The organism is Leptothermofonsia sp. ETS-13, assembly GCF_049200465.1.
GTDB lineage: Bacteria > Cyanobacteriota > Cyanobacteriia > Leptolyngbyales > Leptolyngbyaceae > Leptothermofonsia.
The window spans coordinates 1,036,602-1,094,272 of sequence record NZ_CP120836.1 but is presented as its reverse complement, the minus strand read 5'-3'; the positions used below and the strand labels follow the sequence as shown (position 1 = coordinate 1,094,272).

The window sequence follows — 57,671 nt, the reverse complement described above, 5'->3', positions numbered from 1 at the left end:
CAGTGTATTGATTCTGTGGATTGCCGAAACTAGATGCGGCAAAAATGTTTGGATCACAGGCAGAGGACCATAGCCTAATTGGGCTTCCTCCCGATCCACCTGGTCCGGCAGTAATGTATGGGTTGTAGTTCCAGGTATTTGCAGCGGGGGAAGGTCGAAAACCGTAGGTGCGATCGCGTCGAATCTGAAAATACTCAAATATCAGTTCGGCCAGACGCAAACGAGGATCGTTGAAATTTGGAGTTCCTGTTGTTGAACTAGCAATAATATATTCTCGTAGTTTGCCCAGAAAAGCTTCTGCGGGGACGCGATCGTAGTCGCGCGGATTGTAATTTGCTTCTATATAGGTAGCGCTTCGCCCATAGTCATATGTTGCCAGCATCTGCTTTGGCAAAACTTCATAGTCATTATTTGCTTCGTCAACAATCCCGTTCATGAGCCTGGAAAGTTCTACTCCAAGCTCAAAAAGGACATTTCCTCCTGCTCCAATACGATTCCTATCATTGAAAGGATTACGCGGATCAAAACGCTGCACTCGATCAATGTTGTAAGCCAGCATCCCTAACGTACATGCAGCGGTTTGCAGATAGGTCTTATCTGCTGGACTCAGGCTCGCGTAGGGGGTGCCTGCTTCAAGCTGAGCAATTGTGCGCCTCAAATTCGAGAAATTTCCCCACATTGTTAACTCGGGGTAGGGATGAACTCGCCCACCGGCGGCTTCCTGAGTGGGTGGGAATGCCCCTCCTGTTTGAGTAACTGGATCGTAGTCTCCTGCAAACTGAGCCAGGTTCTTGAGGGCAATGCGCCAGGGGGAGGCGGGGTTATTCATATCTGACTCAAACTGGGCTTGAGTTCCTCTTGGAGGTTCAAACTCCCAGCCATTGGTCCCGCGACCGTTAAAGAAATCGGTCATCAACACAGTATCAGTTTGACTTGTCAGTCCTCCAGCAGAGTCTGGTAGTCCTGCGGGGGTGCTATTGACAAAAAAGGTTGGTACAAAATTTATTGACTGCCTTAGGGTAAACGGTGTGCCAGGGTGGGATGTGCTAGCAAGACAAGCAACTGGATAATCGCGGCTAACTGCAGCATGGTAAACTGCCGTACTTTGGACCGCTGCAATGTTATCTCTTAGTGCTCGCCGCTGTCGATCCTCATGACGAAGACTTGCGTTCCCATGGGGCGGATATAGTGGATCACCTTCATTGTCACTCTCATCCGGATCTGCTGTGGATGCATTAGTAACCGCACTATGATTTCGATCTCTTAGATCAGTCAGATCTCCATCCCCACTAACAGCGACTGCATTCGGATTCTGTTTTACCGTTGGTCTATCTTGGGGTGCAACCCAGCCATTGGTGTTCCCCAACTCCAACCGCTCGCCCACTAGAATTCGCAGCCCCTCGTTGCGGGCGCGGCGTTCCCAGTATCCATCCAGACCAACGCTGGACGAGTCTGCCCCTGCAGACGGATCGGCAGCAATCAGCTTGGGACTTGCTTCCACCACTTTCGTCGGGTCGGGGTCGCGGGAGACATTATCAGCCGCCCCAATCAGCTCACCTAATCGCTTTCCGGCAGGAATGGCAGCCTGGCCATCATAGATGAGCTTGGGGCCATAGCGGTTGTCTGCTCGATAGGTGTCATCCACATAGGGAGCCGCGGCAGGCTCTGACTTAAACCGTCCAACAAAGGTGTTGTTCTGATTCAAGTAGAGGCGATTGGTGGGGTCAGGGGCCCTGGATTGGCGGCGATCGCGGACCTGAATTTCAATGGGGTTACTGGAGATCTGGAAGGGGGTAGCACCACCGTTTGACCAATCGTTTCCAGGGTTTAAGGTTCGACGATTAGCAGCGGTATAGGGATGGAGGTAAATGAGGGAACTACCACCGTAGGCATTGTCGTTCAGCTTACCGCTGGCAATGATGCCATTAAAGGCAGGAGTTGTGACGGTTCCGCTAGCGTCTCTCTGTTCTGTAATTTGAGTGACCGAGATCTCCGACGCTGATTCGTAGTAAAGGCAGGATGCCGGAGAACTAATCAAATAGGCACTGAAATTGTTATTGCCAATGATCAGGTTGCCTTCGGTGTGCATCGCCCCGTTCCAGTTGAACTGGGGACCGGGAAAAATTTCCATGTCATTGCGGAACCAGGCTCCCCACTTGTTACCCCGGTCCAGCTTACGGTCCTGTTGAAATTCCAGAGTGGTGAAGTTGGCGCTTCCGGTTGTGCCCACATTGTCTGGAACCACGAAGGCATCCACCTGGAAGTTCTTTCGCAGAATTGAGGAGTTGCCCGTATCCGGGAACCAACCGCCTTCAACCCGGCTACCTGTATTGGCGTTGGCGCAACCACCTACCGCAGGGGTGTTACTTAGGGGACCACTGCGGACGTAGGAAATTCGACGGCCACTGCTGGCGTCAATTTCACCCTCGGCTTTCTGGGCTTCGGTTAATCCAATCAGGCGGGTGGTGCCGTCGGCTCCGGGGGGAGTGGAGAGGATGATGGAGTAGGCGACGGTGGCATCTAAGGTGCCATCTCCGTTGGTATCGGCCCGGTAGAGCCAGGCATTGTCTAGTTGACCATCTCCATTGGCATCAATACGGGTTTCACCAGGTAGGGTGTAGGGATCGGCGTTGTTCCCCATGCCATTGGGTTGTCCCCCTGTCAACTGCAGGGGAGAAGCACCAGCAGCACCTTTGATACTGATGCCAGGGTTGGCGTTCAGCATCATCGATACCATAAATTCTTCAGAAGGTACACCGCCGGGGTAGCGGTTGTCTTTGTTGGAGTCAAACAAAAACTCAATCTTGGATCTCGCCCGGTCGATCGCAGGTGTCGCAGCGTTATAAATGACTCGGCTCTGGGTATCGGCAATGGTGCGGGTGCTGGTATTAAACGCCCGGTAGCTGAGGGCACCTGCGGTCAGGGCTACCACCAGAACCAGCAAGACCGTAGTAGGCAGAACGAAACCAGCCGTGGCCTGACGGCTTCTGCGTTGAGTAATCAGGGCTGCCCGTAACAGCCAGGCGACCAGGGATTTGGTGATGCTCCTGTGCAGTCGCCAGATCTGTCTGAAAAGGGACTGGACAGCTTTAGCAAGTTTGCGATCTGACATAGCTGCTTCCTGCGAATAAGGCGAGAGTTTTTTATCTAAGAAGGATTTGGTGAAGACAACACAAAACAGAAGCTAGAGCGGAATTCCCTGATGAATAGGTGAATTATGAACGAATTCCCGAAAAATTCAAAAACTTCTGGTGTAGATTTCTGGTGTAGATTCTCATAGTGTTAGCAATTCAACCAGCCTGTCATCAACAGGGAAGATACGAGTCAGGCTCATTAGAGAGTGAAACCAACCTCAGGGGAATAATGGAGGGGCAGTAAACGAACTGTAAAGATTCAGTAAAAGTCCATAAAAGTCCATAGTTCTGCGTACCAGGGACTCCAAATCAGACATTTTCCAACCAAAATATTTTCCAACCAAAATTTTGATAATAACAGAGAGATTTGTTGATTTTGTATGAAGCAGGTCATAGCAATCTTACCCATGCAAAGAGGTAGAACGATCAGGGGTTAAAAAGATTTATCGGAGCAGACCTCAGAATTCTTAAAGAGTTCCGAGGTCTGAGAAGCATCTCCGAATGATTACTCGCCTTGTAGCTGTCGCCAGGTTGCTTAGGACATTGGCTTTAAGGGAGTGTGGGGGTTCAACCCCCAGCCAAGGGTTTCCACTCCTGCACCCCGTCCTGAGATTGATGGCTATCGCTATCGGTAATCATTTTTCCGAAAAACTTTTCTATTAGCCAGTCAGCTTGTGACAGTTTAGGGGCGGCAGAATTTTCGTTCGCGATCGCTGGCGGGCTCTTGCCAGGAGTAGGCGAAGTGGCTGATGGACTTGAGGTTGGGGGCCACGCGGCGAATGGCCTGCATCTGGATTTCCAGGGGGGGACGGTTGCTGACGGGCTCCTGCCAGATCCCTGCCAGAACGGGTTTCACTAAAGTCCGGGGTGTGGCCCAACTGAGGACGCGCTGAACCTGGGACACAATGCAACTGGTATCGCCGCAGGTGGCATAAACCATTGGGTGCCATTCCAGACTGTCGGGGAAACGGTCCCAGGGCTGCATTCGAGAATCAAAACCGGTTTTGCCTACGGTGGCATTGCCCTCCGGGAAGAAGACGGCTCCAACTGGAATGCGCTCATCCTGGGCAACAGCAGCAGCGGCCAGCAGGAAGTCGATCACCCCCTGGTAAGCATGGGCTACGGCCAGATTCCAGAGTTCCGATTGCAGAGCTGAAAGGCGTTTGGTGAGAGGAAGGTTGGATTTGACGCGATCGCCATTCAATCCCTGCCAGGACGGGTCTTTTTCTTTGGGATAGAGGGCGTTGACCTGCCTCAGATCGTCGCCGGAGATATAGCCCTTACTGAGGTAACGGTTGATCAGGTCCATGCCCTTGTAGTTAAGGGCACGCTGCAACAGGGTCTTCCAGGAAGAATCACCGTAGATCCACAGATCCTGTACCTTGCTGGCAACGGAGGCGGCCCCAAAACTGCGGGGGTAGCGAATGTAATCAAACAAAATGCCATCGGGTTTACGGCGGGCAACGGCGCGGACCATCTGCCCATAGTCTTGTCGAGCCTGAGGGCTATAGGGATCGATGAACGCTTCATCGGGGTTGCCTAATCCCAGATCGACGCTCAACCCGGCAATGGTGTTAGCGTTCAGGCTGGTTTGACCCAGGCCGTTACGGGCAATCGTCTGTTGGCGATCGGGGCGGCGCACGTAGTTGGCTCCAAAGTTCAGGCTGAACAGCCAGGCATAGACTTTGAGCCCCCGTTGACGCCCTTTTTGAATAGCCTGAGCCAGTAAATCTACTTTTCCTTTTCCAGACCCTGCCATAACTGGTGGCCAGGGGGTGGGATTATCCGTTGCTGGGAGTAACACCCGCCCGTTATAAAACGTTTCAACGTAAATCTGGTTGTAGCCCCGGTTCACAATCTGGTCGAGCACGGCATCCAGCATACCGGGTCTGGCATCGCAGGGGTAAAGCCGAATCCAGATTGCCTGGTCCTGGGTCCAGGTATTCTGGCGGCACTTCCGCAACCCCTCAGCGTGTTTGCGGAGCATTGTCATATAGTTCTTTTGAGCATTTCTGTCACCCTTGAGGGTTGCCTGTCGCAGCCGTTCTTTCTGGGCGATCGCTTCTGGAGTTTGCTGGCAGTAGGGTGATATTTGCGCCTGGGCTGGCATCGTGTTCAGTTCTAGACCAACGAACCCGGTTGCCAGTACCGCAGCGACCAGGTGACGGCAGAAGTTGAATTGCATGGGTTCCATGAAAGCATTCCGGACTAAACCTCAGTCATTATCAACGCGATCGCCCGAAATGTAACAGTCAATCTACTCGTAAAGTTTTTCCCCAGTTGGAAAGCCTTTCCCAACCAAATAGGCTTGCGATAGTGAGGAATTTATCGTAAAAATGAGTACTTTTATCAGGGGACACCGATGTTGAGGGATCAAAGATGCTGAGGGAGCAATATTGTTAGCGCTAACGGACGATGGCATAAGTTCAGTAACCATTGGATTGGGGAGTGGGCAGTAGGAGGGAGCCCTTTTGGGCTGTAAAACTTAGCCTGACAGCCAACGCTATGATTAAAGTGATTCTGGGAGTGGTCATCTAGTCAGATTTTTTCTGATTCTAGTCTGGTTAGGTTCAACGGCGATAAGTTTGGTGCTATACAGTCAGTTAAGGTAGGTGATCGCTCAAGGAGCGGGGTGTTTTGACAGAGCAACAAACTAATAATAATAATCAAGTACTCAGCAGAGTCCAACGAATAATTTACCACCTGAGCAAATTTCCCCAGCGTTAGGCAATCCTTGCTCAAACAGCTATTCGTGAACCTCCCGATCAACTTCAGGAGCACTTACCGGCTACGAATTAGAAATACAACAGTAGTCATTATGGTGAGGACGGGGTGTAGGGTTGGAACCCCTGGCTGGGGGCGAAGCCCTCACTCCCTCTCTAATTCCAATGTCCTAACGCACCCGCGTAGAGCTATAACTGAACACCGAGGAGATTAAGCCTGTAGAAACGCTCCAGGAAGGCTCTAAGACTGCAACGGCTCATTTGAATCAACTCAATCAGGATACGTCAACAGTTTCAGATAGTTGTGATGAGATTTCCGAATGGATGACTCATTAAATCACTGACCGCCTGGAAGCGTTTCCCACGGGTTGGAGCGGGTGGGGCAGCTTCAGCAGAAAACCCCAAAATGGGTTGAAGACCTGAAACAACAGGCCCAAAAACAGGCTAAAACTATGCGCAAAGTGACTGCGATCGCAGCCTGGTGGCTATTTGGCATGGTCTTTACCTCACTAGCAGCGGCAGCGATCGCTGGTGCATTAGCAGCAACTAACTAGTACCGCGCGGCGGAAATGGGCATATCCTGAAGGAGTCGGTGTTGGAGGATTGAGTCTGATGCCTGGTTCTGCCCTTCCCGCCCTGATTGTGAGTGAATTGGAGCAAATCACTCAACTCTATGCCCTCGCTTGTGCCCCGCCCGAGCACTCTGGACGCCCCATCAGTCACTGGACCCCTCCAGAGTTAGCCGATGAACTGGTCAAACAAGGCCTTGTGGCGCGGATCAGTGGTCGCCCTGTCGGGCGTTTGTTAGCCGAAGCCGAACTGAAACCGTACCAGAGTCCCTACTGGCTTCATCCCCCCCGACCCGGACTTTGCCACCAAAGTCCAAGACATCTGCCAGGTCTACGAACAAGCGGCTGCGCGGGCCGAACGTGGGGAGATGACCTACAGTCTTGATGAAATGACGGGCATCCAAGCCTTGGAGCGCGTGATGCCGGATATTGAGATGAAACCCGGACGCTGTGTGCGGGTGGAATTTGAGTACCAGCGTCATGGCCCCCAAAGCCTGATTGCCACCTTGAATGTCGCCACTGGACGCATTGACCAGGCGACTGTGGGCGACACCCGAACCGAGCAAGATTTAGCGGCTCATCTCGACACCCTACTCGCCCAAGTCACCGATGCCCCTAAAATTCATCTGGTCATGGACTGTCTCAACACCCACCAATCGGTAGCTCTGGTGCCACTGGCGGTCGCCCTGGAACCCGAACCACCGCCGTTAGGGCGCAAAGGCAAATCCGGCATCCTGAAATCGATGGCCACCCGGGCTGCTTTCTTGAGCAATCCACAGCACCGCCTGGTCATACATTTCACCCCAAAGCATTGCTCCTGGCTCAACCCAATCCAAATCTGGTTCTCCATTCTCAGGCGCAAGTTGCTGCGACGGGCCAGTTTCACTAGTCAAGCTCAGCTCAGCGCCAAGATTCTTGACTTCATCGACTACTTCAATCGCACCATGGCCAAACCTTTCGAGTGGAACTATACGGGCAAGCCTCTGACCTCATGACAGCTATGTGTTTTTATGCCGCTGGGTACTACTAGTAGGGCTAGGGATAGATAACAGTTAAAGGGGCAGGGAGGAACTGGGAGACAGAAGGGAAGCAGCGATCGCTCTTATCACTGTTGCCAAGTTCCTTAGGACATTGGCTTTAAAGGGAGTGTGGGGGCTTCGCCCCCAGCCAGAGATTCCACCTCTACACCCTGTCCTAAGCTTGGTAGCTATAGCTATACAACAGAGATAAGCGAAGTTTATTATCAAATTTCCAGGAAAGCTTAGTGCTTCATTCGGTAAGTTTCAATAAACCTAATCAGAATTGCCCATCAGCGTGGGATTATGACTCATAATAAAGGTTTGACATCAGCAAAGTTAAGTTTACAGAAAGACGAAAAATTGACAGTGACACTTTTCTTCTGAAGAGCAGCCATTCCTCAGTATTTCTTGGCAGGCAACCTTCTTCAAACGGGACTTGGCTCTTCCAGATATGTGGTTGAAACTGTATATAAGACTACAAAATGCTGTTTAACCAACGACTGAAAGCCAGTAATAGTCTGGTATAAGATTAGTTTATCAGTGCAAAGCCGGAAGAGCCCGGGACTTAATTTAGTAAAGCGGGAATCATAACGTGGAAAAGGTTGCTGTAAAGTTCTGAGTGCTGCCAACACTCGGTTGTGCTTTCCCTGATTGATGACGGCTGCTATCACCTATCGTTTCATTACCAATAACCCATGTTGGAACTGCTCAAGAATCTGCTGTCGCCAGGTCAGTATATTCCCCACGGGCATTGCTATCTATGGCAGACTCCGCTGGTATGGCTGCATGTGGTCAGTGACGCTTTGATTGCGATCGCCTACTTCTCAATTCCGGCCATGCTGGTTTACTTTGTCCGGAGACGGGAAGATATTCCTTTTTCCAACGTGTTCATGCTGTTTGGAGCATTTATTCTTCTTTGCGGCACCGGGCACCTTCTCGATATTTGGACACTTTGGCACCCAGCCTATTGGGTATCTGGGGCAGAGCGGGCACTAACCGCCCTGGTCTCCTGTTACACCGCATTGCGCCTGGTGGAACTGTTGCCCCAATTTCTAGCACTCAAAAGTCCAATGCAGCTTGAGTTGGTTAACCAGGAACTAGAGCAGCAGATTATAGAGCGCAAACGAGCTGAGGCACTGTTGGAAGTGCGAGTGCAGGAGCGGACAGCCGAACTGGTGAAAACCAACATCGCTCTGGAGACCGAGATTCAGGAACGAATTGCAGCAGAAGCAGAACTGCAACAGGTTGCAGAACGAGAGCGAGCAACGGCAACTGTAATTCAGCGGATGAGGCAAACGCTCGACCTGGACACCATTTTCAGTGCGACGACAGAAGAACTGCGGCAGGCAATTCGGTGCGATCGCACCCTCATTTATCAGTTCAATCCAGATTGGAGTGGGCAGGTCGTTGCAGAATCGGTGGGCGATCGCTGGGATGCTATCCTTCCAGTTCGGGTCAATACCCCAGAAATGACAAAGATTACCATTGATCAACCCAACTGCATCGTGAAACAGTTAAATGGCACCGAAGTTTCGATTCGGGACACCTATCTGCAAGAAAACAAGGGCGGGCTGTATCACCATCCTTCTAGCTATTGCTGCGTTCCCAATATTCACCAGGCTGGATTTGATGCCTGCTACCTGGAACTGCTACAAACCCTGCAAGCGCAAGCCTACATCATTGTACCCATCTTCTGCGGAAGCCAGCTTTGGGGGTTGCTCGCCGCCTATCAAAACGGGGGACCACGCCAGTGGCAAAGGGCTGAAATTCAGATGCTCACCCAAATTGGTAGCCAGTTAGGGGTAGCGGTTCAGCAAGCCCAGTTGTTCGCTCAAACCCAACACCAGGCTGATGAGCTGAAACAGGCCAAGGAAGAGGCGGATGCCGCCAACCGGGCCAAGAGTGAGTTTCTGGCAAATATGAGCCATGAGTTGCGGACTCCGCTCAACGTTATCTTGGGCATCACCCAACTCTTGAGTCGCGATCGCACCCTGGGTCCTGACTATCAGCAATATATGCAAACGATTGGTAACAGTGGAGAACATCTCCTGGCTCTAATTAACGACGTCCTGGAGATGTCCAGAATTGAATCCGGTCAGCTCACATTCAAAAAGAAAGCCTTTCATATTCACTACCTGTTAGAGAAATTGCAGGACATGCTGAAATATCGGGCTTCCTCTAAAGGTCTTCAGTTAAACTTTGAAATTGCTGCCGATTTACCCCAGTACGTTAAAACTGACCAGGCCAAGCTGCGTCAGGTCCTGATTAACTTACTCAGCAATGCTATTAAATTCACTCAGCAAGGAAGTGTAACGCTGCGTGTTACCCACGTAGCCAGCGATGGAGACCAGAAATCGAATTTATCGCCTGAAACCTGTACCCCTGATTCTAGTAATCATTTGTACTTTGAAGTTGAAGATACAGGACCCGGTATAGCCTCCGATGAACTCAAGCACCTATTCAAACCCTTTCAGCAAACTCAATCCGGGTTGAATATCACGGAAGGAACCGGATTAGGGCTAGCTATCAGCCAGCGATACGTGCGGGGAATGGGAGGAGAAATAGTCGTTCGTAGCCAACCAGGGGTAGGCAGCGTATTTTCTTTCTCCATTCCGGTGGAATTTGCTGTAGAAGCCCCTCCAGAAGCAAACCCAGTAGCTGCCCCCATCCAGAACCGCATTGAAGGACTTGCCCCTGGGCAACCAACCTATCGGGTATTGATTGTGGAAGACCACCCAACCAATCGCCTGCTACTGGTTAAGCTGTTAAGCAAATTGGGGTTTGACTTGAGGGAAGCAGAAAATGCTGATACGGCGATTGCTCAATGGCAAACCTGGAAACCCCATCTCATTTTCATGGATCTCCACCTGCCCCAGCGGAATGGGTACGATCTGACGCAGCAAATCCGCCAATGGGAACAAGAAAACCTTGGGAAGGAGGACTCTGCTACAAAAATTTTGGCTTTAACCGCCAGTGCATTTGAAGAAAATCGTCAGGAAGCATTGGCAGCAGGTTGTGATGATTTCATTCGGAAACCATTCAAAATTCAAGAGATTTTCGATAAGTTAGCCATTCACTTAGGAGTGAAATATCGCTTTGAAGCCGAATCTGACAACGATTCCACACCCCACTTTAGACAAGCAACCAATCCTTCAAAATTGGAGGTTTCCATGCTTCAAGAAATGCCATCTACCTGGATCAATCAGCTTCAGAAAGCAGTCATTCAAGGCAATGATCTAGAGGTTTTCAGGCTGATTCAAGAAATCCTCCCGAACATACAATACTTGCCAAAAACTTAAGCCATCTAGTTAAGGATTTCCAATTCGACCAAATTGTGGATGCCATTTACCATCTAATTAGCTAGTGGACGATGGCATCAGTCCAGTAACCATTGGGTTGGAGAGTGGGGAGTAGGAAGGAGCCAGAATGGCATTCGTATTTCCGCCGTACTGTACTAGGCGCAATTAAATTAAGAATTAAGGATAATTTCAAGGGTGGAGAGGCGAAACCCTTGCCTGGAGGCGCAGCTCCCACTCTCTCTTTTCACAACTAATTATGACTATCTACTTATAAGCTTCAATATGACTATCTACTTATAAGCTTCAATCCATTTATGACCATGGCTCAATCAGAAACGGTAAAGGCGGACATTCTGATTGTCGATGACATTCCAGACAACATTCGTTTTTTATCCCCCTTTTTGTTCGAACAGGGATATACCGCTTGCAAATCGATATGGTCAATGGCATTAAGGGCAATTCAAGCCTTAGTTCCAGACTTAATCCTTTTGGATGTTAATTTACCCGATATGAGCGGTTATGAGGTTTGCTGCCAATTGAAAAAAGACCCATTAACTAGCTCAGTACCTATTATTTTTCTAAGTGCTGGCAATGAAGCGATTGATAAAGTAAAGGCATTTCAGTTAGGAGCAGCGGGCTACATTACAAAACCATTTCATCTCGAAGAGGTACTCGCTCGAATTCAAATTCAACTCATAATTTAAGAGCTTCAGAAGGAACTGAAGGAGCAGAATCAGCAGTTGAAGCAAGCATTAGAGGAGCTAAAAATTGCACAGGCTAATCTGGTGCAACAGGATAAAATGGCAACTCTAAGAAAAATAGTGGCTGGAGTTGCCCATGAAATTCATAATCCTCTCAATTTCATCGCCTGTAATATCAAACCTGCTTAGCAACATGTCAATTGTTTGTTAGATCTGATTGAATTTTACCATCAAAAAGGTCTAAATTGTGAGCCTGATGTTCAAGTTTTTCTTGATGAAACAGACCTGGGTTTTCTCGCTTCAAATCTCAAGAATATCCTTCAATCTATGGAAAATGGTGCAGAACGAATTCGTACCGTTATTCTGGCTCTCCGAATTTTTACTCGCCTGGATGAATTGTGTATTAAGCAAATTAATATCCATGAAAATATTTATAATAAATATGCTTGTCCTGCTCCAGCACCGTCTAAATTCCAGAAATGATATAGCGGTAGTCATTATGGTTAGGACGGGGTGCAGGGGTTCCACCCCTGGCTGGAGGCGAAGCCTCCACTCTCTCTCTAGTTCCAAAGTCCTAAAGCACTCGCGTAGAGCTATAGTGGGATAATTCACGTGAAGAAGGAGTATGAGAAACTGCCGCTAATTCATGCCTATGTTGACCAGTTGGATCAGGTCTTTTTTAATCTTCTTTGTAATGCGATTAATGCGATCAACGAAAAGCTGAATAAAAATATCTACCAAAACCAAATTCCACAAATTTTTACTGCAACCCAACTGTTAAACAAGAATGTTGTAATCCGCATTAAAGACAATGGCATAGGCATCCCTGAAGCTTACAAAAATCGACATTTGAGCCTTGCTTCACCACCAAATTGGCAGGTCAGGGGGTGGGTTTAGGTCTGCCAACCAGTCAAAGAATCATCGAAGAAGTGCACAATGGTAGATCGACTTATCACTCATTGTCTAATGAATTAGCTTAATTTATAATTCAAATTCCATTTTCATCAAGTCCTTAACCGTTCTCCTGAGATTTTGGGACTCTCTGAAAGCCTGGTCCTAAGTTTTGCTGATCACCAAAACAAAACAATATTCCAGAGCTTTGGTTGGGGTGAAAGAAAAAGAGGGGTGAAAGCAAGCTAACAGTCTTTTATGCTGGAGGAGTTCAGGATAGATTGCACGCATGATTGATCCTCCGCATAATCACTCACTCCAACCTATGAATGAAGTCACAACTTCTACCCAAAGCTTTCCGCTAGAAAGCCCTGCGATCGCCTCCCCTCCCCCTTCACGACTAATCAAAATAGCTATTGTGGGCGATGTTCATAACCAGTGGGATGCAGATGATGAAATTGCCTTGAAGTATCTGGGAGTCGATTTGGTGTTGCTGGTCGGGGACTTTGGGAATGAGGCGATCGAGGTAGTGCAGCAAATTGCCGCGCTTTCCTTGCCTAAAGCAGTTGTGCTGGGTAACCACGACGCCTGGTACACCGCAACTCCCCTGGGGAGTCAAACAATGTCCCTACGATCGCCACGAAGAAGACCGGGTACAGCAACAGTTGGATCTGTTGGGAGATGCCCATGTAGGGTATGACAAACTTGACTTTTCTGACCTGGGTTTGACGGTGGTCGGGGGGCGACCCTTTAGTTGGGGTGGTTCAGACTGGAAAAATCCAGAATTCTATAGTTCACGCTTTGGCGTCAACAATTTCGAAGAATCTGCTGCTCGTATTGCAGAAGCTGCCAGTCGCGGAGTATTTGATACGGTCATCTTTCTAGGGCATTGCGGTCCTTTAGGGTTGGGCGATCAACCGGAGGACCCCTGTGGGCGAGATTGGCAACCGCTGGGTGGTGATCATGGAGACCCCGATCTGGCAGTGGCGATCGCCCAAACCCGTCGCCTGGGCAAGCGAGTTCCCCTGGTAGCCTTTGGGCATATGCACCACCAGCTTCGCCACACCAAACATCGGCTTCGCACTCCGATAGTTGCCAGCCCAAAGGAAACCGTTTACGTCAATGCGGCTAGCGTTCCCCGAATTGTGCGACAGGGGAATGAATGTCTGCGCAACTTCACTCTGGTCACCCTGAAGGATGGATGGGTTTCCCAAGTTTCTTTGGTCTGGGTCAATCAGAATTTTATCCTCCATTCTGAAGAAACCTTTTACAGCCAGCATGATGCCGTTCTTGCAAAAGGCCAGCATCGGGAAACGGTTGTTCGCTAGCCCCATCCCCTCCCTACACGACTGGAGATTCAGCAATGGGACATGATTTTCTGTAGAGGTATTTTGAGAATCTTCCTATAGGAAAACCGGGATAGTATAGCGGTAGTCATTGTGGTTAGGACGGGGTGCAGGGGTTCCACCCTATCCACCCCCGAAATTATCTTTAATTTAATTGCACCTAGCTGCTTAAGTCTCACTCCGATGGTTGATCCGCTTCAGATTTATGGACAGGCAGCAGCACGTTAAAGGTTGAGCCCTCACCCAGTTTGCTTCTGACTGAAATAGAACCGCCGCAACGAATGAGTAGTTGCTGCACAATCGTCAATCCCAGACCTGCACCACTGGCAGATTCTTCTGAAGCCTGGCGAACCCGATAAAACCGCTCAAAGATTTTGGGTACTTCAGTGGGGGCAATACCAATGCCAGTATCTCGAAACTCTAGCTGGATGTAGTCTCCTTGCTGTTTGGCACGAACCCACACCTGCCCCCCAGTGGGTGTGTATTTGATGCTGTTGTTGAGCAGGTTAATCACAATTTGCTTCAGCCAGTTGGTTATACAGGAAACAGGCGGAAGTTCTTCTGGTACAGTGTAGGCCAGCTTGACGCCTTTTTCTTCGGCGACTGGCTGGTACGTGCTGACCACCCCAGGCACAACATCTACCAGGCGGATCGGTTTCAGTGAGGACTGTTCCACAACCTGCTCTAGCTGAACCAGATCCAGCAAACTGGTGATGAGGGAACTCTGGCGATCGCACTCCTTCGCAATCAAATCTATGTAGCGCTGGCGTTGAGGCGGCTTAATGTTGGGTGAGTTTAACAGAGTCAGCGCTGTCTTGATTGTGGTCAGTGGTGTTCGCAACTCTTGCCCGACATTGTTGAGAAAGTCATCCTTAAAGCGAATTGCATTTATCAATTCGGCATTCTGAATTTGCAATGCTTCCGCCATTTCTGCCTGTTTACGGTAAGTAGTGCTGCGCTGCCAGAATTCTTCCTGTTGCTGGAGCTGCCGAGTTAGTAATTGCCCCAAAAGCTGAGGATTCAATCTAGATGCAGGCATTTCTGCCAGTAATTTCTGCCAATGGTGTACCAGATTGAAAGGTTCAGGAGCCGTTGGAGAAAGGGGCTCCATTGATGTCGGAATTTTTCCCTGACTTAGCGTAGTGATGTGTTCAACTCCCCGCAAAATCCGGCTGATTAAATCCGTATTCAGCGAAAGCATCGCCAACAAATTTTGCCGTCTATCCGTCCCTTCCTCTGCTCCTGGTCCTTTCTTCAGTGCTTCAGCACCTGGTTCTGGAAGATTCGCTGAACCCATTTTGGCAACCTGGGCAGAACGGGGACGGTGGGCAAGGATCATTCCTTGAAATTCGGCAGACCAGATAATCAAAAAGTACTCTCGTCGGAGTTGGCTTTCAGGCGCAAGCCGAATCGAAACAATTGCTCCCGGTGTGGTTTCCTTAAATGGGCTGGCGATTTCTGAATCAGTTGCTGATTCCGTTTCCAGGGAGGCTATCGTACTAACTATGCCACTATCATCTCCTTGATCTTCTCGATGGCTCTTAAATAGATAAATGGCTCTGGCAATCCCCGGCAGCAGGCTATAGCGTTCAAGCTCAGCCTGCCAGACAGGGCCTCGTGGTAGTTTTGCCCACACGATCGCTGGAATCTTTTGCTCCGTCAGCAAATCCATAAAGGAGCTAACCACTGATTTGAGTGTTGTCGGGCTAATTTGCAAAACAAGGGATGGTTGGTCGGAACTCAGGGCAATTTCATACAGGGAGGCATCAGGAACTGGAGTTGAATTCATGGATTGTCAGGAAGGGAGAGGCAGCGATTTGCAAAACTCGAAACGCATGACCAATGAAACCAGGTTACTTCCAAATTAGGCGATCGCTGAAAAAAGATAGGTTGATGGGTACCCGCCTATCTCCCAGTCAAACCAGAGTACCTGCCTATCTCCCAGCCAAACCAAATCGGTTACTCTAGCCACCGCAATTGCTTGAGAGCTGTAATAAGGCATTTTATGCCATCAACCTAGATGGGACACAACACCAGCAAATCACCCTAATGAGTCAGTTTACCAGGAGCCAGTTCCTCTGACCTGGTAGCGAAAAAGTAGTTTATAGGGCTCTTCTACCTCATACACAATCGGTTTATAAGTAGCATTACACCCCACACGGACTTCCTTACTCTAGAGATTTAGTTTGTCAAAACTGTGTCCGACCTGTTTCCCAAGGGGGACGGTAAGTGAGGGTCCTATGCCAGAGGTAGAGAAAAGCGAAAGGTGCTGCCTTTTCCAGGTTTGCTTTCAACATGGATAGTGCCGCCCTGAAGTTCCACAAGACGACGGGAGATGGATAATCCAATTCCAGTGCCACCGGAGTGGCGATCGCGCGATCGGTCAGACCGCCAGAACCGCTCAAACACATGGGGCAAGTCCTCAGGAGCAATACCATACCCGGTGTCCTGAACAGCAATCCATAACTTATCAGTCTCACTCCAGGCAGAGACGGTAATCGAGCCTTCGGGAGTGTAGCGGAAGGCATTTCCCAACAGATTAATTAACACTTGCTCAACCCGTTGCGGATCAGCCAGGGCGGATGGCAGGTCGGCAGGCAAATTAAGCTTGAGTACAGTTCCACCTTCCACTAGTTGATCGGAAAACCTTTCCACTAAGGATTTCAACAACGGACGCAAATCTAATGACTGAGTATGGATCGGCAGATATCCCGCTTCTGTCTGAGAGAGCTCCTGCAAATCATTCACCAGTTGTTGCAACCGGGCTGTTTCCCTGGCTAGCCGCTGGTAAATGTCAGTCGAGGGCGCGATCGTACCATCCGCCAACCCTTCCAAATACCCTTCAACAACGGTGAGGGGAGTGCGCAATTCGTGGGTCAGGTCGCTTACCAATTCCCGGCGACGTTGTTCCACGCCTTCTAAATTGGCTGCCATGTGATTGAAGCTTAGCGCCAGCCGATTTAGTTCTGGAATTTCACTGCTGGGCAGACGTTCTTCCAGGTGTCCCGCAGCAACCTTCTGAGTGACATTCTCAATTTGAACTAGGGGTTGCATAATCCGCTTGGATACCAGGTAGCTTAATCCACCTGCTGCCGTCCCGCCCACAGCAACAGACCAGAAAGCTCCCCGGCTCCAGGCATAGTCAAACCCTTCCACGAGCCGCTGGCGTACCAGAAGCAGGTTAAAGCCACTCCCTTCTAACTGCTCTAAATGAAGCACAAACAAACGGGGTGAGAACAGCTTATTAACAATTAGCAGAGTGCTCAGCCCCACCATCATGACGACCAGGTGAGAGAGAAAAAGGCGTGAGCGGAGTCCAAGTTTAGCCATGGTTGCTGAAAATCCTTAAGGATTTCGATTAAGTAAAACCGGAAGTTTAGTTTTCTAAAGGGGGGGACGAGCGATCGCCCGTACTGGACAATAGACCTGTTGGAAAATAACAAGAAAAATCACTGAAATGCTTGTAAAGATTGGGTTTCAGTGATTTTCTGTTGAAATCTCTAAAATGCCTGCTGGGCAAAGGTTTCAATGATTTTTGAGCTTATTACCCAACAACATTTAATACTAAAGTTATTTACAACTGTCGCCAGGTTGCTTAAGACATTGGCTTTAAGGGAGTGTCAGGGCTTCGCCCTCAGCCAGGGGTTCCACCCCTGCACTCCAACAAAGCTTTCGTTTCGCTGTACTAGGCGGTTGGGTCTTCAAACTTGTACCCAACACCGATGACAGTTTTGATGAAAGTGGGGTTAGCCGGGTCCGGTTCAATTTTTTTGCGTAGACGGGCAATATGGGTATCCACCACCCGCTCATCGCCGAAGAAGTTGCTACCCCAGAGCTTATCAATCAGTTGAGTGCGGTTCCAGACGCGACCGGGATAGCTCATAAACGTGGCCAGAAGATCAAACTCCAGGGTGGTCAGATCAAGCGGTTCTAGCTGGTCAGTGTCAGAACTCCGTTGGGCGAGGCGCTGGTCAAGGTCGATCTGAAAGTGTTGGGTTCGAAAAACCTGGCTTTGCCCACCCTGGCGTAGACTGCGCCGCAAAAGTGCCCGGACTCGCGCAACCAGTTCTTTGGGGCTGAAGGGCTTGACCATGTAGTCATCAGCTCCAGGGGACAACCCAATGATGCGATCGAGTTCCTCTCCTTTTGCAGTCAGCATCAAGATGTAAGGGTCCTTAGCCCCTCGTTTCTGCCGAATTCGAGCGCAAACTTCCAGGCCATCTAAGCCGGGGATCATCAGATCCAGAATGATGAGGTCGGATTTCTGCTCATGAAAGACTTGAAGGGCAGTCAGGCCATCTCGACAAACACGACAGGAAAAGCCCTCTTTTTCCAGGTAAAGCTGGATAAGATGAGCAATTTCAGGCTCGTCTTCAACAATCAGGATTTCCATGGGGAAGGGAGGAGGGACCAGGGGTTGGGTTGTTGCTTGCTTTGTTAGTTCTTCTAGATTTAGCCTTCATTAATTGTGCCGTCTTCTGCGATCGCGAGTAGGATATGGGCGACAGTTTAGCTTGATTGTCCAATGGAAGTAGTTACGTGCTCCAAGACTTTAAATCAGCAGGAAGGTTTGCAGCGGTTGGCGCATCAGTTGCAGGATTTTTTGCTGGCGTTGCCACAGGCCATTCCGTTTCAAGTGCAGTGTGTAGTGAAGCGGGGACATTTGATGGTTTTAAGCCAGCACCCACCGGATGAAAAGCCTGACCTCCACTCGGTGTTTGAAGCGCTGGAGCAGGCAATTCAGGTGTTGTTGCCGGGATTTGCTGAGGAGATTTTTAGCCCTACGACGAATCTACAAAACTCGCAGGGGAAATTATATCTCAGAGCCTTAGGACAAAAGCATCCCTATGCGTACCATTGCTTCAAACTGGGGACAGTAAAGCGAGATGGGACAGAAACGCTTTTTCAGGAACCTGTGGAGGAAACAGGCGAAGAGCCAAAGCAGTTGGAAAAAAGCCTAGATCGGGAAGGCAAGGATTTTGACCTGGAACAGTTACTGGTGCTGGAGCCGGAGCCTGAACCTGAGGAGGACTTGCTAGCCCAGGCAGAGCCAGCACTGGAAGAGGAAGAGCCGGAAGTAGAGGAAACTGCGGAGCGATCGCCCTGGCTTCTATGGGTGGCAACTGGCGTTGGGGTAAGCGTGGTTTCTTTTATGGCTGGAATTGTGATTGTTTCTCGCCCCTGCATTATTGGACGGTGTGAGCCGTTCCAGGCGGCAGAGGCAGTCAGCCAGGAGGCGAATAAGCTGATTCAGCAAGCAAAGTCTGAGCAGGATTTGAGGCAGGCACAGCAGAAATTAAATGAGGCCAGCCAGATTTTGAGCAAGATTCCCCTCTGGTCAACCCGTCATAGAGAAGCTCAGACATTGCTGCGCCATGACCAGTTACAACTCAGCCAGCTAGACCGGGTATTGGCAGCGGAACGGGTGGCTAATGAAGCTACTCAGAAAGGTCAGATGATGCCGAAACCCCTGGTGGATTTGCAGGGAATTCAGGTGCTCTGGAAGTCGGCGATCGCTCAGTTAGAATCGATTCCTCAAGGCACCCCACTCCACCCATTTGCTCAGCAACGACTGGCAACTTACCGGGACAATTTGTCAATCATTAACCAGTATATGGCTACCGAGCGGCAGGCTCAGAAAAAGCTGGCAGCGGCTAAATCGACGGCAAATGTCGCCCAGGCAAGGCAGGGAGTAGCCCAGTCAATTGAAAACTGGCAGCAGGTGCAGGTGACCTGGCAGGTTGCTGTCAATGCCCTCAAACAAATTCCCAACACGACGACGAGCTTTACTGAAGCGCAGGAATTGTTAGGGGACTACGGGGTGCAGTTGGCGATCGCCCGCGATCGTGCAACACGCGAACAGCGGGCTCAAAAAGCCTACCAGCAGGCCATCAACCTGGCCCAAAAAGCAGAAGGGTTCCAGCAGCGAAACCAGTGGACGCTGGCCGTTACCTACTGGCGCAGTGCCCTTAGACAAATTGAGCAAGTCCCTGAAAATACAGCTTCCTACGATCCAGCCCAGCGGCTAGTTTCCCCCTATAGCAATGCCCTATACCAGGCAGAACTCCAGCTCCAGGCTGCCGTTGCTCAACAGAAACTGCGTACCGACTTGAATCTGCTCTGTTCCGGTTCTCCCAAAACCTGCACCTATTTCATTCTGAGCAATGTCATTCGCGTCCAATTTACAGCTGGGTATGAAAAAGCCCTGAAGCAAGCATTTGCAGCAGGGCAATCAGGTCAGCACAGCATTTTAGGGGGTGCCGTCAACCATTTAGAATCACTGCAATCTGCACTTCAGGGAATTTGCAACAATGCAGGCATGCCGATCGAAGTTTATAACTCCAGTGGTACCGAAATGGTCGGTTCTTTCAATCCAAATTAGTGATTGGACAGAGGTCAGCCTAACAGAGGTTATTGACGCCCCCTTGAAGAAGATTCACTAGTTTCATTACTGAATGCCTGCTTTTGAACTCAACATTTCTTTGCCAATGATGACGCACTCCGGAGACGTCAGTGGTGTAACCGTTAATTTTTCTGACAAAATCGTTTCGCTCTGGTAGCCAGTTGCACCTGGTATAGCGGTAGTCATTGTGGTTAGGATGGGGTGCAGGGGGGGAACCCCTGGCTGGGGGCGAAGCCCCCACTCCCTCTCTAATTCCAATTCCTAACGCACCCACGTAGAGCTATTGAACTGGGTCTTGCAAACAAATCAGGACGCGATCGCCTGAGCGCCTCTCAAACTGAATTCGAGTAACAGCTCCTCAATGAGCGGTTCCCTTTGCTGCCAACTAAATTATCTGTCCGTCTAGTAATTCAATTCGCTCATCCGGTTGCAAAATGCCAGATTCTGCCATCTGGTGATAATCCCGTACCGACAGGCGACGACGAACCGCAACAGAGGTTTCCATAGACAGCGATTTGTTTGTTTCACTTAACGTTGTAACGCACCTCAAATTACTTTTTGCAAGGATTCGAGCATTTTAGCCAGTCTCTAGGTAGTCTAAATTATCAATTACTTATTTGGGTGATCAACCACCTATCCGAGTAAGTTGAGATCAACCAATGATTGATATAGATATATATCTGCTTTATGGGTGGTTTACCGTTTGTATCAGTAATAATCTGAAACCAAATTTCATAAAGTCTCTGGAAACGGCGATCGCGGAGTTGAAGCATTTGTTTATCCTGCTCGACACCGGGCTGAAACGGTCAATCCAGAACTTTCAAACGTTTGATTAGATATCACTGAGTTCCATCGTCGCTACCCATCTAGATGAGGGGGTCAAAACCTATGACCTGTGCACAACATTCAAAATACCTGACAGCCCTTTCTCTCTTGCTCCTGGTTTCGCCTTTAGGTTTCTCCCCAACCATCGCTGAAGCTGCACCTGCCACACCAACTATCTCAACGCCCCGAAAATTAAGTCTCAGCTTTAAAGCGCCCAAGCGGGGTGCGCCAGCCTCAACCGCAGGCGGAGCTACCCGTGGCACCTGTATGTCCGGCACCCAAATGCCTGCTCCCCTAATGCCTAAAGAGCGGCTGGGACTGACCTTCTCAGAGCGGCCCAGTTTCTTTGTGTATATTCCTCAATCCCAAACACAAACCGCAGAGTTTCTGTTGCTCAGCGAAGATGATACTGAAATCGTTTATCAAACCACATTTACACTGCCAGTCACCGCAGGAGTGATTCGCTTTGATTTGCCTGCCAATGCGCCACCGCTCCGGACGGGCAAAACCTATCACTGGTTTATTACCCTCAACTGCGACATCACCAAGGGACCCAGTGGCAACCCCAGTGTTGAAGGTTGGGTAGAACGGGTTGAAGTGAATCAAACACTGGCGCGGACGCTGGCCAAAACTCCCGTCAGTAGTCGACCTGCGGTTTATGCGGAAGCGGGTATCTGGCATGAAACCTTAACGAGCCTGGCAGATTTGCGGCGTAAAGCACCAAATAATTCCAGGCTGACGGCTGATTGGCGGGATCTGTTGAAATCCGTTGGTCTGGATGCGATCGCAACCGAACCCCTGATCGACTGTTGTAATTCAAACGCTCAAGTGCAATAGCCTGTGAGGGTGGGGGTATCCTTCACTCTGCACTGAATTGCTCCCTTGCACCATTGCTGTAGAGTAACAGGCTGTGAGCAAAATCTGGGAAACGCTGAAACAAAAGGCATGGCAGTGGCGGGGGGGGTGGATCACCGTTCCGGTTGTTACCGGGGCAGTAATTGGCATCCGCTATCTGGGGCTCCTGCAACCGCTGGAATTTCCCCTGCTGGATCAGTATTTTTTGTTGCGTCCACAGGAGCCAGTTGATTCCCGCATTGTGGTTGTGGAAATCACTGAGGCAGACGTGCAAAAAGTGGGGACGTGGCCCCTGTCCGATGCCAGACTAGCCGATCTGTTGCAGAAGATCAGTCAACAGCAACCGTTTGCGATCGGGCTTGATCTGTACCGCGATCTCCCGATTGAGCCGGGGCATGCCGTCCTTAACCGGGTATTCAAAACCACACCTAACCTGATTGGGGTGCAAAAGGTGATTGCCAGCGCAGATAGCTCCGCCGTTGCCCCCCCAAAGGTGTTGAAAGATCTGGATCAGGTAGGCTCAAACGATCTTCCCCTGGATGCGGACGGTAAGATCCGCCGGATGCCAATTTCCCTCCTGGATCGGAAAACCGGAGAAGATGTTTTTAGCTTTGGGTTTATCCTGGCGGCGACCTATTTGCAAAGCAAAGGGATTGAGGTTGGGGTCAACTCAGACAACCTGGTTCAGGCGGGTTCCGTCGTATTTCCAGCGTTTGGTCCTAATGATGGTGGCTACGTGCGGGCAGATGCAGGTGGGTACCAGATGATTTTGAACTACCGGGGAGAGGCTCAGCATTTTCAGAGCGTGACGATGACAGAGGTACTGGAGAACCGGATTCCTCCTGGGCTGATGAGCGATCGCATCGTCATCATCGGCGCGACAGCCGAAAGTTTGAAGGATTTGTTTTATGTTCCCTATAGCAGCAGTCTGACCACACCCACCCGGATGGCAGGGGTCTATATTCATGCCAACTTCGTTAGTCAGGTACTCAGTGCTGTCTTAAACGGACGTCCACCCACGCTGAAAATCTGGAGTGAACCACTGGAGTGGCTCTGGATCCTGGGCTGGGCCACTGCTGGAGCTGTGCTGACGTGGACCCAGCGCTACAGTCGGCGTCCAATCTTGCGCGTGTTCAGCATTGTTGTAGCGGCAGCCTGCCTGGCGGCTGGCAGCTATTTCGTCTTTATCAATGGATGGTGGATTCCTGTGGTGCCTCCGCTAATGGCACTGGCCGGATCTTCCATCGCTGTGACCAGCTATGTTGCCTTTTCGGCTGCCGACATGCGCCGCACCTTTGGCCGCTACCTCACGGATGAAGTGGTTGCCAGTCTGCTGGAAAGTCCCTCCGGCCTGAAACTGGGAGGCGAGCGGCGTAAAGTCACCATCCTGTTGTCAGACCTGCGGGGATTTTCGGCCATTTCTGAACGACTCCCACCGGAACAAGTGGTGAAAATTCTCAATGTCTACCTGGGGGCAATGTCGGACATCATTACCCAGTACCAGGGCACGATCAATGAATTTATGGGAGATGGCATTTTTGTTATGTTTGGTGCCCCCGTTTATCGCAAGGATGACTCGCAGCGGGCGATCGCCTGTGCCGTTGCAATGCAAGCGGCGATGGACAGCGTCAACGAGCAGAACCAGAAGCAGGGTTTACCCAAAATTGAGATGGGAATTGGCATCAACACAGGTGAAATGGTAGTGGGCAACATTGGTTCCCAACGACGGGCTAAGTATACCGTGGTTGGAAATCATGTTAATCTCGCTGCCCGAATTGAATCTTATACCGTGGGTCGGCAGATCCTGATCTCTGAGGAAACATATAGGGATGCCGGACCGGCGATCGTCAAAATCAGCGGCCAAATTCAGGTAGAGCCCAAGGGGATTAGGAATCCTATCACACTTTATGAAGTGTTTGGTATTGGCGGAAAACATAATATTTTTCTACCTCAGGAGGCTGAGGAATTTGTCTCCCTGCCAACACCAATTCCTGTCCGCTATACCGTTCTGGAAGGCAAGCATCTGGTTGGCACAGTGTTTGATAGCTGCCTCGTGCGACTGTCAGAAAATGGAGCGGAGCTCTGGTCAGACCATTTTCTAACCCCGCTCAGCAACCTGAAAATCACCCTACTTGTAGCCACGGATAAGCCTACAGAGCTGGATGACCTCTATGCCAAAGTACTGGATAAACCTGCCGAGAGCGAAGGCTGCTTCTTGTTAAGGTTCACGAGCAAGTCCCCAGAGATCAGCGATATGTTGGATAGCCTGCGACGGGATGCGATCGCAGGAAGAGGGGATGGGGGGAGAGGAGGGGGATAGGGGGGATGAGTGGATGGGTGGAAGGGAGTGAACAGGCGGACTCCCGTACGTCAGGTCATCCTAACCATCGATGTCCAGCACAATCGCTTCAGGCATATGCTCGTAGCGTGCAATAAAAACTCCCCCCTCACCTGATTACAGCAAATGCAGCGGGTCTACGTCCACAGTTAAACTCACCTCTCTGGGGCAAAGGGCGCGGAGTTCTGACAGGTCAGGCAGGTTGACGGTGGTTTCGGTTGGAAACTTCAGCAAAATTTGCCAGCGATAGCGGTTTGCAACCCGCAAAATAGTTGCTGGAGCTGGACCCAGCCGTTCGACTCCCGTGGCTTCTAAGGATGATAGAGCAGTGGCGACGCGCTCCGCCGCTTTTTGGACGGCCATTGGATGGGGGCTGCTGAACCGGAACAGGATGAGCCGACCGCAGGGAGGATAGTTCAGGCTGATGCGATGAGCCAGTTCTGCATTGGCAAAGGCTTCATAATCCTGGCGTTGCACCGCCTCAATTACCGGGTGCTCTGGCGAATAGGTTTGCAAGATAACCCGTCCGGGGTCATTGCCTCGCCCACTACGACCCGCTACCTGGGTCAAAGTTTGAAAGGTACGCTCACTGGCCCGGTAGTCGCTAAAGTGGAGCAACCCATCGGCAGCCACAATCCCCACCAAAGTAACCTGGGGCAGATCGATGCCCTTTGTCAACATCTGAGTGCCAATCAATAGATCCGCTTCTCCTTGGGCAAATTGGGTGAGGAGTGCCCGGTGTGACCCTTTGGTGCGAGTCGTGTCACTGTCAAACCGAATTGCCCGCAACTCAGGAAAATGCCGTGCCAGTTCTTGAACCACCCGCTGGGTACCGCTGCCGAAGTGTTTGAAGTAAATGGAATCGCAGGTGGGACAGGTTTTGGGCAGGTTCTGGATGTAGTTGCAATAGTGACAACGTAGCAGGGGTTGGGCATCGGCATGGACGTGGTGATAGGCCAGGGAGACATCACAGTTGGGGCAGGTGACTACATATCCACAACTGCGGCAGGAGACAAAGGTGCTGTGTCCGCGCCGATGGATGAATAGAATGCCTTGCTGATTCCGTTCTTGCAGGGTACGGAGAGCAGCCTGGAGCGATCGACTAAAGATGGAGGCATTCCCTTCATGGAGTTCTTGCCGCATATCAACCACCTCAATTGGTGGCATTGGGCGGGCGTGGATACGTTGGGGAAGGGGGAGGTAGAGGGAGTGGGGAGAAGGGGATGGGGGGTAAGGGGTGGATGGATGGACGGATAGATGGCTAGATGAGGTTTGAGTTCTGAATTCTGAGTGAACTCCGGCCTTCTTTCCTTTTTCTTCTTTCTTCTCTCTTCTTTCTCCCTCTTGACCTCTGATATTCACCCAACTTTCCAGAGAAGGCGTGGCTGAACCCAGGATCAGAGGGCAATTTTCGAGTTCGGCACGCCAGCGAGCAACGGTGCAGGCATGGTAGCAGGGGGCGGGCTGGTCTTGCTTGAAGCTGGAGTCGTGCTCTTCATCCAGGATGATCATGCCTAACCGGGGAAGGGGGGCAAAGATGGCAGAGCGGGTGCCAATGACAATTTGGGGGCGATCGCTCAGCATCTGTCGCCAGGTATCGTACCGTTCCCCGTCGGAGAGGGCACTGTGATAAACGCAAACTTGATTGCCAAACCGGGCCCGGAAGCGGTCGGTGAGCTGGGGGGTCAGCCCAATTTCGGGGACCAGCACCAGCGCTGATTGCCCCCGTTCCAGGATGGGCGCGATCGCCTGCAAATAGACTTCCGTTTTTCCGGAGCCCGTCACTCCATGCAACAACACCTGGGCAAACCCTTCCAACTTCTGAATCTGCGCCAGCGCTATGGCCTGATCGGGAGTCAGTGGTTTGGGCCTATCGGCGGCAATTGTCCCTGCCTGCTCTGAACGCAACACCTCCTGGGGCTGAATAATCAGGCAGCCTTTGGCGGCCAGTGCCTTTAGAGTCGTCGAACTGGCATGGCACATCTGGAGCAGGTCTGACAGCCACATTTCCCCGCCCTGCCGCCGCAAAACACCCAAAATTTCCTGCTGCCGGGGTGTCAAGTCAAATAGGGTTGGAGCGGGTACCAGGGTCACGGCCTGCCGCAGTTTTGGACGAGGCGGTTCTGGCGGTTCCAGGTAGCTCTCTACCCAGCCCTGTTTCAGCAGCTCCTGGAGCCCCTGGCTTGCTCCTCTCACCTGCCGTTGAAGATGCTGCCAGCTAAAGTCACCCGTTTTGCTGGACTGGAGGAGCTGCAGGATCTGCTGGGCAGGAGCGGAGTGAGGAAAGTTTTGAAGTTTGAGTTTTGAATTCTGAGTTCTGATATTTGCCTCCGGCCTCCGGCCTCCGGCCTCGTCCCCTTCGCTTGACTTTTCAACCAGCCGCACTCGACGGCGCGATCGCGCCAGGAGTCCAGGCGGTAACGCTACCCGCACCACCTGGATCAAGGGGGTGAAGTAATAATCAGCAACCTGTTGGAGCAAAGCCCAGTAGTTGGCCGGGAAAAAGCCAGGATGGATTACGGCCTCCACTTCCCGCAGTCGAGTCGTGTCCAGGTGGGTGGGCGGACAACGGTGACAGGCAATCGCGATCGCCCCCACTTGCTGCGCTCCAAATGGCACACTCAAAATATCACCCGGTTGCGCCGTCATGCCCGCTGGCAGGCAATAGGTAAAAAGCCCCTGCGCCCCTGGGCAATCGACCAGAACATCCACCCAACCAGCAGGGGTTGAGTAATAAGCCTCTCCTGACTCTGCCAGGATTGGAAATAGCGGACCAGCAAGCCAGGTAGACATAATCATCAAGATAGACAAAGCCCTATGCTTTCAGCGGCGGCTCTCTGCCCATCGATAGAGTGCATTCGTTAAGGGGATATGAGAGCCTTTTATAGCAAAGCCATACATAACTGTGCAACGTAACCCGTTGAGATTTTTTAATTCTGCTCTTTAGAAGAGATACTTCTCATCCCGGGGGGACTTCTCTAACCAAAGAAAAGCTATGGGGGGACTCCCAGACTTTAGAAAAGTAGTGTAGTGTAGAGTAACAAAAATTCAACCCTAAGCTTCTAGGTGTGAGGAACGATCGCCGCAGAGGTGTTGACAATTAGACGCTTGAGACCGATAGAACCTTTTGTAGTCGAATAAATTGTAGTAGTCGAATAAATTGTAATCGAACAAAGTAGTCGAGCGAACAACTTGGGAATCTCCGTCCAGTAACCTAACAAAAAGTCAAACTAAATTTCTCCCATTTGGAGAACTGTTCAAGCAGTTGCCAGCTTCCGACAGATTGGATCCGAACTAAAACAAATGATTGACCTGCGCAACGCCTCAGGCCTGCCGATAGTAGCTATTTAGCACACTCGTTTCTATATTTTCCAGCTCAAGCTCCTGTTAGATTCTCTCTATTCATATGTCTCAAAATCATATGTATCAAAAATTCCACCTTTCAGAATCCGCAACTTCATTTCAATCTGAATTGGAATCACTCACAGACGTGCATGCTTTTGAAGCGATGGATGTCCTTCAAAAGGCGATCGCCGGTGACCTGCCCGTCGAACCTGATCTGGAAGAGCCTATTGATCACGAAATTGAGGCGATCGACGCCGACTCCCTTCAGCCCGAAGAAATTTCAGATGAACCCGAAGAAATTTCCAGTCTGGATCAGATCGCTGCCGCTCGCCCCTCCGGCTATAGCAAAACCCTTTCCGACGATGCGGTAGGAGCGTTCTTTAAAGAAATGGCGCGCTACCCACTGCTCAAGCCCAGCGAAGAAGTTGAACTTGCCCGCTGCGTCCGTTACCTGGTGGAAGTAGAAGAGCTTCAAACTCGGCTTACCAAGGAACTGGGACGCCTTCCCAGTCGAGCCGAACTAGCTGCTGCTCAAGGTCTTACCGACCGCCAGCTAGAGCATAAACTCCACCGCAGCCACGTTGCTAAACGCAAAATGATCCGCTCCAACCTGCGTCTGGTAGTGTCCATTGCCAAGCGCTATCTGAACCGGGGCGTTCCGTTTCTGGATCTGATTCAAGAAGGCGCACTGGGCCTCAACCGCGCCACCGAGAAATTTGACCCCGACAAGGGTTACAAGTTTTCAACCTACGCCTACTGGTGGATTCGTCAGGGCATTACCCGCACGATCGCCAATGACGCCCGCACCATTCGTCTGCCGATCCACATCGTCGAAAAGCTAAACAAGCTGAAAAAAGCTTACCGTGATCTACGCAAAGAACTGAACCGCAACCCAACAGAAGCAGAGTTAGCCCAAGCCCTCGACATGCCCCCTGATCAGCTTCGCAGTTTGCAGCAGGTGCGGCGTAAATCCCTTTCGCTGAACCACCGGGTTGGCAAAGGGGAAGATACGGAACTGATGGATCTGCTGGAAGACGGTGATACCCAATCGCCCGAAGCGCAAATGAGTGAAACCATGCTGCGCCAGGAAATTTGGGATGTGTTGAGCGATGTCTTGACCGAACGTGAGAAAGACATTATCTCGCTCCGCTATGGGCTCACCTCCAGCAAACCCTGCACTCTGGAAGAGGTGGGGGGACTGTTCAACCTCTCCCGTGAACGGGTGCGCCAGATTCAAAGCAAGGCGATGCGCAAACTGCGTCGTCCCCAAATTGCCGAGCGATTGAAGAGCTGGTTGGGATAATCCTTCCTGGGGGAGTATGAGCTGTACCGCCAGGCAGGGATTTTCATCCCCTCCACCCCCGAAATTATCCTTAATTTAATTGCGCCTGGTTATTTATCTGAAGGTTTGCCTTTATCACTCTTGATTTCTGGCTGACAAAAGCCTGTCCAATCGCAGAGGTAGCGATTGCTTAAGGGCAAGAGGTTTCCTCTATCTTCAAAGTATATTCTTCTCATTCTGGAGTAATCGTCTTTCTAGTTACCCAAAAAGAAAAAACACCCAAATGGGTGAATAGCTATCAATATTGTCACTCTACGATAGCAACCAATGCTTCAACCAAAGTTTGATTTTGCGCGTCAGTGCCAACTGTTATGCGCAATTTGTCCTCTAAACCAGATTGTTTGAAGTAACGCACCAGAATTCCCCGTTCTTTAAGTGCCAGGTAAATTTGCTCTGCATCGCCTGTGGGGGGTTGTACCAGCAGGAAATTGGTTTGAGAATCCCAGACACGAAAATTGAGTTGTTTCAAATTTGCTGCCAGTTTTGTACGAGAGGCTTTGACCTTTGCAACACACTCGTTCTTGTAGGTCTGATCTTGCATCGCGGCGGCCCCCACTAAACAGGCGATCGCGTCCACGTTGTAACTATCTTTTACCTTAAACATCCCACTCAGCAATTCAGGATTTGCAATTCCAAATCCCAACCGCAGACCGGCCAGCGAATAACCCTTCGATAACGTGCGAATTACCATCACATTTTCAAACTCCTTGACCAGCGGCAGCGCGGTTTCTTCGGCAAAATCAATGTAAGCTTCATCAATCACCAGTACTCCCGTCAGATTTGCTGCCAGGTGCCGCAAGTCAGACAACGAAACCCCATGTCCTGATGGGCTGTTGGGGGATGCAATGAAAGTAACTGCCCCATTTGCAGCTATCAACTTTTCTAAAGGGAACTGGAAGTTTTCTTCGTAGGGAATTTCAATGAAGTGGGCTGGCTGCATCTCTGCCAGGGTGCGGTATAACACATAGGTGGGCACTGGATAAGCTACTTTGCGCCCCAAATCTGCACAGGCACGCACTACAACATTCAACAGTTCATCACTGCCATTGCCAACCATTATCCAATCCACCGGAACGCCCAGTACTTCGCTGGCGGCTCTGCGGAACTCATTGGCGTAGGGATCGGGGTAGCGCCGCAACCATTCGCTATCCAGATTACGCAAAACAGCGATCGCTTGAGGTGATGGCGGGTAAGGGTTCTCGTTGGTATTGAGTTTAATGATGGGAGTTCCTGGTTTTGGCTGTTCACCAGGAATGTAGCCCGTCATCTGATCAACATTGGAACGAAAATAGCTCATAACGTGAGGCATTAAGTAGGTAGTTATTATTAATTTGTAAAGGGGGAGAGTGGGGGCTGCGCTCCCAGGCAGGGGGTTTCATCTCCTCCACCCCCCAAATTATCTTTAATTGAATTGCGCCTGGTACAGCACGGCAGGAATACGGATACCATTCTGGCTCCCTCCGACTCCCCACTCCCCAACCCAATGGTTACTGGACTGATGCCATCGTCCACTAGCTACTTACTCTATTCGCTCAGATGTTTTTAACAAAGATCGATTTGGATCCAGGTGGCTTTTATAGCGGCTGTAAACAACTTGCGTTGAATGCCCGGAAGAGAACCAGTATGAGTCCTGAATCACCTGATGGGGGGGATTTTCAGATTCAGCTTTCAATTGCACTAATGCCAGGTTGTTGACTCCAACCACTTCACGCCCATCCTGAAACCAGCGCCATTTCCAGAAGATGAACGGTCTTAGCCATCGCCACCGGGCTCTTCTCCTGCGTTCGGATAAGGACATCAGCCAGGCTGTCAAGTTCCCAAAAGTTGGAAGCTGTACTGGGTTGCGGGGTATCCATTCCAGCGCACAAAACCAGTCCGGCGGTTCCGATGGCAAAGCATTCTGTGTATCAGCCCGCTTGTCAAAAATGGGATAGGCTTTCCTGGCAGAAAGTTCTGTCATGGTGGGGGGATCGGTCCTACCTGCCCAGTGGCGGACTTTTTCTGGCAACAACCACTCTTTCAAGCGAGTATGAATAATTTGAGTTTTGACTTCCTCGTTTTTCAACGCACTGGCGGTTAATTGAACCAAAACTGATTCTGCTTTGGCTGGGGGGGTGTATTAATATGGGAAAGACGTACCACAGAACTGTAATGGATATCTCTAGACAGGATAACCACCTGGGTGCGTTGCTCAAATAGAGTTGTTAAAAAACGCGCTAGTGCATTGTAATTGATATTCCAGGCGTCTCCCACATCAGTTGAAAATGCTTTATTACGCCGTAGCTGCCAGTGATGAATCCAATCAATCACCTGTAGTTCAAACACGTTAGTCGGTGCAATGATAAATGTAATTGGAATCTCAGCATCAGCCGTTTCCTGTAATTGTTCTAAAAGCTGTTGCTCAAAAGCCGTTGGACATAACAGCATGGGGGGCGCGATCGCCTTTCCATTTGCTGGATATCCACGCCATGTTCGAGTGTCTAAGACAATTACTTCTAAGACAATTACTTCATGGCATTGGCTCTGTAAGGTGTAATGCCAGGTAATGGTTTCTGGGTGACGATCCAGAATTAATACCGAATCGTCTTGAATCAATTCAGGTAAACCCGTATGGGGATTGCTGGGAGGCATACCCAGGTATTGGGCGATCGCCTCATAGGCCGCAGTATCCGTTCCCTGTGAGTCTGACCAGGCCTGTGCGGCTGCCAGCAATTTTCCACCGGGCTGATTGGCCTCAAACTGCCAGGGAGTATTCCCCCATGCCTGAAACATCGCATAGGCTAACAGCGCATTTTGCACTGCTCGCCGCCCCAGAGGACGCCCATACACACGCAAACACCAGGCTTGATTCAAGTTCCAATCATCACTCACATCATGATCATCAAAAATCGTGTAAACGGGTACATTGGCAAGGGCACGCTGCACTTTCCAGAGGGTGTGAATAAATTGCTCCATATCCCGTGCTTCTCGATCCCACCGCTGGCTGGTTTTGCAATCGCGGGTCATCTCCCTTCCTTTTGGAAAGGGAACCATCCAGCATACAGGCGACCATGCCAGTAAATAGGAGGCGTAATATTCCCCCAGGTTCAGTAGATGGCTGTTGACTTTCGCTCGCTTATTCCGCAAACCAGCTGTAAACCCTGCCTGTTGGGTAGCCACTTCTGTCCGCTCTCCAGGACGCAACTGTCTGGGTGTGTAGTACCGTGAATCTGAAGATTCTCTGGGACCAGCCGGAAGCTTTTCATGCCAACCCAAAAGCAAATCGCCCAGGTTACTGGCTGCCCACAGCAGGGGATCGGCAACATCATCAGCATAAATCTGGTCGCCGGTCAAAAATACCTGATGGGGACGTTGCTGAGGTTGGCTGGCAGTCTCTTCAATCAAACAGTCAAGAATTGGCAATGCATCGAACCCATTTCCATGAGGTTTACGGCAGGAGCCGTGAACAATTCGTAAATGCTGGATCTGCTGAGGTGGTAGAGCAAAGGTTGGCTTTTGGTGAGCAAAATAGCTGAGGCTGACGTTAACCTGGCGACTGGAAGCCAACGCTCGCTCCAGGGTATATTCCGTGTGATGGGTGGAATCGATGAAGCAGAGATCGTAGGTATACAGGCGATCGCTACTCAGCCCTTGCCCCACTTCAGACCGGGCAGTAACCGCAACAACGTGGAGAAACTTACCCAGTGCAATTGTAGAGCGCAATCCCTTAAATAAAGGATTGCCAAGTTCACTACCACTGGCAGTAGTCTCGTAAATCGTGAGTTCTACCCGACAAGCTTGTTTCAACGCCACCCAAACGGTGACCGATTCAGACTCTGTATGTCGCAAAATAGGTCCCGCCAGGATTAGCGGCAACTCTTGTAAGAATTCATTGCCGGTTTGAGAACCCATTACAACCTGCGAAACCGCCGGGGACGAAATAATACCTTAACCATGCCCGCGCGTCAGGTATATTAGCATCAATTTGTCTATCCCTGCTCATGCACTATTTCGGGGCAATTGAGCAAACAGGGCTGACCAATCAATCACTGCGGGTCTGGTTCCCTGATTAATCATTTCAATCACCATGTTCTCCGTCACCGGGTCAGTCAAACACTCCACACAGGCAGCGGCGACATCAATGCGGCTGGTCTGGCCGTTGAGTGTATCACCCGTACCAAGAACAACCCCCTGCTTCCCATCTGTGGTGGCTTTTAGAAGCGTATTGAGGTCATAGGAGGTATAGGGGCCGTCAATTAACCGTCCGGGTCGAATGATGGTGTACGGCAGGCCCGAAGCCATTATGGTGGCTTCTCCTTTGTGTTTGGCATCCAGTACACCAAAAGCATTGAGGATGCTGTACGGAAACTGGTCTTTGCGCTCAACCCCGGCTGAGGAAATAAATACAAATCGTTTCAGATCCCTGGGAGCGGCAGAAACCAGATTGCGAACACCTTCCGCATCAACCTGCTCTGGACCGTTTTTAGCCTTAGTACGGCGGTATTTCGCATCGAAATAAATCTTGCTCCATTCCAAAAATTTCTCAATCGGATTCGCTGTCTGAGGAATGTCAAAGTCCCATTTTTCGGAGGGAAAAGCCGTAGTTCCCGTGCAGCAGATGATATAGCCAATCTCCTGCATAGCGGGGGGGAGGGTTTCCGGCTGGCGGGTGTCAGCGGCGATCGCCTCCACTTTGCCCTCAAACATTTTCTGGGCCCGCTCGACTCCACGAGTGAGAACCCGCACGGGCATTCCTTTTTCAATCAATCTGGCAACGACCAGTTGTCCCACACCGCCTGTTGCACCTGTAACCAGCACTCGATCGCTCACAGCACTCGCCTCCGATGTTGTAACTCCAATTCCTTCAGCCCTCCCGGCTTGCAGTGAAAGAGTGAAAGTAAGCGACTCTTTCATCCCAAATGCTTACGAGAGCTATCCTTATCAGCCTACGATAGACAATGAAGAAATTTTGGACATCCCTCCTATGGCAAACTATCAATTTCTCACGATCTGGGAATTGGATGCCCCGATTGAAACAGTCTGGGATGCCCTGACGCACTCTGAACGCTGGCCTGGCTGGTGGAAATCGGTCAAGCAGGTGGTTGAGCTTGAAGCAGGCAGTTCAGATGGTCTTGGCAATGTCCGTCGGTTTACGTGGAAAATGCCTCTTTCCTATACGTTGACCTTTGAGACCTGCGTGACCCGGATTGAACCACCCAATTTAATGGAAGCGAGGGCGATCGGGGAAGTTGAAGGAGTTGGCCTGTGGGAATTGTCTACCACTTCTCAGGGAACAGAGGTTCGCTACACCTGGAATGTCAAAACAACAAAAGCATGGATGAATGTTTTGGCACTGTTTATCAAACCCTTGATGGAATGGAACCATAATGCTGTTATGCAAGAGGGAGGTAAAGGACTGGCGCAGCTTTTGGGAGTACGGCTGCTAAAAATGGATGTTTAATCTTCACGAATCCAGGTATAGCCCTACGCAAGAGTACTAGGAGGCGTTGCTGAATTTGGGTATGAAATAGGTGCTGTATGCTCGAAACTTCGTTTCAATTCATACTGCTTTTTAGCAACGCTTATTAGGGCATTAGGTTAAAGAGGGCATTAGGTTAAAGGGGGTGTGGGGGCCTGCCCCCAACCAGGGGTGGAACGCCTGCACCCCTTCCTAACCTTAGTTAGTACTGCTATATTGCTGGTAGCCAACTTGATCCAACTTTGCTTGTTTCTCCATCACCATCTGATTCAGGCTCTGGCGATATTGCTGAACTTTTTCCAGCAAAGCAGGCTCGTGGGTTGCCAGGATTTGCACTGCCAGAAGTCCAGCGTTACGGGCATTACCGATCGCCACAGTTGCCACTGGAATGCCCGCAGGCATTTGCACAATCGAGTAGAGTGAATCCACTCCCTGCAAATGACGGCTGGGCACCGGAACTCCAATCACCGGCAGGGGGGTCAGGGATGCCACCATTCCTGGCAGGTGGGCCGCTCCTCCAGCCCCGGCAATGATCACTTTCAGCCCCCGCTGGTGAGCCTGTTTGGCATATTCCACCATGCGCTCCGGAGTGCGATGGGCAGAGATGATTCCCACTTCGCAGGGAATACCAAACTCTTCGCAGGCGGCGATCGCCTCCTTCATTGTTGGCAAATCGGAATCGCTGCCCATAATGATGCTCACAAGCGGTTGTGTCATGACTGTACCTGGTAATTCTTCAGGAACTCTACCGCACAGCGGGTCGTGAGGGTAACTTTGTCTGGCAAGTTATTCAATGGAAACCAACGTACCCCACCCCAATGTAATCTTTGCCCCTTACCTGGGTTGCCGCCAACTGGTTACTATCCATTGCTTTATTGCTTCTGATTCTATGATTCAAAATTTAACCCTGAAAAATGCTCAAGTTCCTGGATACGAAGGTTTGCAGCAGATTTTGATCCAGTCGGGAAGGGTGGCGGCGATCGCGCCCATAGTTTCCTCCAATCCTGAAAATACACCCTCTCTGGATGTCGAAGGAGATTGGATTTCCCTGGGTGGCATTGATCTTCAGATTAACGGAACGCTAGGTCTGGCATTTCCAGACTTAGATGCAAACAACGCCACAAAGCTGAAGGATATCTGCGAGTATTTGTGGACAAATGGGATTGATGGTTTTCTACCCACCATCGTTACAACCTCCATTGAAAAGATCCAAAGTTCCCTATCCAGCATCAGCCTTTATCAAACGGTGCAAAAGCATGCGGCTTCACTCTCCCAGGCTGAAGTTCTGGGAGTCCATCTAGAGGGACCGTTTCTCAACCCAAACAAGCGGGGTGCCCATCCTCAAGAGCATTTGTTGCCACTCACCATTGAAAATGTCAAACGAGTCCTGGGAGATTACGCCAGTATTGTCAAGATCATGACGCTGGCTCCTGAACTGGATGAAACGGGTGAAGTGATTCCCTATTTGCGATCGCTGGGTATCACAGTCAGTCTGGGGCACTCTCTAGCCACTGCAGAGCAGGCACAAAAAGCCTTCGACCAGGGAGCCGCCATGGTGACTCATGCCTTCAACGCGATGCCGCCCCTGCACCATCGCGAACCTGGACTACTGGGAGCCGCCATCACCCATTCAAACGTTTACTGTGGCTTAATTGCCGATGGCCAACACGTGGTGCCAATCATGGCAGATATTCTGCTACGGGCCAGCCATTATGAGCAAGGAATTTTTCTGGTCAGTGATGCACTGGCTCCGCTAGGGTTGCCGGATGGCATCTATCCCTGGGATACTCGCCAGATTAAGGTCAAAAACGGTACGGCACGATTGTTCGATGGCACCCTTTCTGGCACGACCTTACCCTTACTCGTCGGTGTGCAAAACCTGGTGAAATGGGGAATTTGTGGAGTGGAGCAGGCGATCGCCCTTGCCACGCTTGCGCCCCGAACAGCGATCGGGCTTTCTACTCAACTTGAAGGTAGCCTTATTACCCACCTACTCCGCTGGCACCAATCACCGAGTAGAGAGTTGGCCTGGCAGCGACTAGCAAACCCAGAAATTTCCATACCAACCGTCACCCCAGCATGGTAATTAATAAAGTGTTAAAGCAACTGAAGCAGCAGATTCATGACAGCCACTGACGATAAAACTATTGTAAAAGAATATTTCAACGCCACGGGCTTCGATCGCTGGCGGCGAATTTATGGCGATGGAGACGTTAACAAAGTCCAGTTAGACATCCGCAACGGGCACCAGCAAACCGTTGACACACTCCTGTCCTGGCTAAAAGCAGACGGTAACCTGGCCGGGTTGACCCTCTGCGATGCGGGATGTGGTGTAGGCAGTCTCAGCATTCCACTGGCTAAAGAAGGGGCGATCGTCTTCGCCAGCGATATTTCCGAAAAAATGATTGGTGAAGCAAAGGAGCGGGCAGTCACCGAACTACCCGATACCTGTAATATCACGTTTGCTGTACAAGATTTGGAAACTCTGAGTGGGCGTTATCACACTGTCATCTGTCTGGATGTGCTGATCCACTATCCTCAGGAAAAAGCGGCTAAGATGATTGACCACCTTAGCAATCTGGCAGAATCCCGCCTGCTCCTCAGCTTTGCCCCTAAGACCTTCTTCTACGAAACTTTGAAAAAAATCGGCTCCTTTTTCCCCGGTGCCAGCAAAGCAACTCGCGCCTATCTTCACAGTGAAACTGAAATCGTGCGCATCCTCGAAAGTCAGGGTTGGAAGATTCAACGCAGCGCGATGACAAAAACCCGCTTCTACTTCTCGCGGATGTTGGAGGCAACGAAATAGAAGAAATAGAAGAATTATAAGTAGGTGGGCAAGAATAAGTTTAAATAGCGAAGTTGCTTTAATTCAACAATATGCCAGCTCCTGTACGAGTAGCTTTAAACGCAGAAAAAGACCGGACATCGAGCGAACTAAGAGTTGCGAGTACAGTTTGCCAACGAACACGAGACTGTGCTCACATGGTGCGGTTGAACGCTCAAGAGTGGAATGCACCTGCCCTGGCTGACATTTTTGAGTATTGTGAGCATACGGTGCGAGCGATATTGAGGCGATGGCAAACCCTTAGGGTTGGGTGGGCTGTGGGACGCACCCGGACGAGGAGACAAACCCAGGTGGCAGGGGGTAGACCTGGCGTATTTAGAGCAATGCTTAGAGCAGGAACCTCGGACTTACAACAGCCAGCCGTTAATGAATCAGGGTTTTGTCTGTGGAGTCTTGTGAGTTATAGCTATAGCCAAGTCGGGGAGCAAAAGCGGATGGAGCAGACCCAGATACGATTTGGCAGGCGGATTAGCATCTTGGGTAATGTTCTAGACATGGGGATAGGAGTCAGGGAAAATCGGAGCACTCGAACCCGTTAAATTCTCCCAAACAACTACGATGGTACTTGAACCTGTGCATTGCCCCACCTGTGAGAGCACGAATATCGTCAAGCATGGTAAACCGCCGAGGGTAAGCAACGGTATAAATGCCGTAATCCTGAATGCACTCGTCATAGCTTTGTTCAGGAGTATTCTTACCGAGGCTACTTGCCTACTGTGAAACAACAGATTTGCGAGATGGCGCTCAACGGCAGCGGGATTCGCAATACTGCGCGGGTACTCAAGATTAGCCCAACCACCGTCCTTGAAGAATTAAAAAAAAAGATCGTCATCTTGAACACGTGAACCGACCCTTGTTAGAACAACTTAAGCCGACCTCTGCGATAGTCGTCAAACACATTAAGGAAGCGGAAGCTGACGAGATGGGGAGTTTTGTTCACTCGAAGCAGCAGGAGCGTTGGTTACGGCACGCAATTGATCATCAAACCGGGTACGTGTTGGCCTATGTGCTGGCCGATCATACAGACCAGGCGCTCGTTGAGTTAAAAGCATTGTTAGAGCCGTTTGGCGTTCAAACGTTTTACACCGATGGATGGGGAGCGTATGCCCGTTTGGTGGATGAAGACCAGCACGTCGTTGGCAAGTGGAATACCCAAAAAATCGAGCGCAAACACTTAACGTTACGAACGCGAATTAAGCGATTAGCTCTCGCAAAACCATCTGCTTCTCCAAGTCCGAATGGCTGCATGACATCGTGATTGGATTGTTCATCAATCGCTACGAGTTTGGGCGGGCTGTTTGACTTCATCGATCCCCATGTCTAGAACATTACCAGCATCTTGGGAATCTGGCAAAGCGACCATCATTTTGACTATGCTCTAGTTCAAAGGCTTCTGCTTTGCCATCAAGTTTCTGCTTACCTCCTAAACGAGGCGCTTCACGCAGGGCAAACTCAACGGCACCATCGACAAATTTTTGTCGAGTTTGATGAACCGTTGATTCTCCCACGTACAGCATTTGGGCACCGGTGTTATCCCGGTGTCCCGCATAGAGCTATAACAGCAGAATCTGAGCCCATTTGAACCTTCTGGCAGAAACCTCATTTTCATGCGTGATCTCAAGCAGTTGCTGACGCTCCTCAGCAGTCAGTGTCACAATGGACTTTTCTGGCATAAGAGTTCCTGGGTTTTCTCCAGCTTCTCTGACCCCAGCCTGCCTGTCAAAACTATCGTGGTAGACTACTAGATCTTCAAGCCTTCAACCACACTGACGAAGGTCTGGGTCGGAACGATTCGGGTCAACCTGAATCCTGCCGCTTCAAATAGAGCCTGGTATTCAACCTCGGTCCGTTCTTTTCCACCGGGACACATGACCAGCATGTTGACATCCAGCAGTTTACCCATAAATGGAGTATTCCCGGGGGGAATAACCTGCTCCATCACCAATACTCGACCATTATCTGCCATTGCTTTGTGACAGTTTTTCAAGATTGTAATGGACCGTTCGTCATCCCAATCATGGATAATGTGCTTCAGCATGTAGGCGTCAGCGCCTGCTGGTACCGACTCAAAGAAGCTTCCAGTCACCAGTTGAACACGATTGGCAACATCCTGGGCGATCGCCGACTTTGCCCGTTCAATCACCTCCGGCAGATCAAATAAAATCCCTTCCATTTGGGGATTAGCTTGAAGAATGGTTGTTAGTAAGCTGCCATGACCACCAGCTACATCGACCAGTTGACGAATGGAAGAGAAATCATAACTGGCTACAATGGCAGGAATTTCTGAACTTGAAAAGCTGGTCATTGCCCGGTCAAATACCTCTGCCGGTTCGGGATTGCGGCTGTAGTATTCAAAAATATTCATGCCAAACAGATTTTCAAATCCGCTTTCACCGGTTTTGATGCTGTGCAAAATATTACCCCAACTGTTGTAATGTTCGCGATCGCCCATCATGATCGATGCATCCCTGACTGAATCAGAAACATCACTTCGCAAACAGTTTGCTAATGGCGTCAGCACAAATTGTCGAGATTCTGTTTCAGCAAAAATGCCCACACTGGCTAAAGCCCGCAACAGTCGGTAAAGAGCTTGCTCATCGGTTCCACTGATAGTTGCCAGTTCCTCACAACTTTTTGCACCTTCCTTCAACCAATCAGCAATTCCTAGTTTGGCAGCCGCATAAATGCTTTGCGATACCCAATAGGCTGTAGCCATTTGCAATACAACCATCTGAGGCGGAGGTGTATCAGTAGATTGAGGCGCGGACATGACTTCATTTTCAGACAATTTTGTTTGCATAATCGTTGCTTGAAATGTTCTGGTTCAGAATACGTTGACAGGTTTGATTTGGATTCTTCCAGATGTGCAAACCTGATCTTGCCTCTGGGAAGAGCGATCGCCCTAACCCAAATGGGTTATCTAAACAGCTCGTTCTACTATTGCGCAGGAATCACTTGCACAGGAATCACTGTTTGGGTTCTGTACTCTTGAATGATGCGATCGCGTTCCGACAACTTATTTTCAGTTTCAGAATTCGATTGGTGAACTTGCTCACTGGTTGAGTTTACTTTTTTCTGGCTGGAACCTTTAGTTGGCTGTACTGGATGATTAACAGCGATATGGTTAGGGTGAGTTAGCCGCAGTTGCGCTTCTACACGAGTTTCAGCATTTGCACCGGGAGCCGTTAGGGTAGACAACAGCGCAACAGAAATTCCAACCACGAATGTGCGGTTCATCGTCTCAATCTCCTTTTTTGTGGCGAATGAAAAATACAGGTGATGTACGGTGACTCAGAAAACAAATCTGGATGAGCCCTATAACGGCCTGCCTGTGCCATTTGTAGAGATACAGGCTACAGCCATAAGGGGCAGGACGGGCTGGCAAGCGCAAAACCTTATTACACCGTCCTTTTACCCTGGCACCTGATATCGGGCATCTGACACCTGCTATAGAAACATCTGAGCCAATAACTTCAGAATAGGGAGGAATCGAGAATAAATCGAGAAGATTAAGTCGCCCAATCGGGTGAAAAAAACTTCGGTAGTGTTTCTAGACCATATAGATGGAACTTCGTAGAGACGTTCCATCCAACGTCCCTACAAACGACAACAACAGATGTGAACATGAGCAAAGGTTTCATAAGAGAAAAATCCCCGATTTTTGCCAAAAATCGGGGATCTGAGGAGCTGATACTCGCGATCTTGTAGTTAGGCACTGCATTCACAACCAGTATGGCCACAACCCTGCCCATTGGGGTGGCCATTGGCACAGGCTTCACCACAGTAGGGTTTGCCATCCTTCATCACGGCGTCTGATAGGGAAACGACGCAAAGACAAGATTCACAGGCGCATTTCATTTGAGTCACAGTTGTCATGGCTTTTTCCTCGATTCATCTCTTACAACCTTAACACATGAACATTTATTCATGTATTCAAACACAAGTCTCTTGAGGTCCAAATCCGATAGCTACAGCCATCAGGCCCAGGACAGAATGCAGGGGTGGAACCCCTGGCTGGAGGCGAAGCCCCCACACTTCCTTAAAGCTAATGTCCTAAGCAACCTGGCGGCTATAGCGGTAGTCATTATGGTTAGGACGGGGTGCAGGAGTTGGAACCCCTGGCTGGGGGCGAAGCCCCCACTCCCTCTCTAATTCCAATGTCCTAACGCACCTGCGTAGAGCTATATACATGATTCGTGAAATGAAAGGACTTTTGGAAAAGGGATTCCGCAGGAATCCCTTTTCAAAATCCAGATAGGATCGCTATACAACTGATTTATTTCTTCTTAAACTTCATCCAACCAGCGTACTGGGCCCGGCTGCCTAATTCCTCTTCAATTCGTAAGAGTTGGTTGTACTTGGCCAGTCGTTCGCCACGGCAGGGTGCTCCGGTTTTGATTTCGCCTGACCGGGTGGCTACGGCTAGATCCGCAATGAAGTCATCGGAAGTTTCGCCAGAGCGGTGGCTGACCATGCAGGTGTAACCTGCACTGTAGGAGATGTTGATGGCATCCAATGTCTCACTAATGGAGCCGACTTGATTCACTTTAATCAGAGAGGAGTTGCCGACGCCATCGGCGATCGCCTGCTTAATAATTTGGGGATTTGTGACAAAAGCATCATCACCTACAAGCTGGATGCGATCGCCCAACCGTTTGGTCAGTTGCTTCCAGCCTTCCCAGTCCTTTTCGCCCAATCCGTCTTCAATGGAAACAATGGGGAACTGGTTCACCCAACTTTCCCACAGGTCAATCATTTCTTCGGTGCTTTTGTGACTTTTGTCAGATTTGTAGAATTCGTAGTAACCCCCATCTTCCCGATACAGTTCGCTGGTGGCCGGGTCGAGGGCAATCACCATGTCCTCTCCCGGTTTCAACCCAACTTTCTCAATCCCCGCCAAAATGAGCTCAATCGCTTCAATATTGGCTTTCAGACTGGGAGCAAAGCCCCCTTCGTCCCCGACCCCGGTGCTGTAGCCTTTTTGTTTAAGAATGGATTTCAGGGCATGGTAAACCTCGGCACCCATTTGTAAGGATTGGCTGAAAGTGGTTGCCCCCGTTGGCACAATCATGAATTCCTGAAAATCCACGTCGTTATCGGCGTGGGCACCTCCGTTGAGGATATTAAAACAAGGAACTGGCAACAGATTAGCTCCCTCGCCTCCCAGATACTGGTAGAGGGGAATGCCTGCAGAGGTGGCAGCGGCACGGGAAACCGCCATTGAAACTCCCAAAATTGCATTAGCCCCCAGGTTCGACTTGTACTCGGTGCCATCTAACTGCAACATTTTCTGGTCAATCGCTGCCTGATCGGAAGCATCGGCTCCTTTGAGCAGATTTGCGATCGCCCCTTTGACATTTTCTACCGCTTTGAGTACGCCCTTGCCACCATACCGTTTGGAATCTCCATCCCTAAGTTCCAGTGCTTCGCGGCTACCCGTTGATGCCCCAGAGGGCACGGCTGCCCGCCCCCTACTGCCATCGGTTAATACCACATCAACTTCAACCGTGGGGTTGCCGCGAGAGTCGAGAATTTCTCTGGCGGTGATGGATGCGATCGCTGCCATAAAATAACTTCCTGTTAATTGACCGTAAAGACCCGACAATTATTGAACCAGATGAATCCTCAAGTTTCTTGTCAGGTATGAACTCTTTTAACATTTGGTAGGCCCACTGAAAAGTTCAAAACTCAGAGCTTCTGCGCAATCAAGGCACTGCTAAAAGAGGGATAAATTGCATGCAACGAAGTCTTAAACATCCAACCTTGCTTCCATCTCTGGAATTCGCAATGTTCAATCTCTGAAAAATGGCACTGAAAAATGGGTATAAATTTTCTTTGTATCTTCTGACACGGAAAACTATTCTCCACAGTATGGAAATGTCCTAAAGTCGGCTTCTACCCTATTAAATTAATGTGTATGGCCTAGATGTTTCTAGTAACACCTACTACTTTCTAGTAACACCCACTACATCGATATTTGTATCTAATTCAACTGGCAAGGAGGGATTGACCTCACGGCTGATCTGGAATTTGTCAATGCTGTTAAAGAGTGGGGGATATAGCGGTAGTCATTATGGTTAGGACGGGGTGCAGGGGTTCCACCCCTGGCTGGGGACGAAGCCCCTACTCCCTCTCTAATTTCAATGTCCTAACGCGCCCGCGTAGAGCTATAGTCCAAAAAAAAGAGTATGAAAAACCTCAGCCGACGAACGGGCCCGCCACACTAATCGCCCCTTTCTGATAGTTTGTGATTCTTATCCTTGGAATTAGAGTGTTGATCTGGTTGTGGGAACACTTAATTTCGGTGGTTATTACTGTAACGAACTCTGGCTCCTGCCCATTGCAGCTTTTCCCGCAGAGTTTTGTAATAGGAATAGTTTTCTTGTAGAAGAATAAATTTAGCTTGGCATTCTGCCATGCGAATATCTACCCGTTGACCCGGCCAAATGGAGGTTGCCAGGACCCCATCCATCCAGAGTTTAGTACTCAAGTCCCTATCAGCGAGAGGCCACACACTCACGACCGAACCGGGTGGCAAAACGATGGGACGGCTGGAAAGACTAAGGGGACAAATAGGTGTCACTGTAATTGCCTCCATGCCGGGATGGATGATGGGTCCATTGGCAGCTAACGTATAGCAGGTTGAACCCGTTGGTGTTGCAATGATCAACCCATCGCCCTGGTACTGATCTACCACCTCCCCATCAATCTCCATTTCCAGAATGGAAGTGAGCATCCGGTCTGCTGAGGCCGGTTTGACACACATTTCGTTCAGCGCCAGGAAGCGATCGCTCATGGGTTCCAAATTTGTTCGGTTTCCTTCAAACACCGTCGCTTGCAACATCATCCGCTGCTGAACAGCAAACCGATCCTCAATCAGCCGATCCCAGACCGCTTCCGAGTCCATAAACTCATCGGAAGACTCGGTTAAAAACCCCAGGTGCCCCCCCACGTTAACAGCCAGAATTGGAATATAATCGCTCGAAAGGTTACGAGCAGCCGATAGCGCTGTACCATCTCCACCCAGTACTATGGCCAAATCAATCGGCTGGTTCACAGAAGCTAAAAAGACTGGATAAGGATTATCTTTTGGACCGCTCGGTCCCATCAATACTTTACAGCCGCGATTCTCTAGCTGGCGTGCGCACTTCTCAGCCACGCGCTGGCTGTTTACATCCCCTGCTTTATGGGCAATAATAACCTGGTTTAGTTGCACAGTCTCAGAAAGTAGTTGGTAATAGATGCTAGTCTACTAGCACCTATCTCTTAACAGCTATCCTTTCTGCACCTACCACTTGAGCAGGTTAAATTGCTCCATATCAACTGTGTCGCGGTTACGGTAAATTGCCAGCACGATCGCTAGTCCCACTGCCGCTTCAGCCGCCGCGATCGCAATCACAAAGGTAGTAAACACCTGCCCTTTCACCGCTTGCGAGTCTAGATAATTAGAAAATGCCATCAGGTTTAGGTTTACAGAGTTCAGCATCAATTCAATTGACATCAAAACCCGAACAGCATTACGACTGGTAATCAGTCCATAGATGCCAATACAAAATAGCCCCGCCGCCAAAAGTAGAAAGAACTGAAGTTGCAGCATAAAAATCTCTCGCTCTGTCTCAACTGCTCCAAATCGATAGACTTCTAAGTAGGTAGTCACACTTAATTGGTAAAGGGGGGAGTGGGGCTCCGCCCCCAGGCAGGGGGTTTCACCCCCTCAACCCCCGAAATTACCCTTAATTTAATTGCGCCTAGCTACTTACTTCTCACCTGGCTTGATTGAACTGGCTGAAACAAGTTCCCGTGGGCGCTCAGGCAGAGTAAGAGCCGGAGGCTGGGCCGGAGTCGTTGGCTGTTCGGGAATCAGTTCACGGCGTGCCAAAATCACCGCCCCAATCAATGCCATCAGCAGCAACACTGACGCCAGCTCAAAGGGCAGCAAAAAGTCACTGAAGAAATGCTTGCCGATCGCAACAATCGCAGAATTGCCAGCCGCCACCTGAGTGGACATCGTCCAGGGAGTTACCACAACCATCGTTGCCAGGAGCAGAAACAGACCAATACACACTAAACCCGTCGCCGTCTTACGAATCCAGGCTCTGGGAACAGGTGCAAAATCTTGACGCTTATTCACCAGCATGATGGCGAACAGAATCAGAACATTCACGGCTCCCACATAGATCAGTACCTGAGCCGTCGCCACAAAATCCGCATTCAACAGCAGATAAAGCCCCGCTATGCTAATGAATACACCTCCCAGCAAAAAAGCTGAGTAGACGATGTTTGAAACCAAAACAACGCCTAAGGCTGCGCCCAGCATCATCAGGGATAGTAAGCCAAACGAAACAATTTGAACGCCTTCAGCCAGATTCACTACACTACGCTCCTATCAAGAAACTTGTCACTTTGTCCTGGCTATTGGTCATTTGTCATGGGCTAGCAGTGACGAAGGACGAATGGCCAAAGACCAACTCTCACTTTTCCATCTGTTCCAAAATTTCCTCTGGGCGAAGTCCAGCTCGACGAGCATCTGCTGGCAATTCATGGGGATCTGTCACACCTTTGGGTAGATAGGCCAGCTCTCTTAGAGGGGTTACCATCGGGTCGTTTGTCACCTTATAGGGTAAGCGCCCAAGGGCAACATTGTCGTAGTTCAGCTCGTGGCGATCGTACACCGAAAGCTCATACTCTTCAGTCATTGACAGGCAATTCGTGGGACAAAACTCCACACAGTTGCCACAAAAAATGCAAACTCCAAAATCAATGCTGTAGTGCTTGAGCTGCTTTTTCTTCATCTCAGTGTTAAATTCCCAATCCACCACAGGCAGATTAATTGGGCAAACCCTGACACACACTTCACAGGAAATACACTTGTCAAACTCAAAGTGGATTCGTCCGCGAAACCGCTCTGAAGGAATGAGCTTTTCGTAGGGATACTGCACTGTCACCGGACGCCTTTGCATGTGATCAAAGGTTACGGAAAGCCCCTGACCAATGTATCGAGCCGCCTGAACAGCTTCCTTGGTATAATCTCTAACCTGCTTGAGAAATTTCAACATAGCCTTCAGTTAAGTTGTGAGTTATAAACGATGAGTTCTATAAGCATGAGGCGGATAGGGATAACTCAAAACTTAGAACTCGAAACTTCTTCTAGCCACCAAAAGCAGCCGGAAAAGCAAGCTTCAAACCTGCGGTCAACAAAAGATTTACCAGAGATACCGGCAGCAGAAACTTCCAACCCAAGTCTAACAACTGGTCAATCCGAACGCGGGGTACGGTCCAGCGCAGCAAGATTGCCAGAAATACCAGGAAGTAAGCCTTGAGCAACGTCATCGTAATGCCCAATGAAGCGGTTACAACCTGGAAAACCGGATTGGCTTCGTTGACCCCCAGCCAACTCGCAACCATGTTGAGTGGAACTGGAAACTCCCAACCACCCAGGTAGAGAACTGCCACCAGTAACGCCGAAAGCACCAGGTTAACGTAGGCACCCAGGTAGAAAAGAGCAAACTTCATACCCGAATATTCGGTCTGATACCCAGCCACTAACTCTTCCTCTGCCTCCGGCAAGTCAAACGGAATCCGTTCACATTCTGCCAGAGCGGCGATCCAGAAAATAATAAACCCGACCGGCTGACGCCAGATGTTCCAGCCCAGAAGACCGTAACCAGACTGCTGATCCACAATATCAACTGTACTAAGCGAGTTCGACATCATGGCAATCGCCAGCACCGACAATGCCAGCGGAATTTCATAACTAATCGACTGTGCGGCTGCCCGTAAGCCACCCAACAGGGAATACTTGTTATTCGAAGCATACCCCGACATCAGCAGCCCAATTGGAGCAATGCTCGACAGGGCAATCCACAAAAATACCCCCATCCCCACATTTGTCACCACCAGATTCTGCCCAAACGGCACAATCATATAGGATAGGAAGACCGGAATCACCACAATCACCGGACCTAGGGTAAACAGCAATGGATCAGACTTGGCGGGGACAACATCCTCTTTGAAGATCAACTTCAAGCCGTCTGCAACAGGTGCCAATACGCCCAGCGGACCAATGTACTCAGGACCAATTCGTTGCTGAGCTGCAGCAGAAATCTTCCGCTCCAGCCAGACCGTCACCAATACTCCTACTGTTGCGCCGATAATCATCAACAGCATCGGTAGCGGCATCCAGATCACCTTCGCAGCGCCGGGCGGCAACCCCAGGTCCATCAAAGATCGGACAAAAATTTCCTGTACATCGATTCCTGAGTTCATTTCTTACCTGGCTAAAGCATTACTCAGCATTCACTCTACTGCACACGCAACTTGAACCATTAATTCTCTAGAGTCGCCCTGACCAGACATCTCTAAAGTGTCCTTAGTAAAGACATCGTTACATTTGCATCTGCGTCCCTAGTATATCTCTCAGGAGAACTCCTGGGATATGGAAAAGACATCAATATCTTGAAGATGAAGGTATAGATACCTGACGATGGGTTGAAAAAATTAAAAAAAGAAAAATAGTTGCCACCAGGTTGCATAGAAAACTGGTTTAAAAGAGAGTGAGTGAGCAAAACCCCAGCCAGGGGTTTCACCCCTGTACCCTGTCCTGAGTCTGATGGCTAAGACGATGTGGCGGTCCTATTCGGATTGTGAGAAAGGATTCCTGCGGAATCCTTTCTCACAAAGCTTCTCAATTTCACGACTGATTCAGGCCTGCTATATCTTTAGGCCTGCTATATCAAAGATAAAAGATGAAGTGCTGATAGAAAGAAACCCTCAGAACCAAGAATCTGAGGGCTGGAGTTCCTGAAAATCGTCACTTCTGCTATCGTGGCAAGGGTTTCGAAGAAAGGCAAGAGGGGTGTCGCCCATCATTAGAGTTAGAGAAGGAAATCATTAGTTAGAGAAAGAAATTAAGACGGCACTGCCATTAGCTTTTTATAGCATGCGACCATCCAAAGCAAAAATCTTCCTCCCCGCTCGCCACTGTCTATCTTTAAGTCAGGGTTCAAGTGGGCAACACCCCTTTCCATCGTTTTCTACCGTTCTGCGATCGGCACGTAAGGAGCATCATGCAGCCCCGTGTAAATCTGAGTTGGGCGGAAAATTCGGTTTTCATTCAGTTGCTCTTTCCAGTGAGCCAGCCAGCCAGCCGTGCGAGAAATCGCAAATACCGGAGTGAAAAGGTCTGTGGGAATCCCTAACTTGCGGTAAACCAGCCCAGAATAAAAGTCAACGTTAGGATAAATCCCTTTATGTCCTAACTTCTCTGCAACCGCCTGTTCCAGTTCAACAGCGACATCGTAATACTTATCTCGACCGTATTCCTCAAATAACTTTTCTGCCAGTTGCTGCAAGATTGTGGCACGGGGGTCCTTAACTTTGTAAACTCGATGGCCAAATCCCATGATTTTGGACTTGTGGGCAAGCTGTTCGTCTAACCAGGGTCGAACATTTTCAACGGAACCAATTTCTTCCAGCATGAAAATTACTTCCTCACTGGCCCCACCATGAAGGGGACCGGCAAGGGTACCCACCGCAGATGCAACAACGGCATAGGGGTCGGTCAGGGTAGAAGCCGTTACCATCGCTGAAAAGGTTGAAGCGTTGATGGTATGCTCAGCGTGAAGAATCAGGCTCACTTCAAGAATCTTGGCGGGAAGGGGGTCAGGTTCCTTTTCGTTCAGCATGTACAGGAAATTGGCGGCATAGTCCAGGTCATCCCGCGGCTGCACCGGGTCATTTCCTTTGCGCATCAGTTGAAAAGCTGCAACCATGGTTGGAATTTTTGCCAACAGTCTGATTACGGCTGCCCGAATGTAGGCAGGGTCATCTAGAGCCCGCTTGGAGTAGAACAAACCCAGAGCCGCAGCACAGGCTTGTAGTGCATCCATCGGGTGACCGCTTTCAGGGAAACACTTCATCATATCCCGAATGCGATACTTTAATCGCCGATGATGGGTAATCTCATATTCAAAGAGGTTTAACTCTTCTTGGGTGGGCAGTTCTCCCCAGATTAGAAGGTACGCCGTCTCTAAGAAATTGCTTTGTTCGGCCAATTTCTCAATCGGAATTCCCCGATACTCCAAAATTCCTCGCTGCCCATCGACATAGCTAATGCTGGATTGGGTTGCGGGAATGCCTTCTAACCCTGCCCTATACTCGCAGACAGTCATGGTTCCACCGTATTACTAAAAATGGGCTTACTCACGCTAACGTAATCAGAAGACTCGAAACTGTATCTTTCCAGGCCAGTTGGGGGTTCAATCCTTTCTGAAGACGTTAATTGATACCTGAAATCCCTACTAGTATTGGCTTACAGGTTACCTCTTCCAATTTCGACGATCGCGCCACAAATTGCAACCGAAAGCACAGTTCTGCAAAAAAATGTCGCGCAACATAAAAAATAGTTACTATTGAATTAGAGAAGATTTTTGTACAGATCAACATCGTTGCTTACTTACATAGGTCAATCGATCCTCCTATAGGCCTGTAGTTCGACAGGGAGGAAACGATTGACTTTTTTGTCCTCTCAAATCAGGAGTTTTATGACCCAAAGACAATTTCGTCGGAAATACCGTGTTGATTCCCATGTAGAGCACTCTTCACTGAAGTCGGGGCACGAACGTTCTAGAACGCTACGAGAACACCTCAAACACGAACGGACTAGCCCTTACGCTGAGAAAAGCTATCACTCTCGCCATCCAAGTCTGACTGCTTTAATTGAACAAGATGCTCCATTGCAATCCCATAGTGGCCTGGTTTTGATGTATGTACCTTTTCAGGCTGAGCTGCATCCTCAGGAAGGGCAAGGAGTTGCGTCCTGGATTCAAGAATGCGTTCGCAAGCATGGAATTCCGAGCCTGGTTCGGTTTGACTACCACCGTCGGGCTCAAGTATTTCGGCGTGACCAGTTTCAGCCCTGGTTAGAGCCGCTTTTAAGCAAGATTCCAAGCTAGTGGTCTGTCAAGACTGTTTTGATGAAAACCCTCAAAACACCTGAGAATTGGGTTTTGTAGATTTGAGTTATCCCTCAAATCTACCCTGACGGACTACTAGTGAACAACCACTAGGGGTTTTGAGATTTGTGGGAATTTGCGTGTTTGCACTGTGGCTGTGCAAGCTGATGTTTGCGGCATGATAGGTTCATGCTTGATTGGTTTTGTGTCCCTGAACCTGTTGCTTTCGGGCATGAATGGTAGTTTGATGATATCCGGCAGGTTTGTTAAATCCCATGAGCCAGGCTCAGAAGATTTGGGTTTTGGCAAGGGTTTAATTGGTGAGTTCTCTTTCTAAAACAGTCGAGGGTTTTTGTAGGAGTATCTACCCCATGACCCGCCGGGACGACCGCATACTGCTTCAGATCACGAGCGAGCAGACTGGTCAGCGATCGCTCCGCCCCAACCCTTTCACGACCTATCGAGATCCCAAAACAGGTCGCTGGATTGTGATTGTGCCTGCGCCGCAAGAAAAGGCGATTGTAAAATTAAGTAGCAATTGTGACATTAGCAAGAGTTAGCCAGCTTACACTGACTGCACTGAGTTGAGTCCCTTCCCTGCTAGTGTCACTATGCAAGCCTTAAAGCTCGCTTCATTGAAAATCCGGTACAGTATTACCCCGATTGCAGGAGGGGTCAATCTTTGTATCTGGGAACCGGCAGGAGTGACCGAGGGTAGAAACAAACCGTTTTTGTTCAAGATTAATCATCGTCTCCCTTCAAATATCGAGGCTCAGAAGGTACTTCGGGAGTATTTGAAGAATCTGGGCTGATATTTTTCAATTCCTGGGCAGAGGAAATCTGTTCGAGAGCAGCTTGTTGGGTTTCACTCAAGGGACACATGTATAGAGGGGGAAGCATCAGGGTTATGAGCCAGTGGAAAGTGACTCATCTAGAGTATCTTTGATTCCTGCTAATTGCGTAATCGGTGTGCTGAAGTCGCATTAGGGACTAGAGGCTAAAAGAGTTTTGTTACCTATCACCTATCACCTACGATAGGTGATTCCACCGTATCCCGTTCGGTACGAACCCATTGAGTTTGGGGTTTTACCAGAAAAGCGAAATATAGAGGAATTTTCCACAAAACGTATAAGGGGACAGAGAGAAGCGTTCGCAACGGTAAATCCTGTCTTGCAAACCTGGCCCAGGACAACAGAATTGCAGTCAAAATCCAAATTCCTTCCAAAACTGCGATGAAGATTGGAATTGACGTACTTCCCAGCCATCCAGCGATTAACGCAAGAATCGTTGCCGTTAACCAGAGGATGACCAGCAAAGACAGGGGAGGCACCGAGAGGTCAAGGGCGATCGCCACCAAATCAAAGCATCGGGTCTGAACCGCAGCAGTGATGAGGCGAGGAATCTGGGTCAAAAGAGTTTGCAGATGACCATGCTCCCAACGAGTTCTCTGGCTTTTGGCGGCACGAGCTTGCTGAGGCAGAACCCCTGTAACCCTAGCTTCTGAACAAACCATAGGTGGATGCCCAGCCATGGCTAGATCCAACCCCAGCTTCATGTCTTCAACAATATTTCCACTGGCGAGGGAAACTTTCTGAAGCACAGTCCAGGGAAACGCCATTCCCGTTCCCGTTAGCAGGCAAGGAAACCCAAGACAATCCAGCCCAACTGGACGAACCCAATTCTTCACCGTAAAGGCCAGCAGTGAAACCGCGTCTTTCGATCCTAAAACGGCGGGTCGAGTCATCAAATAGATAGCTTGAACTGGTCGTGTGTAAGTTATGGCCTGACGAGCAATTTTTTCAATGCTCCCCAATTCAACAGTACAGTCTGCATCCACCACAATGACAACTTCAGGTGGATTGGCTTCAAGGGCTTTTAGGCCAAAATCAAGAGCATAGCCCTTACCCCGACGTTCCTGATCAAACCGCTCAATAACATTTGCGCCCATTTCACATGCAATTGCAGCAGTGCCATCATCGCAGTTGTCTGCAATTACAACCAACCGATCTTCAGGAGCCATTTGAGGCTTCAGTGACGCCAAAGTTATACCAATTCCAGATGCCTCGTTATGGGCTGGAATTAGAACTGCAATACTGGGTCGAGGGTTCAGCTTCTTTCCAACTTGCTGGCGTACCAATACCGCTGCCACACACTCAACAAACAGAACCGTAGTTGGGATTAGTAACACAAGCGCGATGGTCAGCGAAGTAACCCCAAGCAATAGAGCCATTAATCCCTTCCTCAAAAGTATTCAGCGTGGGTTTAAAGACGTTCTATAGAGTGCCTCTACAAGCATTAACCACAAGTCTAACGATTCTGAAATGAGAACAGTACCATCAATGAAAATAGACTACCAGCTATTTTCCGGTGAATTATTCCTTAGTGAATTAATGTTACAAACACTAAATTTTGCGACATAGAGGTTCGGGTACTTCCCCCTAGGCAGAGGTGGAACTCCTGTATCCCCAACAAAACTTTCGTTTTGTTGTACTACTGTTTAGAAGTTGGTAGACCTGGTTTAAGAATGCCCAAATTTTCAAGAATAGTAGTCTGTTCCTGATTCTGTTGGTCGCGTTGGGCCTGAGCGTAGGAGTCCTGAACGCTCTTCGCGCACCGATTAGAAACTAAGCCTAATACTGGAAGATGGAAGCGATTCAACTCTGACATTACCTGAGACAGCAAGGATCGCCTGGTACGACCAACTGCGACTGTTATCAAAATCCCATCGGCCTGGGCCCCCAGGAATTTAGCATCAGAAAACTCTGACAGGTCTGGGGTGTCATAGATAATCAAATCAAACTCAGACTGCATTTGCTGAGAAAGACTCTGCATTCTGGAGGTACCCAGGGCTCTGATTGAATCGATTGAAGGTTGGCCTGCTGCCAAAATTGAAAGGTTCTTGTCTAAGGACGATCGCTGAAGCGCTTCATTAAGCGACACCCTGCCCAGGAGAATTTCACTCAACCCCATGGAGTTTGACAGGCTAAACAGGTTATGGAGATGGGGAGCCCGCAGGTTGCCATCAACAAGCAAAACTCGTTGTCCCATAGAAGCGGCTGCTAAAGCCAGGTTTAAGGCGACCGTGGTTTTGCCATCGCCTGCGCAGGCAGAACCAACAATTAGAGATCGCACCGATGATTCAGGTCCCAAAAACCGAATGTTGGTGTATAGGGAATTGAATGCTTTAGAGAATGTATCCGAGTTTCCAGCCAGAGGGTTCATGACTGGGTTTGCCCCCTCTCTAAAGGGAACAGATGCTAGAAATGGCAGTTTCAAAGCTCCTTTGATATCTTCGTCATCAAAGAAAATATCTTTCCGCTTCTCTCTCAAGATAGCAGCGGCGAAACCAAGTACTAAACCTGCGATCGCTCCCAATCCCACGTTTCGAGCTGATTTAATCGGTTGCGGTTGGGGATTGCCTTTCTCATCCCGTGCAATGGTTGGTGGCGAGATCACTTCCCAGGGAACTTCCTTTTGGGCGGCTTCTATCCGTAAAGTTTCACGCTGAGTCAAAAACTGATTCAGTGTTCGGGTGGCAATTTCTAGCTGTTGCTGCAAGTCGTTATACTGCCGGGAAATGGCAGGGAATTGTCGCAGCCTTTGATCGAGAGATGCTTCCGTTTGGGAGACGGCTTGATTGCGGACCTGTAACTGTCGAACAGTATTTCCAGTAGTAATGTATTGCCGAATCAACTCCAGACGTGTAGGGTTCTGGAAGGCCCGTACACGGTCGCTTGCAGGAACTCTTGAAGTTTCTCCCAGGTTTTTACGGGCTTCCTCATTCAGGAGTTGCTCAAGATTCTTCTGTTGATCTCGCAATGATTGAATAACCGGACTTTCGTCATTAAAACGGGCTGCTTTAACAGCAATTTGAGATTCGACGGTCTTTAGTTGAGTCAGTAATGCTTGATAGCGAGGGTTTTCACTTAAGGAAGAAGCTGCCAGTGCTTCTTCGGGAGTCAACCCTAGCTGCCTCTGTAACATGGCATACAGGGTTTGCTGTTCTGCCAGGTCTCTTTGAGCTGCTGCTCGCGCAGCCCGTGTTTCCTGCAACTGGTTAGAAAGGGTTGCCCCTTCGGCTGTTGGATCGACGATCCGATAACGTTGTTTCAGGGCCTGAATTTCGGCTTCCAGCCCATTGACTCGCTGTTGTAGACTGGGAAGCTGATCTTCAATGAACTGAACGCCCCCTCCAATACGGGTTTTTCGGTACTCAAGACTAAATTTCAGAAAGCCATCAGCCAGCTTTTGCAAGATGTATTGAACTCTCTGGGGGTCTGTACCTTCATAGGTAACCTCAATAATCTTCGCCGTGTCCAATAGGTTTGTCCCAGGACGTTGAACCACCAAATTGTTGCGCTGCAAATCTCTCTGTAGAGAACCAGCAGTTACATCGGGATAACGGCTTTGGATTTCCCCTGCAATCTTAGAAAGAAGCTCTGGGCTTTGAAGCACCTGGAGCAGAGTCGGGTAGTCTACCCGGTCTTCCTGGTTCTGGCGATCGCGAGAAATAGCAGAAGGATCTGTAGATCGCGCCTGGGAGTTGATAGGTTCTACCAAGATGCTGAAATTGCCTTTGTAGGTGGGAGGACCAAAGGAGGTCAAAGCTGCCGTACCGGTAGTTGCAAGAGTAGTGGCAGCAATTAAGAGGGCATTTCGACGGGCGATTCTCAACAAAGAGCCCAAATTTAAGCCCTTCTGCTTTGAGGGCGCATCACCTAAATCGTCTTCCAAGCCATCATTGAACCCCAAAGATTTGTTACGATTATTTAATGACAAATCTTGGATACTTTCTTCGGCTCTCATATCAACCTCACGACTATCCTGCTGAACCTACCGATAGAGCACCCGAACAGAAGATCCTTGACCATCATTGGAAAATATTAAATAGGCCCAAAAGCCCCAGGAAAGGACCAACTGTGGTTCCTATAAAGTCAGTAATTCCAGCGATTGTATTGCGATTCACGACAATAATGTCGTTATTGTACAGCGCTGGATTGTTCTGCTCATTCAGTCCCTGGGACAGGTCAACCTTAATTTCCCGTCTGGTCACAGTTCCATCCGGATTGAGCCGAATCAACTCCACATCATTCTTGGCTCGTCCTCTTTTAAACCCTCCAGCAGCCATAATTCCCTGGTTGAGAGTTGAACTAGGACGGATTTGAACAGTTCCTGGAGTGACTACTTCACCAACCACATTCACTCTAATCGTCTCAGGAGAAAAGTTGCTAATTGCGACCTGGGTCACCTCCGCAGGATCCAATTTCGTTGCTTTTGGAACGAGAATGGTATCGCCATCTCTCAAACTAATATCCTGGGACAGGGCTCCAGTTTGCAAAAAGCTCCAGAGATCAACATTGATCAACTGCTCAGCGCCTGAAGGTTGGGGCCGCTTAATCTGGATCTGACGAACATTAGCAGACTGAGTAATTCCGCCAGCTGTTTGAATGGCCTTAATAATCGTAGGCCACTGGTTGGCACCTCCCCCGTCGCCGCCACCTCCTGTGTTCCGTTGGTTGAGACTGGCTCCAGTGGTTTCATTGCTGATAACACTGATGATGTAAGAACCGGGGCGATTGACCTCACCGATCACACCAATCTTCAATGGACGAGGAGCGAGTAAGCTGACGGTAATAATAGGATTGCGGATGTAACGACTGTATTTTGAAGCTAACTGCTCGGAGGCTTGCTTCAAGGTTAAGCCACTTACCGAAACGCCACCAACCCAGGGTAAATTGATTGAGCCATCGGGTAAAACAGTGTAGCGTGGCTCTAGAACCAGTTCCTGGGTGTCAAAGCTGTCCACCCGGATCACATCCCCTGAACCCAGGATGTAAGCCTGCTCAACCAAAGTAATTCCTGCACTCTGAGTGGAGCTGATTGTTGAAGCCTCAGTTTGGGCGATTGCTGGAAGGGTTTGAGTCGCCCCGACAAAGACGGCCAGCGTAAGCCCAGCAACAAATCGATTTGTTCCCTTAGTCATGAAATTCCCAATTAGCAAAAGTACGGTGCTCTAAACTCTCCATTGAACGTTGACCGAACTGTAACTGATCCGACATTTGCTCTGGCACTGACCGCCTGAATCACATCCTCAGCCTGAGAATATTGATAAGCCAGTAGCCCTTGTCTTAAAAATAGCCCACTAAGAAGTGCCAAAGAGCTAAAAGTGCTAAAAGTGCCAGTTTAGATAGTACTCACAGTCGATTGGCAGCATCTCTATAGACTAATGATAGTTGCAATTATGAAACATTCACAGATGAAGGCTCCATTCTGTAGCCCTTGACTTCATATAAGATTTACAAGTTTCTCGATGTGCAAGTTTCTATGTAAAAGAATGAATAAAGATCCCTTTCTTCAACACCGTATTTACACTACTTTCCTTCATATTTGGACTATGTGAAGGCTTTTCACTTTCACCTTATCTTTTGAAGAACTTATAATCGGACTATTCGGACTATAGTTTGTCAGTAGGTAGTCATCATTAACTACAAACGGGATAATTGTAAACGAGGGAATGGGGGCTGCGCCCCCAGGCAGGAGGGGATTACCTCCATATTTAGTCTAAATTTAGTCTACTGGTGACAGTCGTTTTCAAAAAGCTTTTATAACTCAGTGTATGCACTATGATTCTAAGCCCAGATGATAGGCCACAATTAGCAAATCTTCTTTCATCAATCATAAACGTAACTTCTGTTACTCAGTACAGATTTCATGAAAATTACCATTGTTCTTCCCCATGCTGATCTAAGCGGTGGAGTCAGAGTTGTAGCAACTTACGCGGATCGTCTCCAACGCCGGGGCCACGAAGTGTTTCTAGTTTCCAGGCCCTACAGGCGGCCAAGTCTACTGGAGCAAACCAAATCCCTGCTAAAACGGCGAAGCTTTCTATCAATACCTAGATCTAGGGCTTCCCATCTAGATGATCTAAATGTTAACCATCAAGTGATTGATCAATGTCGGCCAATCACTGATGCTGATGTGCCCGATGCTGATGTTGTAATTGCAACCTGGTGGGAAACAGCGGAATGGGTAACCAGATTGTCTCCATCGAAAGGAGCGAAAGCCTACTTTATTCAACACTATGAGACATTTGACTATCTACCTAAGCAAAGAGTAGAGGCCACCTATCTTATGCCTCTACACAAAATTACTATCTCAAACTGGTTGTTAGATTTGATGAAATTCAAATATGGGGACTGCAACGTTTCTCTTGTACCCAACAGTGTTGATACCGAGCAGTTTAATTCCCCTCCTAGGAACAAGCAATCTGTCCCAACGTTCGGGATGATGTATAACTCTGCCTATTGGAAGGGGACTGATATCAGTCTTAAAGCTTTTTCCCTGGTTAGGCAAACCTTACCAGAGTTGCGTTTGCTCGCCTTTGGAGCTGATCCCCCAGTTGCAGCCTTACCTTTGCCTAAAGAAGTTCAATATTTCCAGAGCCCTCCTCCAGATCAGATCAAAGACATTTACGCAAGTTGCGATGCCTGGCTATTTAGTAGCCGTTCAGAAGGCTTTGGCTTACCGATTCTAGAGGCAATGGCCTGCCGAACTCCTGTGATTGGAACGGCTGTTGGTGCGGCACCAGAACTGATTGCAAAAGGTGGAGGAATACTTGTGAAGCC

At 49.5% G+C, this 57,671-nt stretch carries 50 protein-coding genes and 1 pseudogene (2 of these 51 cut by a window edge); 24 read left to right on the top strand and 27 right to left on the bottom strand.

Annotated elements, in window-relative coordinates:
- A protein-coding gene (hpsA, locus tag P4D80_RS04955; protein WP_421657792.1) for a hormogonium polysaccharide biosynthesis protein HpsA crosses the window boundary here: on the bottom strand, positions 1-3,112 show its 5' portion. 2,639 nt of this gene lie to the left of the window's left edge; 3,112 of the gene's 5,751 nt are visible here — the first part of the coding sequence; it begins with the start codon at positions 3,110-3,112; the stop codon falls past the left edge of the window.
- A gap of 704 nt (positions 3,113-3,816) precedes the next feature.
- On the bottom strand, positions 3,817-5,328 hold the full coding sequence (locus P4D80_RS04950) for a family 10 glycosylhydrolase (RefSeq protein ID WP_421657791.1): 1,512 nt from the start codon (positions 5,326-5,328) through the stop codon (positions 3,817-3,819).
- Between the two features lie 906 nt (positions 5,329-6,234).
- Here P4D80_RS04950 and P4D80_RS04945 point away from each other — a divergent pair.
- From P4D80_RS04945 to P4D80_RS04900, 10 genes are all read left to right on the top strand, one after another.
- Positions 6,235-6,411: a hypothetical protein gene (locus P4D80_RS04945; protein ID WP_421657789.1), complete on the top strand. Its 177-nt coding sequence runs from the start codon at positions 6,235-6,237 to the stop codon at positions 6,409-6,411.
- Positions 6,412-6,469: 58 nt separating this feature from the next.
- A complete protein-coding gene (locus tag P4D80_RS04940) occupies positions 6,470-6,811 on the top strand; it encodes a hypothetical protein (RefSeq protein ID WP_421657787.1) in 342 nt (113 codons plus the stop codon).
- Entirely contained in the window at positions 6,795-7,421 is a 627-nt protein-coding gene (locus P4D80_RS04935) for a transposase (RefSeq protein WP_421657786.1), read from the top strand. Before P4D80_RS04940 ends, P4D80_RS04935 begins: the two co-directional genes overlap by 17 nt.
- Positions 7,422-8,140: 719 nt before the next feature.
- Positions 8,141-10,744: an ATP-binding protein gene (locus P4D80_RS04930; protein ID WP_421657785.1), complete on the top strand. Its 2,604-nt coding sequence runs from the start codon at positions 8,141-8,143 to the stop codon at positions 10,742-10,744.
- A gap of 320 nt (positions 10,745-11,064) precedes the next feature.
- Positions 11,065-11,448, top strand: coding sequence for a response regulator (locus tag P4D80_RS04925; RefSeq protein WP_421657784.1), 384 nt, complete (start codon positions 11,065-11,067; stop codon positions 11,446-11,448).
- 36 nt (positions 11,449-11,484) lie between these two features.
- Positions 11,485-11,634 (top strand): hypothetical protein, encoded by a 150-nt coding sequence (locus tag P4D80_RS04920; RefSeq protein ID WP_421657783.1) that lies wholly within the window; start codon positions 11,485-11,487, stop codon positions 11,632-11,634.
- A gap of 15 nt (positions 11,635-11,649) precedes the next feature.
- Entirely contained in the window at positions 11,650-11,928 is a 279-nt protein-coding gene (locus P4D80_RS04915) for a hypothetical protein (RefSeq protein WP_421657782.1), read from the top strand.
- A gap of 129 nt (positions 11,929-12,057) precedes the next feature.
- Positions 12,058-12,342, top strand: coding sequence for an ATP-binding protein (locus P4D80_RS04910; protein ID WP_421657781.1), 285 nt, complete (start codon positions 12,058-12,060; stop codon positions 12,340-12,342).
- 283 nt (positions 12,343-12,625) lie between these two features.
- On the top strand, positions 12,626-13,036 hold the full coding sequence (locus P4D80_RS04905) for a metallophosphoesterase family protein (protein ID WP_421657780.1): 411 nt from the start codon (positions 12,626-12,628) through the stop codon (positions 13,034-13,036).
- A complete protein-coding gene (locus P4D80_RS04900) occupies positions 13,002-13,664 on the top strand; it encodes a TIGR04168 family protein (protein WP_421659487.1) in 663 nt (220 codons plus the stop codon). The genes P4D80_RS04905 and P4D80_RS04900 overlap by 35 nt, the downstream gene beginning before the upstream one ends.
- 193 nt (positions 13,665-13,857) lie before the next feature.
- Here the strand turns inward: P4D80_RS04900 and P4D80_RS04895 are convergent, their stop codons facing one another.
- The 3 genes from P4D80_RS04895 to P4D80_RS04885 all read right to left on the bottom strand — a co-directional run bounded on the left by P4D80_RS04895 (position 13,858) and on the right by P4D80_RS04885 (position 18,075).
- The gene (locus tag P4D80_RS04895; RefSeq protein WP_421657779.1) at positions 13,858-15,471 is read right to left on the bottom strand and encodes a DICT sensory domain-containing protein; all 1,614 of its coding nucleotides are present in this window, start codon (positions 15,469-15,471) and stop codon (positions 13,858-13,860) included.
- A 449-nt stretch (positions 15,472-15,920) separates the two neighbouring features.
- On the bottom strand, positions 15,921-17,012 hold the full coding sequence (locus P4D80_RS04890) for a sensor histidine kinase (RefSeq protein ID WP_421657777.1): 1,092 nt from the start codon (positions 17,010-17,012) through the stop codon (positions 15,921-15,923).
- A 355-nt stretch (positions 17,013-17,367) separates the two neighbouring features.
- Complete coding sequence (locus tag P4D80_RS04885; RefSeq protein WP_421657776.1) at positions 17,368-18,075, bottom strand: response regulator; 708 nt, start codon at positions 18,073-18,075, stop codon at positions 17,368-17,370.
- 132 nt (positions 18,076-18,207) lie between these two features.
- On the opposite strand from P4D80_RS04885, the gene P4D80_RS04880 reads away from it, so the two are divergent.
- Positions 18,208-20,064 carry a hypothetical protein gene (locus tag P4D80_RS04880; protein ID WP_421657774.1) on the top strand — a complete coding sequence of 619 codons (1,857 nt, stop codon included), beginning with the start codon at positions 18,208-18,210 and terminating at the stop codon, positions 20,062-20,064.
- Positions 20,065-20,130: 66 nt separating this feature from the next.
- On the opposite strand, the gene P4D80_RS04875 is transcribed toward P4D80_RS04880, so the two are convergent.
- A complete protein-coding gene (locus P4D80_RS04875) occupies positions 20,131-20,271 on the bottom strand; it encodes a hypothetical protein (protein ID WP_421657773.1) in 141 nt (46 codons plus the stop codon).
- A gap of 473 nt (positions 20,272-20,744) precedes the next feature.
- Here P4D80_RS04875 and P4D80_RS04870 point away from each other — a divergent pair, with 473 nt between their 5' ends.
- The 3 genes from P4D80_RS04870 (at position 20,745) to P4D80_RS04860 (ending at position 24,085) form a co-directional block, all read left to right on the top strand.
- A complete protein-coding gene (locus P4D80_RS04870; protein ID WP_421657772.1) occupies positions 20,745-20,921 on the top strand; it encodes a hypothetical protein in 177 nt (58 codons plus the stop codon).
- A gap of 52 nt (positions 20,922-20,973) precedes the next feature.
- Positions 20,974-21,747 carry a DUF928 domain-containing protein gene (locus tag P4D80_RS04865; protein ID WP_421657771.1) on the top strand — a complete coding sequence of 258 codons (774 nt, stop codon included), beginning with the start codon at positions 20,974-20,976 and terminating at the stop codon, positions 21,745-21,747.
- 73 nt (positions 21,748-21,820) lie between these two features.
- Positions 21,821-24,085, top strand: coding sequence for a CHASE2 domain-containing protein (locus P4D80_RS04860; RefSeq protein ID WP_421657770.1), 2,265 nt, complete (start codon positions 21,821-21,823; stop codon positions 24,083-24,085).
- Between the two features lie 135 nt (positions 24,086-24,220).
- Here the strand turns inward: P4D80_RS04860 and priA are convergent, their stop codons facing one another.
- Positions 24,221-26,896: a primosomal protein N' gene (priA, locus tag P4D80_RS04855; RefSeq protein ID WP_421657769.1), complete on the bottom strand. Its 2,676-nt coding sequence runs from the start codon at positions 26,894-26,896 to the stop codon at positions 24,221-24,223.
- Positions 26,897-27,611: 715 nt separating this feature from the next.
- Between priA and P4D80_RS04850 the strand changes: the two genes are divergently transcribed.
- Positions 27,612-28,751, top strand: a complete 1,140-nt coding sequence (locus P4D80_RS04850) for an RNA polymerase sigma factor, RpoD/SigA family (RefSeq protein ID WP_421657768.1) — start codon at positions 27,612-27,614, stop codon at positions 28,749-28,751.
- A 286-nt stretch (positions 28,752-29,037) separates the two neighbouring features.
- Here P4D80_RS04850 and hisC read toward each other — a convergent pair whose 3' ends face one another.
- The 4 genes from hisC to P4D80_RS04830 all read right to left on the bottom strand — a co-directional run bounded on the left by hisC (position 29,038) and on the right by P4D80_RS04830 (position 33,683).
- On the bottom strand, positions 29,038-30,087 hold the full coding sequence (gene hisC, locus P4D80_RS04845) for a histidinol-phosphate transaminase (RefSeq protein ID WP_421657766.1): 1,050 nt from the start codon (positions 30,085-30,087) through the stop codon (positions 29,038-29,040).
- A gap of 222 nt (positions 30,088-30,309) precedes the next feature.
- A complete protein-coding gene (locus P4D80_RS04840) occupies positions 30,310-30,879 on the bottom strand; it encodes a hypothetical protein (RefSeq protein ID WP_421657765.1) in 570 nt (189 codons plus the stop codon).
- On the bottom strand, positions 30,867-32,681 hold the full coding sequence (locus tag P4D80_RS04835; RefSeq protein ID WP_421657764.1) for a PhoD-like phosphatase: 1,815 nt from the start codon (positions 32,679-32,681) through the stop codon (positions 30,867-30,869). Before P4D80_RS04835 ends, P4D80_RS04840 begins: the two co-directional genes overlap by 13 nt.
- An 87-nt stretch (positions 32,682-32,768) precedes the next feature.
- Positions 32,769-33,683 (bottom strand): SDR family oxidoreductase, encoded by a 915-nt coding sequence (locus tag P4D80_RS04830; protein ID WP_421657763.1) that lies wholly within the window; start codon positions 33,681-33,683, stop codon positions 32,769-32,771.
- 70 nt (positions 33,684-33,753) lie between these two features.
- Between P4D80_RS04830 and P4D80_RS04825 the strand changes: the two genes are divergently transcribed.
- Positions 33,754-34,230, top strand: coding sequence for an SRPBCC family protein (locus tag P4D80_RS04825; RefSeq protein WP_421657762.1), 477 nt, complete (start codon positions 33,754-33,756; stop codon positions 34,228-34,230).
- A 216-nt stretch (positions 34,231-34,446) separates the two neighbouring features.
- On the opposite strand, the gene purE is transcribed toward P4D80_RS04825, so the two are convergent.
- Positions 34,447-34,965: a 5-(carboxyamino)imidazole ribonucleotide mutase gene (gene purE / locus P4D80_RS04820; protein ID WP_421657760.1), complete on the bottom strand. Its 519-nt coding sequence runs from the start codon at positions 34,963-34,965 to the stop codon at positions 34,447-34,449.
- Positions 34,966-35,041: 76 nt separating this feature from the next.
- On the opposite strand from purE, the gene nagA reads away from it, so the two are divergent.
- From nagA to P4D80_RS04800, 4 genes and pseudogenes are all read left to right on the top strand, one after another.
- Complete coding sequence (nagA, locus tag P4D80_RS04815) at positions 35,042-36,334, top strand: N-acetylglucosamine-6-phosphate deacetylase (protein WP_421657758.1); 1,293 nt, start codon at positions 35,042-35,044, stop codon at positions 36,332-36,334.
- A gap of 36 nt (positions 36,335-36,370) precedes the next feature.
- Complete coding sequence (gene bchM / locus P4D80_RS04810; protein ID WP_421657757.1) at positions 36,371-37,054, top strand: magnesium protoporphyrin IX methyltransferase; 684 nt, start codon at positions 36,371-36,373, stop codon at positions 37,052-37,054.
- 71 nt (positions 37,055-37,125) lie between these two features.
- On the top strand, positions 37,126-37,632 hold the full coding sequence (locus tag P4D80_RS04805) for a hypothetical protein (RefSeq protein ID WP_421657756.1): 507 nt from the start codon (positions 37,126-37,128) through the stop codon (positions 37,630-37,632).
- Positions 37,633-37,651: 19 nt separating this feature from the next.
- A pseudogene (locus P4D80_RS04800) lies at positions 37,652-38,395 on the top strand (IS1 family transposase).
- 26 nt (positions 38,396-38,421) lie between these two features.
- On the opposite strand, the gene P4D80_RS04795 reads toward P4D80_RS04800, so the two are convergent.
- The 11 genes from P4D80_RS04795 to P4D80_RS04745 all read right to left on the bottom strand — a co-directional run bounded on the left by P4D80_RS04795 (position 38,422) and on the right by P4D80_RS04745 (position 49,263).
- Positions 38,422-38,610 (bottom strand): hypothetical protein, encoded by a 189-nt coding sequence (locus tag P4D80_RS04795; protein WP_421657755.1) that lies wholly within the window; start codon positions 38,608-38,610, stop codon positions 38,422-38,424.
- Between the two features lie 224 nt (positions 38,611-38,834).
- Positions 38,835-39,893, bottom strand: coding sequence for a methyltransferase (locus P4D80_RS04790; RefSeq protein ID WP_421657754.1), 1,059 nt, complete (start codon positions 39,891-39,893; stop codon positions 38,835-38,837).
- Between the two features lie 137 nt (positions 39,894-40,030).
- On the bottom strand, positions 40,031-40,330 hold the full coding sequence (locus P4D80_RS04785; protein ID WP_421657753.1) for a hypothetical protein: 300 nt from the start codon (positions 40,328-40,330) through the stop codon (positions 40,031-40,033).
- 471 nt (positions 40,331-40,801) lie between these two features.
- Positions 40,802-40,969: a metallothionein gene (locus tag P4D80_RS04780; RefSeq protein ID WP_421657752.1), complete on the bottom strand. Its 168-nt coding sequence runs from the start codon at positions 40,967-40,969 to the stop codon at positions 40,802-40,804.
- A gap of 400 nt (positions 40,970-41,369) precedes the next feature.
- Positions 41,370-42,659 (bottom strand): phosphopyruvate hydratase, encoded by a 1,290-nt coding sequence (gene eno, locus P4D80_RS04775; RefSeq protein WP_421659486.1) that lies wholly within the window; start codon positions 42,657-42,659, stop codon positions 41,370-41,372.
- Between the two features lie 729 nt (positions 42,660-43,388).
- The gene (locus P4D80_RS04770; protein ID WP_421657751.1) at positions 43,389-44,309 is read right to left on the bottom strand and encodes an NAD(+) kinase; all 921 of its coding nucleotides are present in this window, start codon (positions 44,307-44,309) and stop codon (positions 43,389-43,391) included.
- Positions 44,310-44,381: 72 nt separating this feature from the next.
- Positions 44,382-44,687, bottom strand: coding sequence for an NADH-quinone oxidoreductase subunit NuoK (nuoK, locus tag P4D80_RS04765; RefSeq protein ID WP_421659485.1), 306 nt, complete (start codon positions 44,685-44,687; stop codon positions 44,382-44,384).
- A 162-nt stretch (positions 44,688-44,849) separates the two neighbouring features.
- Positions 44,850-45,464 carry an NADH-quinone oxidoreductase subunit J gene (locus P4D80_RS04760; protein WP_421657750.1) on the bottom strand — a complete coding sequence of 205 codons (615 nt, stop codon included), beginning with the start codon at positions 45,462-45,464 and terminating at the stop codon, positions 44,850-44,852.
- 100 nt (positions 45,465-45,564) lie between these two features.
- Positions 45,565-46,146, bottom strand: coding sequence for an NAD(P)H-quinone oxidoreductase subunit I (gene ndhI, locus P4D80_RS04755; protein WP_421659484.1), 582 nt, complete (start codon positions 46,144-46,146; stop codon positions 45,565-45,567).
- A 94-nt stretch (positions 46,147-46,240) separates the two neighbouring features.
- Positions 46,241-47,359 carry an NADH-quinone oxidoreductase subunit NuoH gene (gene nuoH, locus P4D80_RS04750; RefSeq protein WP_421657749.1) on the bottom strand — a complete coding sequence of 373 codons (1,119 nt, stop codon included), beginning with the start codon at positions 47,357-47,359 and terminating at the stop codon, positions 46,241-46,243.
- A gap of 767 nt (positions 47,360-48,126) precedes the next feature.
- A complete protein-coding gene (locus P4D80_RS04745; protein ID WP_421657748.1) occupies positions 48,127-49,263 on the bottom strand; it encodes a citrate synthase in 1,137 nt (378 codons plus the stop codon).
- 372 nt (positions 49,264-49,635) lie between these two features.
- On the opposite strand from P4D80_RS04745, the gene P4D80_RS04740 reads away from it, so the two are divergent.
- The 3 genes from P4D80_RS04740 to P4D80_RS04730 all read left to right on the top strand — a co-directional run bounded on the left by P4D80_RS04740 (position 49,636) and on the right by P4D80_RS04730 (position 50,606).
- Positions 49,636-50,046 (top strand): hypothetical protein, encoded by a 411-nt coding sequence (locus tag P4D80_RS04740; RefSeq protein ID WP_421657747.1) that lies wholly within the window; start codon positions 49,636-49,638, stop codon positions 50,044-50,046.
- A gap of 151 nt (positions 50,047-50,197) precedes the next feature.
- Entirely contained in the window at positions 50,198-50,383 is a 186-nt protein-coding gene (locus P4D80_RS04735) for a hypothetical protein (protein WP_421657746.1), read from the top strand.
- A 34-nt stretch (positions 50,384-50,417) separates the two neighbouring features.
- Positions 50,418-50,606: a hypothetical protein gene (locus P4D80_RS04730; protein WP_421657745.1), complete on the top strand. Its 189-nt coding sequence runs from the start codon at positions 50,418-50,420 to the stop codon at positions 50,604-50,606.
- 181 nt (positions 50,607-50,787) lie between these two features.
- Here the strand turns inward: P4D80_RS04730 and P4D80_RS04725 are convergent, their stop codons facing one another.
- The 4 genes from P4D80_RS04725 to P4D80_RS04710 form a co-directional block, all read right to left on the bottom strand.
- On the bottom strand, positions 50,788-50,946 hold the full coding sequence (locus P4D80_RS04725; protein ID WP_421657744.1) for a hypothetical protein: 159 nt from the start codon (positions 50,944-50,946) through the stop codon (positions 50,788-50,790).
- 118 nt (positions 50,947-51,064) lie between these two features.
- A complete protein-coding gene (locus tag P4D80_RS04720; RefSeq protein WP_421657743.1) occupies positions 51,065-52,276 on the bottom strand; it encodes a glycosyltransferase family 2 protein in 1,212 nt (403 codons plus the stop codon).
- A 260-nt stretch (positions 52,277-52,536) separates the two neighbouring features.
- Positions 52,537-54,852 carry a GumC family protein gene (locus P4D80_RS04715; protein ID WP_421657742.1) on the bottom strand — a complete coding sequence of 772 codons (2,316 nt, stop codon included), beginning with the start codon at positions 54,850-54,852 and terminating at the stop codon, positions 52,537-52,539.
- 64 nt (positions 54,853-54,916) lie between these two features.
- Positions 54,917-56,029, bottom strand: coding sequence for a polysaccharide biosynthesis/export family protein (locus P4D80_RS04710; RefSeq protein ID WP_421657741.1), 1,113 nt, complete (start codon positions 56,027-56,029; stop codon positions 54,917-54,919).
- A 728-nt stretch (positions 56,030-56,757) separates the two neighbouring features.
- Between P4D80_RS04710 and P4D80_RS04705 the strand changes: the two genes are divergently transcribed.
- Positions 56,758-57,671, top strand: the 5' portion of a protein-coding gene (locus P4D80_RS04705) for a glycosyltransferase family 4 protein (protein WP_421657739.1). It continues 211 nt past the right edge of the window; the window shows 914 of its 1,125 coding nt (coding positions 1-914); the start codon lies at positions 56,758-56,760; the stop codon falls past the right edge of the window.

Coding starts and splice junctions, on each gene's coding strand:
- P4D80_RS04950 (WP_421657791.1), bottom strand. CDS start 5,328: ATGGAACCCATGCAATTCAACTTCTGCCGTCACCTGGTCGCTGCGGTA.
- P4D80_RS04940 (WP_421657787.1), top strand. CDS start 6,470: ATGCCTGGTTCTGCCCTTCCCGCCCTGATTGTGAGTGAATTGGAGCAA.
- P4D80_RS04935 (WP_421657786.1), top strand. CDS start 6,795: ATGACCTACAGTCTTGATGAAATGACGGGCATCCAAGCCTTGGAGCGC.
- P4D80_RS04930 (WP_421657785.1), top strand. CDS start 8,141: ATGTTGGAACTGCTCAAGAATCTGCTGTCGCCAGGTCAGTATATTCCC.
- P4D80_RS04925 (WP_421657784.1), top strand. CDS start 11,065: ATGGCTCAATCAGAAACGGTAAAGGCGGACATTCTGATTGTCGATGAC.
- P4D80_RS04905 (WP_421657780.1), top strand. CDS start 12,626: ATGATTGATCCTCCGCATAATCACTCACTCCAACCTATGAATGAAGTC.
- P4D80_RS04895 (WP_421657779.1), bottom strand. CDS start 15,471: ATGAATTCAACTCCAGTTCCTGATGCCTCCCTGTATGAAATTGCCCTG.
- P4D80_RS04890 (WP_421657777.1), bottom strand. CDS start 17,012: ATGGCTAAACTTGGACTCCGCTCACGCCTTTTTCTCTCTCACCTGGTC.
- P4D80_RS04885 (WP_421657776.1), bottom strand. CDS start 18,075: ATGGAAATCCTGATTGTTGAAGACGAGCCTGAAATTGCTCATCTTATC.
- P4D80_RS04880 (WP_421657774.1), top strand. CDS start 18,208: ATGGAAGTAGTTACGTGCTCCAAGACTTTAAATCAGCAGGAAGGTTTG.
- P4D80_RS04875 (WP_421657773.1), bottom strand. CDS start 20,271: ATGACTACCGCTATACCAGGTGCAACTGGCTACCAGAGCGAAACGATT.
- P4D80_RS04870 (WP_421657772.1), top strand. CDS start 20,745: ATGATTGATATAGATATATATCTGCTTTATGGGTGGTTTACCGTTTGT.
- P4D80_RS04865 (WP_421657771.1), top strand. CDS start 20,974: ATGACCTGTGCACAACATTCAAAATACCTGACAGCCCTTTCTCTCTTG.
- priA (WP_421657769.1), bottom strand. CDS start 26,896: ATGTCTACCTGGCTTGCTGGTCCGCTATTTCCAATCCTGGCAGAGTCA.
- P4D80_RS04850 (WP_421657768.1), top strand. CDS start 27,612: ATGGATGTCCTTCAAAAGGCGATCGCCGGTGACCTGCCCGTCGAACCT.
- hisC (WP_421657766.1), bottom strand. CDS start 30,087: ATGAGCTATTTTCGTTCCAATGTTGATCAGATGACGGGCTACATTCCT.
- P4D80_RS04835 (WP_421657764.1), bottom strand. CDS start 32,681: ATGGGTTCTCAAACCGGCAATGAATTCTTACAAGAGTTGCCGCTAATC.
- P4D80_RS04830 (WP_421657763.1), bottom strand. CDS start 33,683: ATGAAAGAGTCGCTTACTTTCACTCTTTCACTGCAAGCCGGGAGGGCT.
- P4D80_RS04825 (WP_421657762.1), top strand. CDS start 33,754: ATGGCAAACTATCAATTTCTCACGATCTGGGAATTGGATGCCCCGATT.
- purE (WP_421657760.1), bottom strand. CDS start 34,965: ATGACACAACCGCTTGTGAGCATCATTATGGGCAGCGATTCCGATTTG.
- nagA (WP_421657758.1), top strand. CDS start 35,042: ATGGAAACCAACGTACCCCACCCCAATGTAATCTTTGCCCCTTACCTG.
- bchM (WP_421657757.1), top strand. CDS start 36,371: ATGACAGCCACTGACGATAAAACTATTGTAAAAGAATATTTCAACGCC.
- P4D80_RS04805 (WP_421657756.1), top strand. CDS start 37,126: ATGCCAGCTCCTGTACGAGTAGCTTTAAACGCAGAAAAAGACCGGACA.
- P4D80_RS04795 (WP_421657755.1), bottom strand. CDS start 38,610: ATGCTGTACGTGGGAGAATCAACGGTTCATCAAACTCGACAAAAATTT.
- P4D80_RS04790 (WP_421657754.1), bottom strand. CDS start 39,893: ATGCAAACAAAATTGTCTGAAAATGAAGTCATGTCCGCGCCTCAATCT.
- P4D80_RS04785 (WP_421657753.1), bottom strand. CDS start 40,330: ATGAACCGCACATTCGTGGTTGGAATTTCTGTTGCGCTGTTGTCTACC.
- P4D80_RS04780 (WP_421657752.1), bottom strand. CDS start 40,969: ATGACAACTGTGACTCAAATGAAATGCGCCTGTGAATCTTGTCTTTGC.
- eno (WP_421659486.1), bottom strand. CDS start 42,659: ATGGCAGCGATCGCATCCATCACCGCCAGAGAAATTCTCGACTCTCGC.
- nuoH (WP_421657749.1), bottom strand. CDS start 47,359: ATGAACTCAGGAATCGATGTACAGGAAATTTTTGTCCGATCTTTGATG.
- P4D80_RS04745 (WP_421657748.1), bottom strand. CDS start 49,263: ATGACTGTCTGCGAGTATAGGGCAGGGTTAGAAGGCATTCCCGCAACC.
- P4D80_RS04740 (WP_421657747.1), top strand. CDS start 49,636: ATGACCCAAAGACAATTTCGTCGGAAATACCGTGTTGATTCCCATGTA.
- P4D80_RS04730 (WP_421657745.1), top strand. CDS start 50,418: ATGACCCGCCGGGACGACCGCATACTGCTTCAGATCACGAGCGAGCAG.
- P4D80_RS04725 (WP_421657744.1), bottom strand. CDS start 50,946: ATGCTTCCCCCTCTATACATGTGTCCCTTGAGTGAAACCCAACAAGCT.
- P4D80_RS04720 (WP_421657743.1), bottom strand. CDS start 52,276: ATGGCTCTATTGCTTGGGGTTACTTCGCTGACCATCGCGCTTGTGTTA.
- P4D80_RS04715 (WP_421657742.1), bottom strand. CDS start 54,852: ATGAGAGCCGAAGAAAGTATCCAAGATTTGTCATTAAATAATCGTAAC.
- P4D80_RS04710 (WP_421657741.1), bottom strand. CDS start 56,029: ATGACTAAGGGAACAAATCGATTTGTTGCTGGGCTTACGCTGGCCGTC.